This window comes from Burkholderia dolosa, from assembly GCF_902499135.1.
Taxonomy (GTDB): domain Bacteria; phylum Pseudomonadota; class Gammaproteobacteria; order Burkholderiales; family Burkholderiaceae; genus Burkholderia; species Burkholderia dolosa.
Genome location: NZ_CABVPR010000030.1, coordinates 1 through 57,671, shown reverse-complemented (window position 1 = coordinate 57,671; position 57,671 = coordinate 1). Strand labels below are relative to the sequence as shown.

45 protein-coding genes and 1 pseudogene (1 of these 46 running past the window's edge) are annotated in these 57,671 nt (G+C 66.2%); 22 read left to right on the top strand and 24 right to left on the bottom strand.

The genetic code is table 11. The annotated features are described in order from the left end of the window. Positions 1-156 carry the 5' portion of an NAD(P)-dependent alcohol dehydrogenase gene (locus BUB20358_RS15440; protein ID WP_035971533.1) on the bottom strand. The gene continues 897 nt to the left of window position 1, outside the view, so the window shows 156 of its 1,053 coding nt (coding positions 1-156); it begins with the start codon at positions 154-156; the stop codon falls past the left edge of the window. Between the two features lie 228 nt (positions 157-384). On the opposite strand from BUB20358_RS15440, the gene BUB20358_RS15435 reads away from it, so the two are divergent. Beyond that, entirely contained in the window at positions 385-1,341 is a 957-nt protein-coding gene (locus BUB20358_RS15435; protein ID WP_006763087.1) for an AraC family transcriptional regulator, read from the top strand. A 59-nt stretch (positions 1,342-1,400) separates the two neighbouring features. Here BUB20358_RS15435 and BUB20358_RS15430 read toward each other — a convergent pair whose 3' ends face one another. From BUB20358_RS15430 to BUB20358_RS15410, 5 genes are all read right to left on the bottom strand, one after another. After that, complete coding sequence (locus BUB20358_RS15430) at positions 1,401-2,435, bottom strand: M48 family metallopeptidase (RefSeq protein WP_035973233.1); 1,035 nt, start codon at positions 2,433-2,435, stop codon at positions 1,401-1,403. After that, positions 2,425-3,846 carry an AmpG family muropeptide MFS transporter gene (locus BUB20358_RS15425; protein ID WP_035971535.1) on the bottom strand — a complete coding sequence of 474 codons (1,422 nt, stop codon included), beginning with the start codon at positions 3,844-3,846 and terminating at the stop codon, positions 2,425-2,427. Before BUB20358_RS15425 ends, BUB20358_RS15430 begins: the two co-directional genes overlap by 11 nt. 111 nt (positions 3,847-3,957) lie before the next feature. Further along, positions 3,958-4,566 (bottom strand): methionine biosynthesis protein MetW, encoded by a 609-nt coding sequence (metW, locus tag BUB20358_RS15420; RefSeq protein ID WP_006763089.1) that lies wholly within the window; start codon positions 4,564-4,566, stop codon positions 3,958-3,960. Beyond that, on the bottom strand, positions 4,563-5,708 hold the full coding sequence (gene metX / locus BUB20358_RS15415; protein ID WP_006763090.1) for a homoserine O-succinyltransferase MetX: 1,146 nt from the start codon (positions 5,706-5,708) through the stop codon (positions 4,563-4,565). The genes metW and metX overlap by 4 nt, the downstream gene beginning before the upstream one ends. Before the next feature lie 1,876 nt (positions 5,709-7,584). Continuing rightward, on the bottom strand, positions 7,585-8,604 hold the full coding sequence (locus BUB20358_RS15410) for a hypothetical protein (RefSeq protein ID WP_128567331.1): 1,020 nt from the start codon (positions 8,602-8,604) through the stop codon (positions 7,585-7,587). A gap of 171 nt (positions 8,605-8,775) precedes the next feature. Here BUB20358_RS15410 and BUB20358_RS15405 point away from each other — a divergent pair, with 171 nt between their 5' ends. The 17 genes from BUB20358_RS15405 to BUB20358_RS15325 all read left to right on the top strand — a co-directional run bounded on the left by BUB20358_RS15405 (position 8,776) and on the right by BUB20358_RS15325 (position 33,831). Next, a complete protein-coding gene (locus BUB20358_RS15405; protein WP_035971538.1) occupies positions 8,776-9,363 on the top strand; it encodes a fimbrial protein in 588 nt (195 codons plus the stop codon). Positions 9,364-9,453: 90 nt separating this feature from the next. Continuing rightward, on the top strand, positions 9,454-10,185 hold the full coding sequence (locus tag BUB20358_RS15400) for a fimbria/pilus periplasmic chaperone (protein ID WP_006763093.1): 732 nt from the start codon (positions 9,454-9,456) through the stop codon (positions 10,183-10,185). Positions 10,186-10,325: 140 nt separating this feature from the next. Continuing rightward, entirely contained in the window at positions 10,326-12,971 is a 2,646-nt protein-coding gene (locus tag BUB20358_RS15395; protein WP_105773955.1) for a fimbria/pilus outer membrane usher protein, read from the top strand. Positions 12,972-13,010: 39 nt separating this feature from the next. Then, positions 13,011-13,574, top strand: coding sequence for a fimbrial protein (locus tag BUB20358_RS15390; protein WP_052688723.1), 564 nt, complete (start codon positions 13,011-13,013; stop codon positions 13,572-13,574). A 34-nt stretch (positions 13,575-13,608) separates the two neighbouring features. After that, complete coding sequence (locus BUB20358_RS15385) at positions 13,609-14,304, top strand: DotU family type IV/VI secretion system protein (RefSeq protein WP_081293564.1); 696 nt, start codon at positions 13,609-13,611, stop codon at positions 14,302-14,304. Between the two features lie 251 nt (positions 14,305-14,555). Then, a complete protein-coding gene (locus BUB20358_RS15380; RefSeq protein ID WP_223473311.1) occupies positions 14,556-15,974 on the top strand; it encodes an OmpA family protein in 1,419 nt (472 codons plus the stop codon). 361 nt (positions 15,975-16,335) lie between these two features. Next, positions 16,336-16,875, top strand: a complete 540-nt coding sequence (tssB, locus tag BUB20358_RS15375) for a type VI secretion system contractile sheath small subunit (protein ID WP_006763096.1) — start codon at positions 16,336-16,338, stop codon at positions 16,873-16,875. 42 nt (positions 16,876-16,917) lie between these two features. Next, complete coding sequence (tssC, locus tag BUB20358_RS15370) at positions 16,918-18,417, top strand: type VI secretion system contractile sheath large subunit (protein ID WP_035971540.1); 1,500 nt, start codon at positions 16,918-16,920, stop codon at positions 18,415-18,417. A 201-nt stretch (positions 18,418-18,618) separates the two neighbouring features. Next, entirely contained in the window at positions 18,619-19,101 is a 483-nt protein-coding gene (locus BUB20358_RS15365; RefSeq protein WP_035971542.1) for an Hcp family type VI secretion system effector, read from the top strand. A gap of 136 nt (positions 19,102-19,237) precedes the next feature. Further along, positions 19,238-19,777 (top strand): type VI secretion system lipoprotein TssJ, encoded by a 540-nt coding sequence (gene tssJ, locus BUB20358_RS15360; RefSeq protein WP_006763099.1) that lies wholly within the window; start codon positions 19,238-19,240, stop codon positions 19,775-19,777. A 1-nt stretch (position 19,778) separates the two neighbouring features. Next, a complete protein-coding gene (gene tssK, locus BUB20358_RS15355; RefSeq protein ID WP_006763100.1) occupies positions 19,779-21,128 on the top strand; it encodes a type VI secretion system baseplate subunit TssK in 1,350 nt (449 codons plus the stop codon). Continuing rightward, on the top strand, positions 21,125-22,420 hold the full coding sequence (gene tssL, locus BUB20358_RS15350) for a type VI secretion system protein TssL, long form (protein WP_006763101.1): 1,296 nt from the start codon (positions 21,125-21,127) through the stop codon (positions 22,418-22,420). Before tssK ends, tssL begins: the two co-directional genes overlap by 4 nt. 14 nt (positions 22,421-22,434) lie before the next feature. Next, entirely contained in the window at positions 22,435-26,346 is a 3,912-nt protein-coding gene (tssM, locus tag BUB20358_RS15345; protein WP_006763102.1) for a type VI secretion system membrane subunit TssM, read from the top strand. Positions 26,347-26,751: 405 nt separating this feature from the next. Then, positions 26,752-27,315, top strand: coding sequence for a hypothetical protein (locus BUB20358_RS15340; protein ID WP_006763103.1), 564 nt, complete (start codon positions 26,752-26,754; stop codon positions 27,313-27,315). A gap of 93 nt (positions 27,316-27,408) precedes the next feature. Further along, positions 27,409-29,988 (top strand): type VI secretion system Vgr family protein, encoded by a 2,580-nt coding sequence (locus BUB20358_RS15335; RefSeq protein WP_035971545.1) that lies wholly within the window; start codon positions 27,409-27,411, stop codon positions 29,986-29,988. 85 nt (positions 29,989-30,073) lie between these two features. Then, positions 30,074-30,340: a PAAR domain-containing protein gene (locus BUB20358_RS15330; protein ID WP_035971546.1), complete on the top strand. Its 267-nt coding sequence runs from the start codon at positions 30,074-30,076 to the stop codon at positions 30,338-30,340. A gap of 38 nt (positions 30,341-30,378) precedes the next feature. Beyond that, a complete protein-coding gene (locus tag BUB20358_RS15325) occupies positions 30,379-33,831 on the top strand; it encodes an RHS repeat-associated core domain-containing protein (protein WP_035971547.1) in 3,453 nt (1,150 codons plus the stop codon). Positions 33,832-33,909: 78 nt separating this feature from the next. On the opposite strand, the gene BUB20358_RS15320 is transcribed toward BUB20358_RS15325, so the two are convergent. The 8 genes and pseudogenes from BUB20358_RS15320 to BUB20358_RS15285 form a co-directional block, all read right to left on the bottom strand. Next, a complete protein-coding gene (locus BUB20358_RS15320; protein WP_006763106.1) occupies positions 33,910-35,262 on the bottom strand; it encodes a GlcNAc-transferase family protein in 1,353 nt (450 codons plus the stop codon). Between the two features lie 29 nt (positions 35,263-35,291). After that, positions 35,292-36,326, bottom strand: a complete 1,035-nt coding sequence (locus tag BUB20358_RS15315; RefSeq protein WP_006763107.1) for a fimbrial protein — start codon at positions 36,324-36,326, stop codon at positions 35,292-35,294. Between the two features lie 49 nt (positions 36,327-36,375). Continuing rightward, positions 36,376-37,434, bottom strand: coding sequence for a type VI secretion system protein TssA (locus tag BUB20358_RS15310; RefSeq protein ID WP_006763108.1), 1,059 nt, complete (start codon positions 37,432-37,434; stop codon positions 36,376-36,378). After that, a complete protein-coding gene (tssG, locus tag BUB20358_RS15305; protein ID WP_006763109.1) occupies positions 37,431-38,492 on the bottom strand; it encodes a type VI secretion system baseplate subunit TssG in 1,062 nt (353 codons plus the stop codon). The genes BUB20358_RS15310 and tssG overlap by 4 nt, the downstream gene beginning before the upstream one ends. Before the next feature lie 3 nt (positions 38,493-38,495). Beyond that, the gene (tssF, locus tag BUB20358_RS15300; RefSeq protein ID WP_006763110.1) at positions 38,496-40,376 is read right to left on the bottom strand and encodes a type VI secretion system baseplate subunit TssF; all 1,881 of its coding nucleotides are present in this window, start codon (positions 40,374-40,376) and stop codon (positions 38,496-38,498) included. Between the two features lies 1 nt (position 40,377). Continuing rightward, a complete protein-coding gene (gene tssE, locus BUB20358_RS15295; RefSeq protein WP_006763111.1) occupies positions 40,378-40,899 on the bottom strand; it encodes a type VI secretion system baseplate subunit TssE in 522 nt (173 codons plus the stop codon). Beyond that, complete coding sequence (locus BUB20358_RS15290) at positions 40,883-41,743, bottom strand: type VI secretion system accessory protein TagJ (RefSeq protein WP_006763112.1); 861 nt, start codon at positions 41,741-41,743, stop codon at positions 40,883-40,885. The genes tssE and BUB20358_RS15290 overlap by 17 nt, the downstream gene beginning before the upstream one ends. Beyond that, positions 41,740-42,448: pseudogene (locus BUB20358_RS15285) on the bottom strand (TagK domain-containing protein); the annotation flags it as partial. The gene BUB20358_RS15290 and the pseudogene BUB20358_RS15285, both read right to left, overlap by 4 nt. 460 nt (positions 42,449-42,908) lie before the next feature. On the opposite strand from BUB20358_RS15285, the gene tssH reads away from it, so the two are divergent. Then, entirely contained in the window at positions 42,909-45,566 is a 2,658-nt protein-coding gene (tssH, locus tag BUB20358_RS15280) for a type VI secretion system ATPase TssH (protein WP_006763114.1), read from the top strand. A 101-nt stretch (positions 45,567-45,667) separates the two neighbouring features. Here the strand turns inward: tssH and slmA are convergent, their stop codons facing one another. From slmA to argB, 3 genes are read right to left on the bottom strand one after another with little or no spacing between them, the layout of a single operon-like run. Then, entirely contained in the window at positions 45,668-46,339 is a 672-nt protein-coding gene (slmA, locus tag BUB20358_RS15275) for a nucleoid occlusion factor SlmA (protein ID WP_006763115.1), read from the bottom strand. Further along, complete coding sequence (locus tag BUB20358_RS15270; RefSeq protein ID WP_006763116.1) at positions 46,306-47,097, bottom strand: pyrimidine 5'-nucleotidase; 792 nt, start codon at positions 47,095-47,097, stop codon at positions 46,306-46,308. Before BUB20358_RS15270 ends, slmA begins: the two co-directional genes overlap by 34 nt. Then, the gene (gene argB / locus BUB20358_RS15265; RefSeq protein ID WP_006490510.1) at positions 47,094-47,993 is read right to left on the bottom strand and encodes an acetylglutamate kinase; all 900 of its coding nucleotides are present in this window, start codon (positions 47,991-47,993) and stop codon (positions 47,094-47,096) included. Before argB ends, BUB20358_RS15270 begins: the two co-directional genes overlap by 4 nt. Before the next feature lie 291 nt (positions 47,994-48,284). Between argB and BUB20358_RS15260 the strand changes: the two genes are divergently transcribed. The 3 genes from BUB20358_RS15260 to BUB20358_RS15250 all read left to right on the top strand — a co-directional run bounded on the left by BUB20358_RS15260 (position 48,285) and on the right by BUB20358_RS15250 (position 50,604). Further along, positions 48,285-48,509 carry a cysteine-rich CWC family protein gene (locus BUB20358_RS15260; RefSeq protein ID WP_035973239.1) on the top strand — a complete coding sequence of 75 codons (225 nt, stop codon included), beginning with the start codon at positions 48,285-48,287 and terminating at the stop codon, positions 48,507-48,509. A gap of 105 nt (positions 48,510-48,614) precedes the next feature. Then, the gene (locus BUB20358_RS15255; RefSeq protein WP_174905083.1) at positions 48,615-50,048 is read left to right on the top strand and encodes an ATP-binding protein; all 1,434 of its coding nucleotides are present in this window, start codon (positions 48,615-48,617) and stop codon (positions 50,046-50,048) included. Between the two features lie 13 nt (positions 50,049-50,061). Next, the gene (locus BUB20358_RS15250; protein WP_006763117.1) at positions 50,062-50,604 is read left to right on the top strand and encodes a response regulator transcription factor; all 543 of its coding nucleotides are present in this window, start codon (positions 50,062-50,064) and stop codon (positions 50,602-50,604) included. Between the two features lie 334 nt (positions 50,605-50,938). On the opposite strand, the gene hslU is transcribed toward BUB20358_RS15250, so the two are convergent. The 7 genes from hslU to BUB20358_RS15215 form a co-directional block, all read right to left on the bottom strand. Next, complete coding sequence (gene hslU / locus BUB20358_RS15245; protein WP_035971551.1) at positions 50,939-52,282, bottom strand: ATP-dependent protease ATPase subunit HslU; 1,344 nt, start codon at positions 52,280-52,282, stop codon at positions 50,939-50,941. 10 nt (positions 52,283-52,292) lie between these two features. After that, positions 52,293-52,829: an ATP-dependent protease subunit HslV gene (gene hslV, locus BUB20358_RS15240; protein WP_045552400.1), complete on the bottom strand. Its 537-nt coding sequence runs from the start codon at positions 52,827-52,829 to the stop codon at positions 52,293-52,295. Positions 52,830-53,090: 261 nt separating this feature from the next. Further along, on the bottom strand, positions 53,091-53,507 hold the full coding sequence (dksA, locus tag BUB20358_RS15235) for an RNA polymerase-binding protein DksA (RefSeq protein ID WP_006402995.1): 417 nt from the start codon (positions 53,505-53,507) through the stop codon (positions 53,091-53,093). 488 nt (positions 53,508-53,995) lie between these two features. Next, on the bottom strand, positions 53,996-55,072 hold the full coding sequence (locus BUB20358_RS15230) for a CobW family GTP-binding protein (RefSeq protein WP_035971552.1): 1,077 nt from the start codon (positions 55,070-55,072) through the stop codon (positions 53,996-53,998). 199 nt (positions 55,073-55,271) lie between these two features. Then, complete coding sequence (locus BUB20358_RS15225) at positions 55,272-56,486, bottom strand: class I SAM-dependent rRNA methyltransferase (RefSeq protein ID WP_006763120.1); 1,215 nt, start codon at positions 56,484-56,486, stop codon at positions 55,272-55,274. Between the two features lie 72 nt (positions 56,487-56,558). Next, positions 56,559-57,479 carry a tyrosine recombinase XerC gene (gene xerC, locus BUB20358_RS15220; RefSeq protein WP_006763121.1) on the bottom strand — a complete coding sequence of 307 codons (921 nt, stop codon included), beginning with the start codon at positions 57,477-57,479 and terminating at the stop codon, positions 56,559-56,561. A gap of 13 nt (positions 57,480-57,492) precedes the next feature. Beyond that, positions 57,493-57,671, bottom strand: a 179-nt coding sequence (locus BUB20358_RS15215; protein ID WP_174905082.1) for a DUF484 family protein, incomplete at its 5' end; no start/stop codon positions are given.

Genomic DNA, 57,671 nt, shown 5'->3' with positions numbered 1-57,671 from the left:
CCATTCGTTGCGGGCCTGGTGCAGATCGGAGTGGCAGACGCCGCAGTAGAGCACCTCGATCTGAACGTCGAGGTCGCGCAGCGCGCGGCGCTGGAATTCGAACGGGGCGAGCGGCGAGCGTGCGTCGGCCGCCGCGTAGGCATAGGTTGTGCTCATGCAGTGGGCTCCTTGTCCGGGAAAAAACGTCCGGCAAAACAGACTGCCGCCGCGTCGTGGCGATGCGGCGAGACAGGCCCCCATCGTAAGGAGCGACGCGCGCCGGTGAAATACATGAAGGTCTGGAAGATTTGCCTATTCCTCTCGAATTGCGCGCGCGCGACCGTCAAAACGCTTTCACGGTGCTAAATTGCGAGCCAGATTCTCTTGCCGGACAGGATGACGCCGATGAGCTTCCAGCCCCTTTTCGACGACTCGGACGACCGCGTGCGCCGCCGCATGATCGAGCTGCACACGCGCCTCGCGCCGAACGAAGGCGACACGTGCGCCGTGCTCGACGGCGTGCGCTTCATTCGCGTGAGCCGGCCCGCGCCGCGCATGCCCGTGCTGTACGAGCCGAGCATCATCGTCGTGTGCCAGGGCCGCAAGCTCGGCTATCTCGGCGACCGCTCGTTCGTCTACGACGCGCAGCAGTACCTGGTGCTGTCGGTGCCGCTGCCGTTCGAGTGCGAGACGTTCGCGAGCGCCGACGAGCCGTTTCTCGCGATCTCGATCCGTGTCGATCTCGCGGTGATCGCCGAGCTCGCGATCCTGCTCGACGAGACGCTCGGCGCAGCCGCGAGCGAGCCGCACGGCGTGTATTCGACGCCGCTCGACGCGCCGCTCGCCGACGCGGTGCTGCGGCTGCTCGAAGCGCTCGCATCGCCGCACGACACGCGCGTGCTCGGCCCGGCGATCATGCGCGAGATCGCGTATCGCGTGCTGACCGGCGCGCAGGGCGACGCGATTCGCGCGGCGCTCGTCCAGCAGCATCACTTCGGCCGCGTCGCGAAGGCGCTGCGGCGCATCCATGCGGATCTCGCGGCGGACCTCGACGTCGAGACGCTCGCGCGCGAGGCGGGGATGAGTCTCGCGGTGTTCCACGCGCAGTTCAAGCATGTGACCGCAACGTCGCCGATGCAGTACGTGAAGGCCGCACGCCTGCATCAGGCGCGGCTGATGATGGTGCAGGACGGCGTCGGCGCCGGCGCGGCCGCCGCGCGCGTCGGCTATGCGAGCGCGTCGCAGTTCAGCCGCGAGTTCAAGCGGCTGTTCGGCCGCAGCCCGGGCGACGAAGTGCGCTCGATGCGCGACAGCGGAAACGGCAGCGGCAGCCGGCAGATCGAGTCGGACGTCCGCGCATAGTGCGCCGGTCCTGCGTGCCGCGCACCGCCCCGATGCGGCTGGCAGCCGTGCCGCGCCGCTCAGCGCCGCACGACCTTGCGCCGCTGCGCGCTGATCCCCGCGTAGTCGGGCAGCGTATCGATGCGCTTGCCGATCGCTTTCGCGTACAGTGGCATCAGGTCCGGCAGCCGGTTCAGCAGATCGCGGCGGCGCGCGGCGCTGTACGGATGCGTGTAGATGAAGCCCGTCGCCTTGTTCGCGCGCGTCGCGGCCGCGAGCTTGTCCCACAGCGTGATCGCCGCGCGCGGGTCGAAGCCCGCGCGTGCGGCGATGTCGCCGCCGATCACGTCGGCTTCGGTTTCGTCGGTCGGGTCGTAGTGGAGCGTCTGCAGCCGCTCGCCGATGTTCAGCGCCTGCGGCAGCGGATCGCCGACGCCGAACAGCGGCGGCAGCGTCGCGGCGCGCAGCGACGTCTGCGACGTCGTGCTGAAATTGCTGCGCGCGTGTTCGCGCAGCGCATGCGCGATGCCGTGCGCGAGCAGCACGCCGAGCTCGTCGTCGTTCAGACGCACGCGCTCGAGCATGCCGCCGTATACGAGGATCTTCCCGCCCGGCAGGCACGTGATGCGGATGTCGCGCGAGCGGATCGCATTGACGTCCCATGCCCAGCTCTTCACGCGGTCGTTCCACTTCACCGAATACGGCGCGAGCTTCGCGACGATCGCGCGCAGGCGCTTCACGCGCGGCTGGCTCGCCGGCAGCAGACGATTGCCGTCGGCGGCCGTCTGCACGATCTGCGCGTATTCGTTCGCGGTGAGCTGTTCGAGCAGCGGCGACGGGATCAGCGTGCGGAACGCGATGGCGTTGCCGTAGCGGACCTGCTGCGATCCCGGCGTATAGCCTTTCGTCGATGCGGCGCCGCCGGTCGGCTGCGCGGCTTCGGCGGCCGACGGCGCGACCGGTGCCGCCGCCGCGGACGGCGCCGCCGCCGGCGCGGCGCCTGCCGGCGGCGTGCCGGTATCGGCCGCGTACGCGAATCCCGCGCCGCACGCCGCGACGCCGATGCTCAGCGCGGCAGCCGCGTGCGCGATGCGATGCAGCCGATCACTGCGCACGGCTGGCCTCGCCATTGCGCGCGACGCCGTTCCACGGCGCGATCTTGAACAGCAGCAGCATGCCGGGAATCGCAAGCGCCGTGCACACCAGGAAGTAGTCGAACCAGCCGATCTTCGCGACGATGAAGCCGCTCGCGGCCGACGCGAGCGTGCGCGGCACCGATGCGAGGCTCGTGAACAGCGCGAACTGCGTCGCCGTGTAGCGCGGATCGGTCGTGCTCGCGATATACGCGACGAAGGCGGCCATCGTGAGGCCGGTCGTGAACGTCTCGACGCCGTACACGATCGCGAGCGCGACCGTCATCGGGCTGAACTGCGGCGCGACGGCCACGCCGAACACCGACAGCATCGACGCGATCGCATGGCTCGCCGCGACCGTGAAGTCGTACAGCATCGCGAGCACCGGCGAGCCGGGGCCCAGCTGCGCGAGCCATGCGAAGCCGAGCGTCGACACCATCTGCAGCGCCCCGAAGATCCACAGCCCGCGGCCGATCCCGATCTTCACAAGCCACACGCCGCCGATGATGCCGCCGGCCACGCTCGCGACGAGCGCGGTGGTCTTCGCGACGATGCCGATCTCGGTGCGCGTGAAGCCGATGTCGAGGAAGAACGACGTCGACAGCGTGGTCGCCATCGTGTCGCCGATCTTGAACAGGAAGATGAAAGCGATGACGAGCAGTGCGCCCGCCCAGCCGTCGCGCTGGATGAATTCGCGAAACGGCAGCACGATCGCGTCGCGCAGCGTGCGCGGCGGCGTGCCGGCCACGTCCGGTTCGCGCACGAGCAGCGTCATCGCGATGCCCGGCAGCATGAACGCGCCGGTGACCGCGAACACGACGTCCCACGGCAGGTGATCGGACAGGATCAGCGACAGCGAACCGGGGATCAGCGCGGCGATCTTGTACGCGTTCACGTGCACCGCGTTGCCGAGCCCCTGCTCGGTGTCGCGCAGCAGTTCGCGGCGGTATGCGTCGATCACGATGTCGGAGCTCGCGCCGAAGAACGCGACGAGCGTCGTCAGCGCGGCGACCGTCCAGATCGAATCGCGCGGCGACACGAAGCCGAGCGCGGCGATCGCGCCGGCGACCAGCAGCTGCGTGAGCAGCATCCAGCCGCGCCGGCGGCCCGGCCGCCAGCCGGGCAGGCGCGGCACGTAGCGGTCCATCAGCGGCGCCCACAGGAACTTCCACGTATACGGGAACTGGATCAGCGCGAACAGGCCGATTTCCTTCAGGTTCACGCCTTCGGAGCGCAGCCATGCCTGCACGAGATAGACGAGCGTGAACAGGGGCAGACCGGACGTGAAGCCCAGGAACACGCAGATCAGCATGTGCGTGTTCAGATAGGCGCGCCAGCCGGGATGATCGTCGTGGGCGGTGAGTGCAGGCGCCTCGCGCGGCGTTTTCGACATGGACTGGAACTGGGTAGCGTTGACGTGGTTGCGGCGGCAGCGCGGGGCGGGTGCGGCGCGGCGGCGCACCCCGTACCTGCCCGGCCGGGCACCGGTCGACGGCTTCCCGGCTCAGCTGCGCTTGACGCGGTAGACAGCAAGACTACCACGCCAGTTCGCTCCCCATCGAATCGGCTGGCCTTCGTGCAGCACGACGCGGTCGAGGATCGTCACGCCGACTTCCGGCGCGAGCGCCTCGAAGTCCTTGATCGTCAGCACGCGCACGTTCGGCGTGTTGTGCCACTGGTAAGGCAGCGACTTCGACACCGGCATCCGGCCGCGCAGCACCGACAGCCGGTGCGCCCAGTAGCCGAAGTTCGGGAACGACACGATGCACTCGCGGCCGACGCGCGCCGTTTCGCGCAGGATCGCGGCTGTCTGGTGGATCGTCTGCAGCGTCTGCGACAGGATCGCGAAGTCGAAGCTGTGATCCTCGAACAGGCGCAGTCCGTCCTCGAGGTTCTGCTGGATCACGTTGATCCCGTTCTTCGCGCTCGCGAGCACGCCCGCGTCGTTCAGCTCGATCCCGTAGCCGGTGACGTCCAGCTCCTCCATCAGCAGCGACAGCAGCGAGCCGTCGCCGCAGCCGAGGTCGAGCACCGTCGAGCGCGGCTCGACCCAGCGCGCGATCGCGCGGAAGTCCGCGCGCGCGGACAGGGAGTTCAGCGCTTGCTGGTTCATGCACCCACCTCGTTGGCGATTCGTTCGTAATACGCGCGGATCAGGTTGTGATAGCGCGCGTCGTCGAGCAGGAACGCGTCGTGGCCGTGCGGCGCGTCGATCTCCGCATAGCTGACCGTCCGCTTGTTGTCGAGCAGCGCCTTCACGATTTCGCGCGACCGCGCGGGCGCGAAGCGCCAGTCGGTCGTGAAGCTCGCGATCAGGTACTTCGCCTGCGTGTGCGCGAGCGCGGCCGTCAGGTTGCCGTCGAACGCCTTCGCCGGATCGAAGTAGTCGAGCGCGCGCGTGATCAGCAGGTACGTGTTCGCATCGAAGTAGTCGGCGAACTTGTCGCCCTGATAGCGCAGATACGACTCGACCTCGAACTCGACGTCGAAGCTGAAGTTGTACGCGTCGAGCGCGCCGTCCGCGCGGCGCAGCGCGCGGCCGAATTTCTCGGCCATGTCGTCGTCGGACAGGTACGTGATGTGGCCGATCATTCGCGCGACGCGCAGCCCGCGCCGCGGCTTCACGCCGTGCGCGTAGTAGTCGCCGCCGTGGAAATCCGGATCGGACAGGATCGCCGAGCGCGCGACCTCGTTGAACGCGATGTTCTGCGCGGACAGCTTCGGCGTCGACGCGATGTCGATGCAGTGCGCGACGCGCTCCGGATACATCAGGCTCCATGCGAGCGCCTGCATCCCGCCGAGGCTGCCGCCCATCACCGCCGCGAAGCGCTCGATGCCGAACGCATCGGCGACGCGCGCCTGCGCATGCACCCAGTCCTCGACGGTGACGACCGGAAAGCGCGCGCCATACGGCTTGCCGGTCGACGGATCGATGCTCATCGGGCCGGTCGAGCCGAAGCACGAGCCGAGGTTGTTCACGCCGATCACGAAGAAGCGGTTGGTGTCGAGCGGCTTGCCCGGCCCGACCATGTTGTCCCACCACCCGGTGCTGCGCGGATCGTCCGCGTAGACGCCGGCGACGTGATGCGACGCGTTGAGCGCGTGGCAGACGAGCACCGCGTTCGAGCGCGCGGCATTGAGCTCGCCGTACGTCTCGACGACGAGCTGATAGTTGCCGATCACGCTGCCGCTTTGCAAGCGCAGCGGTTCGGCGAAGTGCATGGTCTGTGGAGCGACGATGCCGATCGATTCCATTCGTTCCGCCTTATGACTGGGCGGCTAAATGGTGTCGGCGATGCGCGGAGTCGAAGATGCGCGGCTGACGACCTCTTTAGCCGCATTTGTAGTGAACCGCCGGGACGACGACAGATCGACGCCCTGGCCGGTTCGCGCGCCCGCAATCGAGTCAGCAAATCGGCGCGCTTCCGACATGCCGCCCACGGGCGGCAGTCGGCAGAGTATAGCGGAAAATCGGCGCGATGCAGGGAGCGCTCGCGCCCGTGGATACGTGCGAGCGGGTGCGCGGCGGCGCGCATGGGGAGATGCCGGGCGGTGCGCGTCGTGCGGCGCTGGGCGGGGCGCTAGCGTCGGGTGCACCGCCGCGTGGCGGGTTTCGCCGTCATGTCTGTTTCTGCTTTGCCGGGAGTCCTGCGTCGTGTCGCCGTACGCATCGACGGGCGTCCGCGGTTCCGTGCCGCGCGGGTCGGCGTGATCGCTTCGCTCGACGGTTCAACTGGGTTGGTACCGACCTGCGTGGATAAATCGGACATGTATTAGCGTTTTGGCATTGCGCCGAAATACCCGTCCGATTGCCGATGCCGACACGCGTCGCTAGATTCTCGGCTACTTGAATGGGCCGGCGGCGCGCGCAACATCCGGCGAGCGCGCGGCCGATACGACGATGACGAACGGAACGGGCGATACAGAACGACGGCGGGCAGCCGCAGCAAACGAACGGGCGAAGCTAAGCGCCGGCGGCTCGGGCCTCGTGACTGCCGCGTTGATGGCGACTGCGCCGTATCTCGGCTCGTGCACGCCCGGAGAAGCCGGAACGGCTCGCACGCCGACGTCGGCGCCGCTTGCCTCGCCGGCGCCCGCGTCATCGTTGCGGCCGGCGGCCGACGCACGCGATGCACATCATGCTGCAGAACGGGCCGAGCCGGTTGTAGGGCCGCCGTTCGATGCGACGAGCGGGCGCCCGCCACGCGCGGTGCGGCCTGCGCGTCGTGCGCCGTCGCTTTCACTGCCGCGGCCTTCCTCTGTCGCCCTTTTGCTCGACGACCGGTTGCTCGACGGTTCGTCGGCCGCAGGCGCGCTGGCCGATTGTCCGCCGCTGCCGAGCGGTCCGCTGCCGGACGAGCGCTTCGATCCGTTCCGCCCGTATCGCGGCGGTCCTTTACTGAGCTATACGGACGGTACTGGTACTGCTGCGTCTCCGCGCGCGCCGGGAATCGACGGCGCGCGTCTGGTCCGCGTCGCGGCGCCGGGCGTGCCGCCGTTGCCGGCCATGGCCGCTATGCGGTCGTCCGGGCCGGACGCGTCTCCGTTCTATGCCGATCAGGTGGCGGACGCGCTTGCCCGCCATGTCGCGCTCGCCGATGCGTCTACCCACGACGAGCCTGGCGCGGCGCATGCAGCGAGCCGCGAGCGCGGCGACGTGTCGAGCGGCGGCTTGATACGCGCGCCCTTCTACGCGGATCAGGTTGCATACGCACGCATGCACGTGCTGCCGGTCGAAATGTCGACCCGCGCGGCGGCTGGCGCTGCCGATGTCGTCGCGCCGTTCGCGTCGCCGTTCTCGTTTGCCATTTCCGAACTCGCGCTTCGCGCGTCGCCCGACAGCGTGTCGTCCATGCCGGACGGCGAGGTCGCTCGTCATGCGTCGTTCGCAGGACATATCGCGTTTGCCGAGCCGCATTCGACGACAACCGGACTCGATAGGCGGAACTCGCCCGTCCCGGCATGGACGACGGCGGGGCTCGTGTCGGATTCCGTCGCTGCGGTCGTTCGCGATCGCGTATGGTCGGCCGAAGCCGCGATCGGCGATACCGATTTCGCGCGGCAATGGTCGCCGTCGATCCGTGTCGCGGAGCCGACGCGGCAACTCGTCGGCGGACGGCCAATCGCGCAATTAGCGCCGGTAAGTATCGACGAGCTTGCGGCGCAGGTGGCCGGCATCGGCGGCGATCGTCCGCCATCGACGGCGGATCGCGCGCCGGCTTCGCGACGGCCACATGTCGCGATGCGGGTCCGCACGCACGCGGTATCTCACGCCGACTCTCATGACCGCAGCCCGCTCGTCCGCGCGGTACACGCGAAGCCGGACGGACGTATTTCCGAGCGGCTTTCGGCGGTAGCGATCGACGCGCACGTGACACAGCCGTACGACGCGCATCCGACGTCGCGCGCGAATACCTTGTCCGAAATGCCGAGCGCGACGGAAATTGCCGCGGCGCTCGTCGCGCCGAAGGCGGGCGGGCTTGCGTCGGCGGCGTCGCAGAAGCCGTACCGGACCGCGCACGACGCAATGCTCGCCACCGCGGATGCGCGGCGCGACGTCGATTGGCGCCTGACCGCCGAGACGAAGGTCGGGCCTGACCGCGACAACCGCACGTACCGAAGCGTGGTCCACGAAAACATCATGGCTCCGGTTGCGGCCGCCCAGCATCGCGCGATCACGCTCGATATGCCGCAGCCCCGCGCTTACCGCGACGTCGTGACGAGCGTGGCGGTCGTCGCGTCGAACGGGCCGTCTTTCGATATCGATCGAAAGCGCGCGCCGACGATCGGCTATGTGTTTTGACGCACGAGGCCGCATCGTATGGGCGGCCCGCATCATGAGCTGAAAGCCGGCGATCGACGAGCGGTGCGTCGAGAAGCACGGACACCGGCGTGTCGTTGTTCGCTGCTTGCGCATCACGACGCGCTGGCCGTTCGGTCGAGTTTTGCTTTCGACGATGCGCGACTTCCACGGTGCGAAGCAGCCGCCGTTATCGGCCCGCGCCGACTCGCATTCGACGCGACGCCGTGCTCTTCGAATTTCAACTGCGCAAGCGACATTCGACGTCCTGCATGCCGCGTCTTTTTTGTCTCCGAACGACGCGGCACTTCTTATACGAATTGCCTGTTTTTTGCGGTTTTGCAGGCTCAAATCTAGAACTGCCTGAAAGTTTGAACTCGTCCTATATCAGTGCCGAAATGGGGTTGTTAGTATTTTTACAGGTTCAATTAAACGAGATAAACATGGCCTGGATGGGCGGCATGGCGGCTCGTGAACCTGGTCGAAAAGTTCGATGTACTTTCATTTGAGCAGGAGCATTCAATGAAGAAGAAGGTATTGGCCGTTTCCGCAGCGATGCTGCTTGGCTCGTGGGTGGCGTTGCCGGCCTTTGCACAGACGAGCGGAGAAACTCCCGCACCGGAGCCGAAGCCGGAGCCGGCCGTGACGCAAGGCAAGGTGACGTTCGACGGCGAGCTGACGGCGAGCACGTGTTCGATCGCAGCCGGCGATGAAGACAAGAAAGTGACGCTGCCGAAGGTCTCGACGGTTGCGTTGGCGAAGAGCGGCGACACGGCAGGATCGACGTCGTTCGAAATCAACGTGACGAAATGCTCGGCCGACGTGAAAAAGGTCGCCGCCCACTTCGAGATGACGAACATGGATCCCGCCACCGGCTATCTGAAGAACCTGCTCACCGGTACGACTGCGGCGAAGAACGTCGTCGTTCAGTTGGTGAACTCCGACGGTACCGGGATCCGCGCCGGCTCGACAGGTCATTACTTCGATGTGGCGGGCACAGCCCCCAATCTTGGCGCGACGCTGATCTACGGCGGTCAGTACTACGCAACCGGCGCGACTACGGCGGGTAAGGTGAATACCTTCGCTCGCTTCACGCTCGCTTATCTCTAATCCCGGGTCTCAAGTAGCTCGTAGGCGGATTCCGGACGCTCCACGAAGGAGCGTCCGGAATCCGCGCGACGACCGATCAAGGAGGTTTGCGTGCGGTTATGGAAATGGACGAGCGTCGCGACCGCTTTCGCGTTGGGCGCGATGGCGGTCTCGGTCCAAGCGGCGATCGTCATCACGGGCACCCGAATCGTCTACCCGGAGCAAAGTCGCGAAGTCAATGTGCGGTTGACCAACATCGAAGCGGCGCCAGTGCTGGTGCAATCGTGGATCGACGACGGTGACGCGAACGCGAATCCCGATCAGATCAACGTGCCGTTCGTACTGACGCCGCCGGTGTTTCGCGTCGAGCCGAAAAAAGGACAGACGTTGCGCGTGATGTACACGGGCACGAATCTGCCGACCGATCGCGAATCGCTGTTCTGGTTCAACGTTCAGGAAATTCCCCCGCAACCGACGAACGCGGAAGACACGAATCTGCTGCAACTCGCGTTTCGCACGCGCATCAAGCTTTTCTTCCGACCGGCCGCGCTTCAGGACGGCCCATCCGGCGCGCCGCTGAAATGGACGATCGCCCATGACGACAAAGGCGCGAGCGTGCTGCGCGTCGACAACCCGTCTCCTTATTACGTGTCGTTCAGCCGCGTGACATTGAAGGCCGGCGACAGGGAAATCCAGTTCGACCCGTCGATGGTGCCGCCATTCGATCACGTGTCGTTCGTGCAGCAGAAGGGTGCGCATGCCGCGCTCGCGCGAGGCACGGTTTCTTATCGGCTACTCAACGATTACGGCGCGGAGGTGGCCGGGTCGGCGACCGTGGAATAACAGCCGACTGTGTCGGAAACGATGAGGATCGAAGAGTGGTTCAAGCAGCACGAAATATCGCGTTTGGCGGTAGCCATGATGTCGATCTGAGCGTCTTTCGCCGCCGGCGGGTGGCGCTGGCGGTCAGTCTCGCGTTCGGCATGGGCTTCACCGGTGACGACGCTGGCGCGACCGAACTGAGCGGTGTCGATGCCGGCCAGCAGGCAGACGGCGTGTCGGCGGCACACGTGGCGGCCGGCGTAACGACGCAGCCGGTGATGCACGTGGCGGCGTTGACCGCGACGGAACCCGCGGTGGTTGCGTTCAACCCTCGACTATTCGCCGGCAGCGGCGTCGATCTATCGCGTTTCGCGAGAGGCAATCCGGTCGAGCCCGGCAATTACGCTGTCGATGTGACCGTCAACGGCAAACGGCACGGGCGCCGCGACGTGCTGTTTCGCGCCGTGCCCGGCAGCGACGTCGCCGCGCCGTGCTTCCCGATCGCGATGCTGGAGCAGTTCGGTGTCGACGGCGACAAGGTCGGAAACCGAATTCATCAGCCGAAGCGGGTGCGAGACGACGACGTCCAGCCCGTGAACGAGCGCGAGTCGACCGCGTGCACGGCGCTGCGCGACGCGATACCCGGCGCAACCTATACGTTCGATAGTGCGGACTTGACGCTCGATCTGACGATTCCGCAGATCGAGATGAGAAAGACGGCGCAGGGTTACGTCGATCCGTCGCGCTGGGACGACGGAATCAGCGTCGGGCTGCTGCAGTACAGCGTCAACGGCTATACGAGCGAGAGCAATTTCTTCGGGCACAACTTCAGCAGTCTGTATACGGGCCTGCAGTCGGGCGTGAACGTCGGTCCGTGGCGCTTTCGTCACCGTTCGACGCTGAACTGGGCGAGCCGCGGGCCCGGTGTGTCATGGCGAAGTCTCGAAACGTTCGTTCAGCGCGACATCACGCCGCTGCGCAGCCAGATCGTGCTCGGCGACAGTTTCACGAGCGGCGAGCTTTTCGATTCGTTCGGCGTGCGTGGTGTGCAGTTGTCGAGCGACGATCGCATGCTGCCGAATTCAATGCAGGCTTATGCGCCGACGATCCGCGGCGTCGCCGATACCAATGCGCGCGTAGTCGTGCGGCAGGGCGGCAACACGATCTATGAGGAGACCGTGTCGCCGGGGCCGTTCGAGTTCAACGATCTACCTGCAACCGGCTACGGCGGCGACCTCGACGTGACGGTCACCGAATCGGACGGACGTGTGCGGCGCTTCTCCGTGCCGTTCGCCGCCGTTCCGCAATTGTTGCGGCCGGGTCAACATCGTTTCAGCGTCACGGTCGGGCAGTATCGCGATACGTTGTCCGATGCGAAGCCGTGGGTCGCCCAGCTGACCTATCAGCGCGGCATCACGAATCTCGTCACCGCTTATGCCGGTGCATTGGCGTCGGCCGGCTACGGTTCAGGTCTGTTCGGAGTCGCGTTGAATACGTCCGTCGGCGCGTTCGCGTTCGACGTGACGTCCGCGCATACGCAGGTGCCGGGTCGGCGCACGTATCGCGGGCTCAGTTCCCGCATCACATACAGCAAGGCACTGGCGTCGACGGGCACTCATTTTTCCGTGGCCGCGTACCGCTATTCGACGGCCAGCTTTTTCAGTTTTCAGGACGCGGTCAGTGCGCGCAACGATTGGAACGGCTCGGCCGGCCAGTATCGCTACCGCGCTCGCACGCGTTTGCAACTGAACGTCAATCAACGCGTGGGCGAACGCAGCACGATCTACGCGACCGGCAGCTCACAGGACTACTGGGGCGGCGAACGGGGCCGCGACCTTCAGTATCAGATCGGCGTCAGCAGCACGTTCCGTCGCGTGTCGTATTCCGTCTATGCGCAGCGGACCCGTAGCGGCGACGATCGAACCGTCACGCAGGTCGGCGTCAACGTGACGATTCCGCTCGGCAAGCAGACTTACACGCGGAGCAGCGTCTTCAGTTCGCTGACCACGTCGGCTTCGCGCGATTCGAGCGGGAACAGCGCAGTGCAGATCGATATGTCGGGCAGCCAGGACAGCATCGCGCCGTTCAGTTACGGGATTACCGCATCGCGTATCCACGGCGGCGATACGCTCGCTTCGTTCGGCGGCTACGGTACGTACCGCTCGCCCATCGGCACCTACAGCGCGAACGCGTCGCTCAGCAACCGGACGCGCCAGGCGGCGTTCGGTGCAAACGGCGCGATGATCGTGCATCGCGGCGGCGTCACGCTCAGCCCGCCGCTCGGCCAGGCAGCGGCGTTGATCGAAGCGAAGGGCGCGACCGGCGGGCAGATCGTCAACGGTCAAGGCGCAGCGATCGACCGGTTCGGGTACGCGGTGATCCCTTCGTTGATGCCGTATCGCGTCAACACGGTCGAGATCGATCCGTCCCGCCTGCCGGACGATGTCGAACTCGGTAACACGATCGAGGAGGTGGTGCCGCGCTACAACTCGGTCGTATTCGTGAAGATGAATACGGTGCGCGGCCGCCCGGTGTTCGCGACGATGGAGCGGCGGGACGGTTCGCCGTTGCCGATGGGGTCGCAGCTGTTCGACGCGACGGGCAAGTCGATCGGCGGCGTCGGCCAGGGCGGCATGGCATTCCTGCGCGGGCTGGAAGGCTCGGGCGAGCTGACCGCGAAGTGGGGTGTCGGGCCTGCCGACCAGTGCACGCTTCCCTATGCGATACCAGCCGCACCGGCGGATGCGACGAAGATCAAGATGGCGACGCGCGTGCGCTTGCGATGCGACGCGACGGCGATGCAATGACGCGCGCGCGTCAAAGTGAGGCACAGGTTGATGGGCAGAATGACACGAACGCACGCATCGCGGTGCATCCGATGCGTTGCATCGAGCGCGGCGGTAGCGATAGCCGCTTGGCCGGCGGGCGCTGCTTTGGGGGCAGGCAATCCCACCGTGACGGTCAAGTTCCAGGGCTCCTACAACTCGGTGACGTGCACGATCGTGGCCGGACAGGAGAATCAAACGATCAAGTTGCCGCGGATTTCGACGGCATCGCTGACGTCGCCCGGACTGACGGCGGGTTCTACGGCCTTCACCATTCCGCTGCGTTGCGACGGCAGCATCGACGCAGTACGTGTTTATTTTCAGCGCGGCGTGACGACGAACGCGAACGGCAATCTCGACATCGAGAGTCCGAGCGATCCGGCCAGCGCCAAGAATGTCCAGGTGCAGTTGACGAACGGCGACGGCTCGCCGATTCAGGTCGGCGATGCAGCGACGATGAAGACCGTGAGCATCGACGCGTCGGCCACGACGTCGGTTCCGTTCGGTGCGCAGTATTACGCGACCGGTCCGACGAGCGCGGGCCGGGTTCGCACGTACGCGACCTTCGTGATTCAAATGCCGTGACGGCACTTCACCGACCGCTTTCCTCGCCATTCGCATGACATTGGATCGTTCAGGCGCCGCGTTGCGCGCGTCGCTTCAAGAGACCGTGCTTCACGTCGCGTTGCTCGCACAGCGTGCGTCGATACCGGAAATCCACGTATGGCGCGCGCGCTGCATCGGGCTCGTCGAGCGGCTCGATCAGGCGATGCGCGACGGCGGTTACGCCGCCGACATCGTGCGCGATGTCGGCATCGCGCAGTGCGAACTGCTGGACGACGTGACGCTGCGTCATTTGCCGGCGGGCAAGCAAGACGAATGGTTGCGCGAGACGCTGCTGTTCCGTTTTCATCGTCTGCGCAGCGATGCCGGCGGGATAACCGCGCGATTCGACGCGTGGTCGAGCGCCGCGGATTCGGATGCGCAGTTACTCGACGTGTACAGGACGCTGCTCGACCTTCGGCCATCGCCTGACGGCGACGACGTTCGTGATGTTCCGAACGCACGCTGCGCGGCGACTTCGCACGGAGAACAGCGTGTCGCGCAATCGGCGTCCGAGCCCGCACGGTCGTTCGCGCGGCGCTTTGCCGCGGCGGCCGCGCGCGCATGGACGCCGCTTTGGCAAGCGATGGTCGCGATGGCGGTGCTCGCAGCCGTCTGGATCGCCTGCGACATCTCGTTGCGGCGCGCGGTGGAGCGCTTGCCCGAGTCGGCGGCGCGCGTCGCGCTGAACAGTGAGGAGGCGCGACGGTGAGGAATCGATCGATGTTCGACGTTGCGCTGATCTGGATCGCGATGCCGGTCGTCGTATTCGGCGCGGCTTGGGCATTCGCGCCGCTGCCGGCTTGGCTGAGCGCGACGTGCATTGCGCTGGCCGTCGCGTTGGCTGTGCGGGCGGCCGTATGGCGCGAGCACCGGCGCACGGCAGCCGGCGATCGATCGGGCGAATCCACGGCATCCGCCGGGGCCGACGAAGGGCTCGACAGCGCAGCACGTGAGCTTGCGGTGATCGTCGTCGTCGGCCCTTGCGCGGCCGCTTTGTTTCCACGCGACCAGCGGCGCTCGACGCTTCGGCGCGACGATCGCGCGGTGTGGCTGCTGGCCGACACGCCCGAGCGGCTGAACGACGTCATGGCGCAGGTGAAGGCGGCGCGCGGGCGCTTCCCGGATGCCGCGCTGCTGCCCGTGGTGACAGAGGGCGACGACGAAAGCGTGCTGCGCCGCGAGTTTGCGCAATGGCGCATCGCGCTGCAGGCCGCGTATTGCCATCCCGAATGCGTGTTGTCCTGCCATGTCGCGGTGTATGCGTGTCTGGGTACGGACGACGACGCCGTGGCCGAAACGCGATGGTTCGGCGACGTGCTCGAAGTCGGTGTGGCGCGTGTCGACAACGCGGTCCGGCTTTACGATCGATTGCCGACGATCCGCCGTCACCTTGCCGAGTCGCGACAACGAGCGGCGATCGTCCGGAGCGCACTCGGGCTTGCGGTGTTCGACTGGCTCGACGAGGCGGCCTTGCTATCGTCGATCTCCGCGCTGTCGAACACGGCGCCGCTCGCACTACGCGGCGCTTCGCTGGCCGACATCCCGGATATGCCGGTTCGGCCCGGTGCATGGACACGCTGGCTAATTGCCAGAACAGGGCTGCAGCGGCGGCCGACGGAGCCGATCACGAGGCCGCTGCCGCTACCTTTCGTCCATGTGCCGGCGCGTGCCGCGGCGCCGTCCGCACCTTCGGCGCGGATCGGCCGCGCGCGCCCGCTCGCGTCGCATGTGCTGCTGTCCAGCGCGGCGGCCGCGACCGCGGCGATTGCAATATCCGGTGTGGTGAACGGCCGGCTCGTCGAGCGGGTCGCTGGCGATCTGTCCGCGTACTGGAACACGCCGCGCGAGCGGATCACTGCGTCGATCGACGCATTCGACCGGTTGCGTGCGACGCGCGACGAGATCGCGCGCCATCTACGCGACGGCGCGCCGTTCGCGGCGGGCTGGGGACTGTATCCGGGACACGCGTTGATGTCCCGCCTCGATGCGGCGCTGGCCGCCTATCGTCCGCCGGTGACGACACTGCAGCTCGACAGCCTGCCGCTGTTCGCGCGCGGCAAGGCTACTTTTTCCGCGGCGCGCGCTCGACGCGAACTGGCGCACGTGCTTCGGCTGATCCTGCAGAACCCCGACCACCGCGTGCTGATCGAGGGGCATGCGGACAGCGAAGGATCGCCGGATGCGAACTTTCGGTTGTCGGAGGCGCGTGCGCGTGCGATCCGCGATTGGCTGGTCGTTGAGGGCGGGTTGCCGATCACGCGTATTGCGATCCAGGGCATGGGAGACCTGCGCCCGATCGGCGACAACGCGACCGAGGCAGGCCGGGCGCTGAACAGGCGCGTCGACGTTTCGCTGATTCCGGACGCCGCAGATCATTGACGGCGCCGGCATGTGCTCGAGCGCCGGCGCATCGCCGTTTGCTCATTTCGACGCGGTCGCTGCAATCGCACGGCGGCGGTTCTTCGACACGCCGGCAATTTTTAGAAAGAGCAACTTGTCCGAATCGTGTGCCGGGGTCCGCGTTTTAAATCCGCGCGTTTATTGAGATTAAAAATATCGAGATTGTCGATTCGTTAAATGAATTCACAAAGTCTCCAATTTAACCGAATAAGTTAGTACCGATCCTATATAAGTTGACGATCGCGTCCCGTAAGATGGCTCGGGTTTGCGCTGAAAAGAGCGAAACGGACGAGCATTCGCTCATTGATATTTACCTCATTCGGATAAGTCTGGAGACGTTATGACCATATCCAATAGTGCACAGAAATTCATTGCGCGAAATCGTGCTCCGCGCGTCCAGATCGAATACGACGTTGAAATCTACGGTTCCGAAAAGAAAGTGGAGTTGCCGTTCGTGATGGGCGTGCTCGCCGATCTCTCCGGCAAGCCGTTGGAGCCGTTGCCGGCGGTCGGCGATCGCAAGTTCTACAACATCGACATCGACAACTTCGACGAGCGGATGAAGGCGATGAAGCCGCGCGTCGCGTTTTCGGTGCCGAACACGCTGTCCGGCGACGGTCAGTTGATGGTCGACATCACGTTCGAAAGCATGGACGACTTTTCGCCGGCGGCGATTGCGCGAAACGTCGACGCGTTGTCGCAGCTGCTCGACGCACGGACGCAGCTCGCGAACCTGCAGACGTACATGGACGGCAAGTCGGGCGCGGAAAACCTGGTGAGCCAGGTGCTGAAGGATCCGGCGCTGCTGAACGCGCTTGCAAAGGCGCCGAAGCCCGAAACGCGGAAACCGGACTCCGCGGAGTCGCAAGACCAAGAGTGACGCGCCGGGCGGCAAACCACGATCTAACAGATGGGGAAGAAAATGGCTGTACGTGAATCGCAGGCGCGCGTTGCGGACGCGCAGCTCGGCATCGAATCGGATTTCAACGCGTTGCTGTCGCGCGAGTTCAAACCCAAGACGGAGCAGGCACGCGAAGCGGTGGAAGCCGCCGTGAAGACGCTCGCCGAGCAGGCGCTGGCCAATTCGGCGACGATGTCGGACGACGCCTACAAGAGCATCGCGGCGATCATCGGCGAGATCGATCGCAAGCTGTCGGAGCAGATCAATCTGATTCTGCATCACGAGGATTTCCAGAAGCTGGAAAGCGCATGGCGCGGGTTGCACCATCTGGTCACGAACACGGAAACCGACGAGAAGCTGAAGATCCGCTTCATGGACGTGTCGAAGGAGGATCTGCGCCGCACGATGAAGCGCTACAAGGGCGTCGCGTGGGATCAGAGTCCGTTCTTCAAGCAGATTTACGAAGAGGAATACGGTCAGCTGGGCGGCGAGCCGTACGGCTGCCTGGTCGCCGACTACTACTTCGATCACACGCCGCCGGACGTCGATCTGCTTGCATCGATCGGCAAGGTCGCGGCCGCCGCGCATGCGCCGTTCATCACCGGCGCGTCGCCGTCCGTGCTGCAGATGGATTCGTGGCAAGAGCTGGCGAACCCTCGGGATCTGACCAAGATCTTCACGCAGAACCTCGAGTATGCGCCGTGGAACTCGCTGCGCAACTCGGAGGATGCGCGCTACATCGGTCTAGCGATGCCGCGCTTTCTCGCACGGTTGCCGTACGGCGTCCGCACCAACCCGGTCGACGAGTTCGATTTCGAGGAGGCGACCGACGGATCCGATCACCGCAAGTACACGTGGGCGAACGCTGCGTATGCAATGGCCGTCAACATCAATCGCTCGTTCAAGCACTATGGCTGGTGCACGCTGATCCGCGGCGTCGAGAGCGGCGGCGTCGTCGAAAACCTCCCGTGCCATACGTTCCCGACCGACGACGGCGGCATCGACATGAAATGTCCGACCGAGATCGCGATTTCGGACCGACGCGAGGCCGAGCTGTCGAAGAACGGCTTCATTCCGCTGATCCATCGGAAGAACACCGACTACGCGGCGTTCATCGGCGCGCAGTCGCTGCAAAAGCCCGCCGAATACCACGATCCGGACGCGACGGCGAACGCGAATCTTTCCGCGCGTCTGCCGTATCTGTTTGCGTGCTCGCGCTTCGCGCACTACCTGAAATGCATCGTGCGCGACAAGATCGGCTCGTTCAAGGAGCGCGACGAAATGCAGCAATGGCTCAACGAATGGATCATGTACTACGTCGACGCCGATCCTGCGAACTCGTCCCAGGAAACCAAGGCGCGTCGTCCGCTTGCCGCTGCCGAGGTGGTCGTCGAAGAAGTCGAAGGCAATCCCGGCTACTACCAAGCGAAGTTCTTCCTGCGTCCGCATTTCCAGCTGGAAGGTCTGACCGTGTCGTTGCGGCTCGTTGCGAAGCTGCCGTCGGTCAAGGCCGCCGCGTGATCGCACCGCATCGATGCGGCGATCGGCGGCTGACGGCGATCGCACTCCGGCATGCCGATACCGCGTCGGTGCAATAGGCGCGATCGGTGTGCCGGGATTCCGGCGCGGCGTTGTGCGCCGAGAGTGGTGATCAGCACTCTGCAAATCGCCCTGATCACATTACCGCTACCCAAAACTCAACCAAGAACAAGGAGTGATGCCATGGCACACGACATTTTCCTCAAGATCAACGGAATCGACGGCGAATCCAGGGACGCGACTCACCAGAACGAAATCGAGGTCTTGAGCTGGTCGTGGAACGTATCGCAGCAGTCGAACATGCATCTCGGCTCGGGCGGCGGCGCGGGCAAGGCTACCGTGGACGATCTGCAATTCGAGCATTACATCGATCGGTCGAGCCCGAATCTCGTTCAGTACTGTCTGCTCGGCAAGCACATCGACGAAGCGAAGCTCACGGTGCGCAAGGCCGGCGGCAACCCGCTCGAATACATCCTGTTGACGATGAACGACGTGCTGGTCACGCAGGTGAGCCCGGCCGGTGTGGCGGATGACGAGTCGCGTCCGCGCGAGGCCGTTCGGCTGTCGTTCTCGCGCTTCAAGCAGGAATACGTCGTGCAGAACGCTCAGGGCGGCAGCGGCGGTGCGATTACGGCGACGTTCGACATCAAGCGCAACGCGGCCTGAGCATCGTCCGTCGTTTCGGGGTGAATCCGCCGGCGTCGCCGTCGACGTCGGCGGGTTCGCGGGATGTTGACCGTGGTAGCAGCGCGACGCGCCGCGTCCGGTCAACCGCGGCCCCTGGTGGCACAGGATCTTCCAAATGTTTTCTCGATTGCCGCATGACACGGTGACGCGTCGCGATGCGCTCGAACGGATCGCGCTCGGACTGTCGTTTCTGTCGCTGACCGCGTGCGCGGGCGCACCGAACGGACCGAAACCGGCCTCGCTGAATTTGAAGATCAACGTGAGCGCCGGCGTCAATCCCGATGAATTGGGCCGCCCCGCGCCGATCATGGTGAGGATCTACGAGCTGAAGTCCGCCTACACGTTCGACAACGCGGACTTCTTCACGCTGCAGAGCGACAGCAAGAAAGCGCTGGGCGACGACGCGATCGCGATCGACGAGTTCGTCCTGCGTCCGGGCGACGTCGCGAACATTCGCCGGCGCATCAATGCGGCGACGACCGCGTTCGGCGTACTCGCTGGATATCGCGAGCTCGGCAAGTCGGTGTGGCGCGGCGTCTACCGCTTGCCGCCGCGACCCGACGAAGCGTGGCTTCGGCTATTCGCCGCGCATACCAAGATCAAGTTGAACGTGGATATCGGCCAGCGCGCCGTTCTGGTTACCGAATTGGACTGACATGAGTTGGCATAACAAGGTCGTGTGGAGCGAAGGTCTTTTCCTGCTGCCACAGCTGTTCCAGCAGCAAGAGCGCTATTTCGAACATTTCGCGCATAAGCGCTCTGCGCCGCTCAGTCCGTTCTTCTGGGGATTCAGTCAGTTCGAGATCGACCACGAGTCGCTCGCGTTCGGCAAGCTGGTGTTCAAGCGCGGTGCCGGCGTGTTTCCGGACGGCACGCCGTTCGACGTGCCCGCGCATGCACCACCGCCGCCGCCGCTGACAATCGCACCCGAGCACCAGAACCAGATCGTCTATCTCGCTGTTCCGCTGCGATTGCCGAATACCGAAGAAACCGTGTTTCGCGACGATGCGGCGTCGCTCGCCCGCTATCTCGCGTTCGAAAACGAGCTGCGCGACAGCAACACGATCGGTCAGGGAGCCAAGCCCGTGCAACTCGCGAACCTGCGACTGCGGTTGCTGCCCGAGAAGGAACTGACGCAATCGTGGATCGGCATCGCGCTGACGCGCATCAAGACGCTGCACGCGGACGGGTCGGTATCGCTTCACGATACCGACCACATTCCGCCGGTCAGCCAGTATGGTGCCGACCCGCTGCTGCGCGAATGGGCGACGCAACTGCACGGTCTCACGAAGCTGCGCGCCGATGCGCTGGCCGCACGGCTGTCGGGGAGCGACGGGCGCGCGGGTGCGGCGGCGGAAGTATCGGACTACCTGCTGCTGCAAGTGCTGAATCGATACGAGCCGCTGCTCGAACACATCTGCCGGATTCACGAGACGCCGCCGCACGCGTTGTATCGGGAGCTGGCGATGATGGCCGGTGAACTGTCGACGTTCGTTCGACCACAGACGCGCCGGCCGCTGCCGACACCGGGCTACGATCATGCGCAGCTGTACGCGAGCATTCGGCCGCTTGTCGAAGAGGTGCACTACCTGCTCAACCAGGTGCTGATTCGCGGCGCTCAGCCGATACCGCTGACCGAGCAACCGCACGGCATCCGTGTGGCCGCAGTGATGCCGGCCGAACTGTCCGGTTATTCGAGCCTCGTGCTCGCGGTCGGTGCGCAGATGTCGCCCGACGTCCTGCAGCAGCAATTCGCGGCGCAGACCAAGATCAGCCAGCCGCAGCGCCTGCCGGAACTGATTCGTTCGCACCTGCCGGGGCTCACGATGGTGCCGTTGCCCGTGCCGCCGCGACAAATTCCGTTCAATTCGAGCTACATCTATTACGAGCTGTCGCGCAGCGGGCCGTTCTGGGAGCAGATCGCGCAACAAGGCGGGCTCGCGATGCACATCGCCGGCCACTTCCCGGAGTTGAAGCTCGAACTGTGGGGCGTGCGCCATAAATGAATTCCGCTACGTTCGACAAAGACGCATTCGACTTTCTCGCTGACGGCTCCGGCGCGTCGCTCGAGCCGCCGAAGGAGCCGGTCGGCGACGTCAGGCCCGTGTCGGCCGATGCCGACGGGTTCGACGCCGTCGCGGATATCCAGCAGCGTGTCGATGAGGTGCTGGCGTCGGCCAATCCGCTGCTGGAGGCGGCGCGGCCGCTGCTCAGAATGCTGGCCGACATGCCGGCAACGCTCGACACGTCGGACGCGGTGGCCGGGTTGCGGACGCTGCTCGTGCGCGAGATCGGACTGTTCCAGAAGGTGTGCGACAAGGCCGATCTGCGATGGAAGCACATGGCGGTCGCGCGCTATTGCCTATGCACTGCGCTCGACGAGGCCGCCAACCGCACGACGTGGGGCGGTGCAGGCGTATGGGCTGCGCAAAGCCTGCTGATCACGTTCGAAGGCGAAGTCGACGGCGGCGAGAAGTTCTTCCTGCTGATCGGCCGAATGGCGACCGATCCGCAGGAATACGTCGACGTCCTCGAAATCCTGTATCGCGTGCTTGGCCTCGGATTCGAAGGGCGTTACAGCGTCATGCCGGACGGACGCCGTCATCTCGAACAGATTCGCCAACGCCTGTGGACGCTGATCACCGGTGCGCGGGACGCGGTCCAGCCCGAGCTGTCGCCGCACTGGCGCGGCGCTCCGCCGGGCAGATTGCCGTTGCTGCGCAGCGTGCCGGTCTGGGTTTCCGCCGCCTGCGCTGCGCTGGCGGTGTCCGGGCTGTTCGTGTTCTACCAGTACCGGCTGCTGACCGAGCGTCATGCGCTCGAGGCGCGCATTCTCGAGATCGGCCGCGAGCGGCTGGCGTCCGCGCCGCAGCGTTTGCGTCTGTCTCAATTGTTGCGTGACGAGATCGCGCGCGGCGTGCTGACCGTCGACGAAGACGAGCGGCGCAGCATCGTCGTGTTCAAAGGCGATTCGATGTTCGCGTCGGGCCAGAGCACGGTGTTGCCCGGGATCGAGCCGATCCTCGACAAGGTCGCGCGCGAGGTCGCCCGTGTGGGCGGCACCGTGCTCGTGACCGGGCATACCGACAACCAGCCGATCCGCAGCGCCGCGTTCGCGAACAACCTTGCGCTGTCGGAAAAGCGCGCGGCCTATGTCGCGCAGATCCTGCAGCGGGATGGTACGCCGGCCGAGCGGATCCGCGCGGTCGGCAAGGGTGACACGCAGCCGGTCGGCGACAACGCGACGGCCGCCGGCCGAGCGCTGAACCGCCGCGTCGAAATCATGGTCACCCTGTAGCACCGGAACTCAGCATGGCTTATTTGAAGCGTCTTTTCAGATGGTTGTTCTCGTGGCGGATGCTCGCATGCGCGGCGGTTCTGCTGGCATGCGCGGCGGTATGGTTCCTCGGGCCGCTGTTTGTGTTCGGCGAACTGCATCCGTTCGCCGGCGTCGTGATCCGTTCGATTGCGATCGCACTGCTGCTCGGCCTGCTCGTGCTGTGGCTCATGCGGTTGCCGCTGAGTCCGGTCTGGGTGATCGCGCTTTGCGTCGCGCTCTGGCATGTGGGGCCGTTGTTCGGCTTCGGCGAGCATCGTCCGCTCGCGCCGATCGCGGTGCGCGTCCTGCTCGTCGTGGCGATTCTGCTCTGCTACGCCGTATACGGCCTGTACAAGCTGTGGCACGCGCTTCGATCGAACGATGCGCTGCTGAAGCGTTTTCTCGAGCCGAGCGGCGACCGGCCGGTCGAAGCCGGACACGACGAAGCGCGCGCGGTCGCGATGGTCGTCTCGAAGGCCGTTGCGCAGTTGAAGCGGCTGCGCGGCGGCACGTTCGGGTGGCGGCGCCTGCTCGAGGTCGACCGGCATCTGTACGGGTTGCCGTGGTACATGATGCTCGGCACGCCGGGTGCCGGGAAGACGACGGCGATTCTCGGTTCCGGCCTGCAGTTCCCGCTGACCGGACAGATGGGGGCACGTTCGGTGAACGGCATCGAGCGCACCGCGAACTGCGAATGGTGGTTTGCGAACGAGGCGGTGCTGATCGATACCGCGGGCCGCTACGTCGAGCAGGACGACGCGCAGGACGAAACCGGCAAGACCGTGAACGCCGCGGAATGGAAGGAACTGCTCGGCCAGTTGCGCAAGCATCGGCCGCGCGCGCCGCTCAATGGCGCGATCCTGACGGTCAGCGTCGCCGATCTGGTCAACCGGTCGGATGCCGAGCGCACCGCGCTCGCTGCGAGCTTGCGGGCGCGGCTCGGCGAACTGCGGCAGCAACTGGGAATCCGTTTCCCGGTGTACGTGTTCGTGACGAAGCTCGATCTGTTGCCCGGCTTCACCGAGTATTTCCAGTCGCTGACCGCCGACGCGCGCACACAGATCTGGGGCTTCACGCTGCCTTGCGACGAGTCGGGCGCGCCGGTCGTCGACGGGCTGCGACGTCACTGCCTGCGCGAATTGACGCTGCTCGAAGCGCGGATCGATGCGGGCCTGAACAACCGCCTGCTGGAAGAGTACGAGGGAGAGCGGCGCAAACGACTGTACCCGCTGGCTCAGGAGTTTCGCAGTCTGTCGGCGCCGCTCGCGGATCTGCTCGAGCTGGTATTCCTCGATTCGCGTTACGACGACGCACAGTTGCAGAACATGCTGCGCGGCGTGTATTTCACGAGCGCCGAGCAGACGGACGCGATCGTGGCCGCCGATCGCGACACGGTGCTGCAGCGGCTGACGCGCAAGCTGGCGCGCCCGCGCGCGGGCAGCGGCGCATCGGCGCAGTTGCGTTGCGACGGCGCGATGTCCGGACATCGCAGCTTCTTCCTGCGCAACGTGTTCCAGCATGTGATCGTGCCGGAAGCGCATCTGGTCAGAGCCGATCTGAAGTGGGAGATTCGCTTCAGGGCGATGCGTGTCGCGTGTCATCTGCTCAGTGTGGCGCTGTTCATGTGGCTCGCGTTTTCGCTGACGGTGAGCTATGAGAACAACCGGCACTATCTGGCCGCGATTTCCGGCAAGACGTCGGCGCTTGCCGCGCGTGCCGCGGCATACGGCAAGGCGCCGAAGGCAGCTGCGATCGGGGGGCTGCTCGACGGTTCGGCGGATCTGCCGCGCCACGGCGATCTCGATCTCGACGCGCCGGGCGGCGCGTACCGCTACGGGCTCTATGTCGTTCCGGCGATCGTCACGGCATCGGACACGACCTATCTGAGTCTGCTGAAGCAAACGTTGCTGCCGCAGATCGTGACGCGCGTCGAACGCGAGCTGAGTGCGCAGATCGCCGCGCAAGACTCGGACGACGTGTACCGGACGCTAACCGTCTACCTGATGCTGTACGACGCCGAGCACTACGACGCGAACGCGGTGAGGGCGTGGGTGCTGCGCGATTGGGAGCGTTCCGACAGCGCGGCGCCGATGGGCGGCCGCAACGCGATGGCGCGGCACCTGGACGCGCTGTTCGGCAACGCCCGTCCGATTACGCCGACCGTCGGGCTGAATGCCGCGCTCGTGCAGCAGGCGCGACTCTTCCTGAGCCGGAATCCCGCGCCGAAACGGCTTTACGAGCGGGCGATCGGCGCGATGGCGAAAGAGGCGCCCGACAATTTCACGCTCGCGCAGGCGCTCGGGCTGCAGGGCGCGTCGCTTTTCAGGCTGGTGGAGGGCTCGCGCTTCGAACGGGGCGTGCCGGGGCTCTACACGTACGACGGCTACCACACGCTGTTCAGCCGGCGCCTGCCCGAATTCCTCGCGCGCGCACAGAACGACGACGACTGGGTCATGGGGCGTGTCGGCAAGCGCGGCGACCTGGTCGCGTCGATACAGCAGATGCGCGTCGTGACGGCGAGGTCGTCGCTTGCCGACGAGATTCGTCGTCAGTATCTGATCGATTACGGCAACTACTGGCAGCAGTTTCTCGCCGACATTCGGCCGGCGATCGGCGGCGAGAATGGCCGCGACGGCACACTGACGCTCGATCTGGCGACGTTGCGCGCGCTCGCGGCGCCGGACTCGCCGCTGGTGAGGCTCGCACGCGCGGCGGTTCGCGAAACCTCGCTGTCGATCGTCGATGCGCCGGACTCGTCGTCGCTGAGCGATCTCGCGTTGACGGCGGTCGGCCGCCAGTCCGCGGTCGCGAAAAGCGCGGCCATCGACGCAGCGAAGCTTGCCGCGCAGCGGCCCGAACAGCGGATGGAAAAGGAATTCGTCGACAACCGCTTCGCTGCGCTGCGTGAGGTCACGACCGGGCAGGCGGACACCGGCAGCGGCCCGGCGATGACCGATACGCCGGGCGCGGCCGGCGGCGCCAAGGCATTGCAACTCGACGCGATCCTCGCGCTGATCAACGAGCAATACACGCGAGTCGTCGTCGCGAGCAATGCGCTGTCCGCCAACAGCATGCCGCCCGCGCTCGACATCGGCACGACGTTGCAGACGGAGGCGGAAAAGCTGCCGGCACCGTTGCGGCTCGTACTGGGCGGCATCGCGACGCAGGTCGCGGACAAGGTCGGACAGGAAGTCGGCGGGTTGCTCGCGATGCAGGTCGATACGAGCGTCGGGCAAAGCTGCCGACGCACGATCGGCGGAAAGTATCCGTTCGCGCGCAGCAGCCAGGAAGTCGACGTAGAAGACTTCAATCGCATGTTCGCGGCGGGCGGCGTATTCGACGAATTTTTCCAGAAATCGCTCGCGAACTATGTCGACACGAACGCGAAGCCGTGGCGCTACAAGTCGCTGAGCCCCGGCATGCCGCCGATCAAGGGGCCGAGCCTCGAACCGTTCGAAAGGGCGTCCGCGATCCGCGAAGTGTTTTTTCGCGATCAGGGCGCGAAGCGGATGGCGTGGAAGATGGACGCCAAGGTCGCGGCGATCGACCCCGAGATCACCGAATTGCTGATCGACGTCGACGGTCAGACCCAGCGTTACGTACATGGTCCCGTCATGCCGTTCGCGCTGAGCTGGCCCGGTCCGCGCGGCGGAGCGATGGCCGAAGTCGCCGCGCGCCCCGCGATCCGGCCCGATACGTCGACGATCGTCACCACCGGGCCGTGGGCGCTGTTCCGGTTGATCGAGCGAGGCCGGCTCACCGGCACCGCGTCGGCGAGCCGGCTGACGCTGGATTTCGATTTCGACGGCCGGCATGCGGCGCTCGAACTGATGACGAGCGGGCAGTCGAATCCGCTGACGAGCAATCTGCTGACCGACTTTCAATGTCCGGGAGGCCTCGCATGAGCGTCGGGATGCGGGCGACGACGAGGCGGCTGCCGGCATCGAGCTCACAGATCCGTCACCGCGCGACGGACGCGCAGGTTCTTTGCCGGCGGCGCGAGCCCGTATGCCGTGGCGATCCGCTCGCCGGGCGGCGACTGTGCTGCGTGCCGTTCGACACAGCCCGCCGAATGACTGCGCACGCATGCCGGCCGGCGTGCCGGGCGCGTCCGCGGACGACGCTGCTGCGATGTGCGGCCGGGCGCGACGGCGGACGGCGCCGGCGGCAGGACGACTGCGGCGGCTTCGTCCGTCGTCAATGGGTCCACGGTGCACGCGCATACGAAGCGGCCGCAGCAGCCTGTCGCGACGAACGAGAATCGGATCGAAATACGGGGCGCTTCGTCGATGTCGAGTCGAGGCAGATTCATGAACATACGGAACGCTGACACATACACGTTCGATCAACTGCCGAGCGAGCACGACGCGAGCACGCGCGCACTCGAACGAGCGCTTGCATCGAATTGCACGACGCTGCGCAGCCGTCAGCGCGAATACCGCGAACTGATTGCTTTTCGTCGCACGCCGCACATCAAAAAGCTCGAACGCGCGTTATGGCTGGCAGCTTCGCAGCTGCAGCGTGTCGACGACGCGAATGCGGCAGCGCTGTGTGCCGGCGGCAACCTCGCGACGATTGCCGGGATGCTCGGCGAGTGGCTCGGCGTGCATGCGGTGCCGATCGGCTGGATCGTGGGCATCGATCCGGTGGGCGATGCGCCGCCGGTTCCAGCCGCGCGCGCGATCTATTGCATGCGGCGAGTCGTAGCGTTCGGCCGAAAGATCGTCGATGCGCGCGAGCCGGCCGATCTCGAACTGGCTGCGAGCTATCTGCGCGATGCCGCAACGAGCATCGGCGCCGATCTGCTGATCGACGTGCTGCTCCGGCGCGCGGCCGTGCGAGTCCGGTATCCCGCGCGTGCGGCCGGCCCGTGACGTCGTGTCGAGCCGCCGCGCGACTGCCGGCGCATATGACGCGATGCGCACGCGCGCATGTTTGTTTTGGGTGAGTGGGAGCGAAAAGACCGCATGTCAATCAACTCTTCGGAAGGACCGATCGTTCAGGAGCGCACGGTAACGGTTCGCAGCGACGCGATGCCGCGGCTGCTCGGCCGGCCCGCGCTGCGGTTCCTGTCGCTGCGCGGCGAAGAACACCTCGGGAGGCTGTACGCATACGAGCTGCTGCTGCGCACGCCGGACGATTTTCACGTGCCGTTGTCGACGAGTGCGAACCTCGATCTGAAGGCAATGATCGGGACGGAGATGACCGTCAGCGTGCAGCTCGAGGGCGTCGGCACGGGCGCCGAAGGCGGTGTCGGCGCCGGCGGACGCGAAATCAGCGGCCTCGTCGTGAAAGCGGGTTTCCTGCGTACCGAAGGGCGCTACAACGTCTATCGGATCGTACTGCGGCCGTGGCTCTGGCTCGCCACGCTGACGAGCGACTACAAGATTTTTCAGGACAAGACGGTGGTCGAGATCATCGACACCGTGCTGAGCGATTATCCGTATCCGGTCGACAAGCGGCTCGACGTCGACAAATACACGGTGCAGGGCGAGAGCGCGCGCAACGAACCGCGGGCGTTCCAGGTCCAGTACGGCGAGACGGATTTCGATTTCATCCAGCGCCTGATGGAGGAATGGGGGATTTACTGGTTCTTCGAGCATTCCGCTGGGAAGCACCGTCTCGTGCTGTGCGATCACATCGGCGCGCATCGCCGCTCGCCGAGTGCCGCCTATCACGAAATTCGCCATCATCCGGAAGGCGGCAAGATCGACATCGAGTATCTCGACTACTTCTCGACAAACGAGTCGCTGAGGCCGGGCCGCGTGGTCGTCGACGATTTCGATTTCACGCGCCCGCGGGCGCTGCTCGTGACGTCGAATCATCAACCGCGCGATACGAACTGGGGCGAGGGCGAACTGTTCGAATGGCCGGGCGACTATACCGACAGCAAGCATGGCGACCTGATCAGCCGCATCCGGATGGAGGAGCGTCGTGCGGCCGGCACGCGCGCATTCGGCAAGGGCAACGTGCGCGGTCTCGCGTGCGGCCAGACGTTCACGCTGACGAACCATCAGCACGAGGAAGCGAATCGCGAGTACCTGATCGTCGAATCGGCGCTGATGCTGACCGAAATCGCGGACGAATCCGGCAGCGGCTATCGCTACGAGTGCGGCAACGAGCTGATCGTGCAGCCGACGAGCGAAGTGTTCCGGATGCCGCGCGAGACGCCGAAGCCGACCACGAGCGGCCCGCAATCGGCGATCGTCGTCGGCCCGCCGGGACACGAGGTGTGGACCGACGAGTTCGGCCGCGTCAAGGTGCGCTTCCTGTGGGACCGGTATGCGCGCAACGATGCGACGGATTCGTGCTGGGTGCGTGTGAGCCAGGCGTGGGCGGGCGTGAACTTCGGCGGCATCTACATTCCGCGGATCGGGCAGGAAGTGATCGTCGGTTTCATGAACGGCGACCCGGATCGACCATTGATCCTCGGCAGCCTGTACAACACCGTGACGCCGCCGCCGTGGGACCTGCCTGCGGAAGCGACGAAAAGCGGCTTCAAGAGCAAGACGATCACCGGCGGCCGCGACAACTACAACGGCATCCGCTTCGAAGACAAGTTGGGTGCGGAGGAATTCCACGTGCAGGCGGAGCGTGACATGAACCGCCTGACGAAGAACAACGAGTCGCATACGGTCGGCGTGAATCTGTCGCTGGGCGTCGGACTGACGCATACGCGCGCAGTCGGCGGGATGTTCAGCAGCGTCGTGGGCGGCGCCGCGAGCTACGCGGTGGGCGGCGCCGAGTCCACCATGATCGGCGGCGCGTGCGGGCTGAACGTCGGCGGCGCGTACGGGATCGCGGTGGGCGGCGCGATGTCGACGTCGGTCGGTGGCGCTTATGCGGTGAACGTCGGCGGCGCGCTGTCGATCGTATGCGGCGCATCGGCCATCAACATGACGGCCGACGGCACGATCAAGCTGGTCGGCACGAAGATCCGGATCGTCGGCAGCGACGAGGTGGTCGTCCAGGGCTCGCCGCTGCAGTTGAACCCCGGATGCTGCGACGGCAGCGGCGCAGGCGGCGGTGGTGGCGGCGGTGCGATTCCGCCGATCCCGTTGCCGCGATCGTTCTTGAGAATCACCAAGCCGGTTTTGCCGCCCGTACCGCCGCCGCCGACCGTCAATCCTCCACCGCCGAGCGAGGTGCCGCCGCCGAGCGAGGAGCCGCCGCCGAGCGAGACGCCACCGCCGAGCGAGACGCCACCACCGAGCGAAGCGCCGCCGCCAAGCGAGGAGCCGCCGCCGAGCGAGGAACCGCCGCCAAGCGAGGAACCGCCGCCAAGCGAGGAACCGCCACCGAGCGAGGAACCGCCGCCAAGCGAGGAGCCGCCACCGAGCGAAACACCACCGCCGAGCGAGACGCCACCACCGAGCGAAGCGCCGCCGCCGAGCGAGGAGCCGCCGCCGAGCGAGGAGCCGCCACCGAGCGAAACGCCACCGCCGAGCGAGGAACCGCCGCCGAGCGAAACGCCGCCGCCGAGCGAAACGCCGCCGCCAAGCGAGACGCCACCGCCGAGCGAGGAGCCATCGGTTTCGGAGATTTGAATTTCATTGCCAAGCCGTATGCCGCTGCGCGCCCGACGGTCGTTGCGGCAACGAACGGCGTGGTTTCGACTGGAGAGCGTTCTTCATGAGCAGTCCTGCAGCTAGAGTCGGTGACGCGATAGGCCATGGTGGTGCGATCGTGACCGGCTCGGGAAATGTGTTCACCAACGGGATACCGGCCGCGCATGTCGGCAGCGTCGCGGTATGCGGTGTCCATTGTTCAGCCCAGGCAGTCGTCGTCGGCTCCGGGTCCGTGTTCATCAACGGCATCCCGGCAGCGTTCGTGGCGTGCTGTACGTGCTGCGGCGCACCGGTCGTCACCGGGTCCGGCGACGTGTTCATCGGCGGCTGACGGCACTAACGGCAATTCAAGAAGTTCAGGGAGTTCGCATGAGTGGAATCGGAGGATTGGGCGGCGTGCTTGCCGGGCTGCCCGGGACGGTGCTGGAGTCGGTCGACATCGCGCCGCGCGTCGACCGTCATCGGCAGCAGCCGGGCGATCTCGCCCGTCGCTATGGCGTCGACCGCGCGCTGTCGGGCCTCCTGTGCGAGTCGGTCGACATGGTGTCGGGCAGCAAGATATGCCTGTCGCGCAACGAAGTCGACTTCACGCTGCCGGGCCGTTTGCCGATGAGTTGGGCGCGGTTCTATTCGAGTGCGCTGTCCGTCGACGGCATGCTCGGAACCGGCTGGCGGACCGGCTGGGACGCCGTGTTGCGACGCCGGGACGGCGACCGGATCGACTACGTCGACGATCAGGGCCGGACCGTGTCGCTGCCGATGCCCGAGCGAGGTAGTCAGATCGTCGTGTCGTCCGAGCAGCTTCACGTCGCGCGACTGGCCGACGACAGGTTCGTCGTCGCCGATCTGACACCTCATTACACCGTGTTCGGAGAATTCGACCAACACGGCGTCGCGCGCATCAAGTACGTCGAGGATCTCGCGCGTCGCCGGATCGGCTGCATCTGGGACGGCGCTGGGCGTTTGCTGCGCATGCGCGGCACGTGCGGGCACGAGCTGCGCATGCACTATGAGCGCGACGCGGTGCATTTGACCGGCATTGAATGCGTCGACGGCGGCCCGACCGGCTTCCTCGTTCGCTACGCATATGACGAGCACGGCCGGCTCGCCGAAGTGCGCAACCGGCACGGCGACATCGTTCGCGGCTTTGCCTACGATGCCGATGGCCGGATGATCGAAGAAGTCGGCCCGCTTCGTCAGACGACGCGTTATACGTGGCAAACGATCGGCGGCGCGCCGCGCGTCGTCGAGCGCTCGACGTGTCGCGGCGCGCGTGAACGCTGCACGTACGAACTGGGCGAGCGCGGCACGCGCGCGACCGACGTGTTCGGTCATACCGCGCACTGGCAGTACGACCAGCACGGCCGCGTGCTTGCTTACGCCGATTTCGACGGCCGGCGATATGCGTTTCAATACGACGGCGCGGGATGGCCGACCGAGCTGACGCTGCCGGGCGACCGCCAGATACGCGTGGTCAACGACAATCTGGGCCGGCCGACCCGCGAGGAGACGCCGCTGGACGGCGTGCGTTCGACGGTGTACGCGTTCGCGACACGCGAGCCGTTGAGCATTCGCCTGCAAGACGATCGGACGTGGCTGTGGCAGCGCGACGAGCAGTTGCGTCCGACGCAGTTCCAGTCGCCGTCCGATGGCATCACGCAGATTGCGTATGAGGAGCGTGACGGCGTGCAGATTCGAACCGACACGCACGAGCAGCGCGGCGCAGTCGTGCTGGAGTGCGACGCGCGCGGCCTCGTGCTGAAGCGCACCGACGCCGCGGGACGCACGACGGTCTATCGGCGCGACGCCAACGGACATGTCGCGGCCATCACGGATCCATTCGGCGCCGTCACGCAGTTCGAACCGGATCTGCTCGGACGACCGCAGGTCATCACGCTGCCGGACGGCAGGCAGGAGCGTCGGGTCTGGAACGCCGCCGGGCAATTGATCACGTCGATCGGCGTGGACGGGCAGGCGCGGCACTGGCATCGCGATCAATACGGATGCGTGGTGCGTGCGGTCGATGAGGAGGGGAACGTTACCGCGCACGAGTTCGACGCACACGGCCGCAGGATCCGGACCGTTGCCGGCAATGGCGGCATTCAGCGCCTGACCTGGGGCCCGGTCGACCGGCTGACGTCGGTCGTCGATGCGGACGGCGTCACGCGTTCGTTCTCCTACGCGGCGTCCGGAGATTTGCAGCAGATCACGTGGACGTCGGACGGGCACACTCGGATCGAAACGTTCGCCACCGATGCGCTCGGCCGGGTGGTAGGCCGCGACACCGAGCATGCGCGCTATCGCTACACGTACGTACGCGACAGTTTGCTCGGGATGATCCAATGCCTGCCGACCGACGCGGGGGCGGCGATCGGCGTGGAGCCTGACACGCTTCGCTTCGAATACGACGCAGCCGGCCGCGTGACGGCGGAGCATGACATGCACGGCACGCTGCGCTACGCGTATGACGCTGCAGGACGGCTCGTCGCAGTCACGCTTCCCGACGGACACATCGTGAAGACGGAGCGTGACGACGTCGGTACGGTCGCGCTCGCGGGGCTGGCGCACGGCGACGACGTGCGCGCTATCGCCGCGTTCCATTACGAGCTCGGAACGCGTCAATTGCTGCGCTCCGTCGGCGAGCTGTACCTGCGTTCCGTTTATGCGGGCTCATCGCTCGAGCGCTGGTTTGCGATGACGGTGACGCGCACGTCCGACAACGAGATGCTGCCGGGCAGCGCCGAGTTCTGGCGCGAGTTCCGCTACAGCCCGGCCGGTCACCTCGTGCAGGTCGACGATCGCTTCAACGGTCGCACCTATTACGACTACGATCGTCGCGGCTGCCTGCTGCGGGTCGTGTCGGACGACATCGGCCTCGAACACTTCACGTGGGATGCCGCCGGCAATCTGCTCGATACGCCGAGCGCTGGATGGCAACGTACCGTCTATCCCGATCACCGGCTACGCGAGCACCGCGGATATCGCTACGAATACGATTCGTGGGGACAGGTGGTCGCGAAGCGAGGCGCGGCCTGCGAACAGACGTTCACGTGGGACGCGGACGGTCGGCTGATGAGCGCGCGCAGCAGACGATGCGTCGTGCGCTACCGTTACGACGCGCTGGGGCGTCGCGTGGCCAAATCGGTTTCGCAACCGACAGCGAGCGGGATGCTCGGGCCGGCGGATCGCGCGGAGGCGGTCACGCGCTTCGTCTGGCAGGGCGAGCGCCTCGTTCAGGAAACGACGGGCGACAACGTGCGGATCTATCTGTATCAGCCGGCACGGGAAGGCGCTGTCGGGTTTGCGCCGCTCGCCTGCGTGCATCGGCAACGCAGGGACGACGGCACGTTTTACGCGACGCACGTGTATCACTACCAAACCGATCTCGCCGGCACCGCGGTCGCGCTGACCGACGAGGGCGGCAAGCTCGTGTGGAGCGGCCGCTACAACGCATGGGGACGCGTGATACCGTGGACGCGGCTCGCCACGCCGGTGTGGCAGCCGTTACGGTTTGCAGGTCAGTATCTGGACGACGAGACGGGGCTGCACCTGAATGGCCGGCGTTACTACGATCCCGACGCCGGGCGCTATCTGAGTCCAGACCGTTCGGCGCCGGCCGGCGTGAGTCCGTATCGCTACGTGTCCAATCCGTTAAGCGCTGCGAATCCGACCGGCCGCGCCGTATCGCTGATGCGTCCGACGGCCGACGTCGACGGCGCAATCTGTGCAGACGGGCCGATCGATCTAACCACGCGGTTGACGGGCGATGTCGACGACGATGTCGTGCCGGGCGGTGAGTGGCTGGCGTACCTGGACCGCTAGACCGCGCATGCATGTCGACAGCGCGGGTTCCGCTCGCGCGACTTCCGCGACGCACGCCGCCGCCGGCGGCGCGCCGGTCTAGACCGAGCGCTCGAGCGTGCGCAGCGGCGTCCGGTCGCCGCCGAACAATTCGATCGTGTAGCGGGCAAGCACGCGGTCGAACTCGGCGGCGAAGTACAGATGCATGTCGAACCACTCACGGTTGACGTGCTTGTGAAACTGACCGGCATCGAGCGTTTTGCCGTACATCACTGTCCCATCTTGCGCATGAGCAGACAGGCGGCATTGCTCGAGTCGCGGCAGGATATCCGCGAACCGGCTCCGATGCGCCCAGACGCGGATGTCGTGCGCGCGCAGCAGCATCGTTTTGCATTCCTCCGCCGAAGTCCATGCACGCGCATCGGGCATCGGCGGCTGGCCGTCCAGCGTTTCCCGGCGCACGCCGCGATGGGCGAAGCTGATGCCGGCGTACGCTTCGTACTGCGCGAGCGTGCGTTGCGTGCCTAGACCGTACGGCCCGAAATCGATGCCGTCGCTCGATGTACCGTCGACGCCGAGCAGTGCACGATTGCGCTGATAAGAGCGGGCGTTGCGCGCTTCCCAGTTCTCGGCCACGAGGCCGCTCGCTTGCGCTTCGGGCGTGTGGTCGGTCCATATCTTCACGCGGTTCGCGCGCGTGTATTCGTGCCATGCGAGCACGCGATGCGGCACATACAGGTCGTAGCCGTGCGTAAACGCGCGCACGGCGATCGAGATTTCCTCGCCGAGAAAGAAGTAGTTCGGGTCGTGCTGCACGTCGGCGGCGAAATGCCCGTCCGCAAAAGCGAAGTGGGCGCTGTAGAACGCGCTCGGGATCGGCGCGTCGAGCGTTTTCCAATTGTCGAGCCATCCGGAGCGAATCACGACTACGCCGTCCGGCGTAAAGCGCTGGAAGTACAGGCCGGTCGGTACATGATCAAGCGCTTCACGTGCAGCACCCGGCTGGAAGCCGGGCAGATAGGTGGTGAGGACCGGCTTCGCGCTGCGCGCGCGAAGCGACTCGAGCATCGACACGGCTTGTTCGTCCCACGCGTCGACAAAGTAGTGATGAGAGTCGAGCTGCAGCGTGTACTGCTCGTCGCGGTACCGTTGCTGAATCAGGTTGCGCGCCCAGCACGCGCCTTGCGACTGCCGATGGGGCACGTCGATCAGCTCGATCGACGCGTCTCGGTAGCAGAGCGTATGAGCCGCGAACGTGTCGCCGTAGTGCACGTGCCAGCGCGAGAAACCGTGAGCGATGAAGGCGCCGACGGTTTCGTCGAGCGCATGCTGCCAGCATACGACGATGCGCAGCTGGTCAGGGCGGGCCGCGCGCTCGACCAGCTCGAGCAGCGTCGGGATCAACTGCGGATCGCGATAGCTGGCGATCTGGACAAAAATGCTGTGTTTCATCGTGCAACGGGTTTCGGCGCGCGGACGCGCTACAGAATGCTGAGGATAATGACCGACGTTGCGTCGATCTTGCCGGTCGTCGGCGTGTTGCTGCCGACCCGCAGCACGGTAGCCTCGAGGTCGAAGCCGGATTCCATCGCACCGCCAGGCTTCTGAACGAGCGTGCTGCTCGGGTCGCTCGGCTTGAGCACGGTTCCGGTCGTTTTGTCGCGCAGGCGGATCGCGAGATGCCCGGCGCCGGTGTTCTGGATCAGCGCGGAATCCTCAGGATCCCGAGGCGCGCTCAACGTGGCCGTGATCGACGCGGGCGGCGTCGGGCCCGAGCATAGTATGCGGAAGCTCACGGGGCGAGTCGGACCGACCGTGTGCGAAACGTCATAAGGCCCGAACTGGCCGAAGTCGACGTTCAGCGTGCTGCTGTCGACACGGCAACTCGGCAATACGCGGAGCGACACGTTGGCGGAGTGGATATCGGTTACCGAGATGCCCGGTCTGCCATCGCCGTAGGTCCTGGCGACGTGGCCGAACGTGACCGTTGATTTGCTCGGGATGTCGTTGCTGGTCTTGACCAGATCGATCTTGAATTTTGCGCCGTTGCCATACTGGATCAGTTCGTGCATCGGCTCGGACGGCCGGTGCGTCCAGTTGTTCGTATAAGGCACGACGCTCGTCGTGCCGCTTGCGCGAACGTAGCTTAGACGAAACCCGACGCCAGGCACGTTGGTCGAGTAAATCTTGTTGCCCAGTGCAGAAAGCGGGGGCGGCGTGACGAAGTCATAGTTGATCGTGCCGACCGGTGCCTGGCAGACGATAAAAAAGAACGCCTGCGTCGGCGCGGACTCGCCGGTCGCGATCACGCTGCCGATCGCCAGATCGGGGTCGACGTCGATGGTCGCGGCCGAGAAGCTGATGTTGAACGCAGACATCGTCTTGATCGGAAAGGGCTTTGTATTTCCCCACATAGCGGCCTCTTCCTCGGTGATGGGCCGACACGCCGCCAGTGCCGCCGGCGATGCGGCAAGCAGGCACACCGAAGCGACGAAGGCTGAAATTTTTTTCATCATGTAACCCGCACGGAAGGCGATGAGTCAGGGTGGCACGGCGCTGCCGTGTTCAGATGTCGATGGCGTCCCATTGCGCGAGAAGCTCGGCGGGGATCACGTTCGCGAGCTCGGAAAAGCGCTTTCCGACCATTCGCTCGGATTGGCGGAGCAGCACGATCACCGGGCTGCTCGGCTCGTTTTGCTCGAACCACAGCCGCGTTTCGCGAATCGCCGCAAGCGCGCTCCAGCGGTCCGCGGGCCGAGCGACGTGCGGTGCGCGGGCCGGCTCATGGTGTTCGTGCGGCGCCCTGTCGGCGCTCGCGCATTCGACGGCCTCCGCTGCCGAAGAAGGCTGCGGACGCGTATCCGAGGAACCCGCTGCGACGGGCGCACAGCCTGCGTCGAGGGCCGCTGGCGCGAACGGGCGCAGCAGTTTCACGATGCCGTCGAGATCCGGCGCATCGTTTTGCAGCGCGTCGCGCGTCCACGCGGCAATCTCGGCGACCGCGCGGTGCGCGTCGGCCAGCGCGACGATTACCGGGTCGCGCCGGTTCCACAGTTCGCTGAGCAGCCGGCTTGCGGATTCGGGCGCGAGTGCGTCCTTCGCGCGCGGCACTGCGAATGCTTTTTCGATGTCGCGCAATTGCAACTGGAGACCGGCAGTCTTCGGCAGCCGGATGTCGCGTGCGTCGGCCAGCGTCGCGTCGGCATCGGCGAGCGCGGCGATCGCGTTCGAGTAAACCAGCGGATCGCGCTCGCCGTCGGTCGTCGGCATCGGGTGCAATGCTTCGCCGTAGCGCGTGAGCATCTGCAGCAGCAGCGCGACGCCGTCGCGCAGCCCTTCGGCGCCGCTTTGACGGATGCGGCACCGAATCAGGATCGTCAGCAGCCGGATGTCCTTCGTGCGGAGCAGCAGCGCGCGACAGTCGCGTTCAGCCTCGGCCCAATTCGCCTGCGGCGGCGCGTCGACGAAATCGCCGTATTGCGCATCCGTGCGCGGCGCGACCGCTGCTTGCAGCATGACGAAGGCCGGATCGTACTCGAGATCGGGCCCGCACGGCGCGTCCGCTGAAACGGGCTCGAGCAGGTCGGCATAGCGCAGCAGCGCGCCGGGCGTGTGGGCATTCATCGTCGATTCTCCAGTTGGCCGCGGTATTTCTCCGGCTCGAACACCATGCCGACGATAGGCTCGTCGTTCATCGCTTCGCCGAGCCACGTCGAGTAGCCGAGCCGGTGCGAACTGTCGGCGCGTGCCGGCGGCGCGGCGCGCGGCTTGACCAGCAGCTTGATTTCCCAGTCGTATTCGAGACCGACGAACGCGCGGACCCAATCGACCAGCGTGGGCAGATCGTCGCCGTGAGGGGTGAGGCGCAGATACTGATCCAGATCGAGCGGGCCGATCACGACGCGGAATTTATGCTGGCAATCGGGAATCATGTCGCCGAGCAGCGCACCCTCGCCGACGATCGTCGAAGCGGCCGGCGCGCCGAGCCTGCAGCGTTCCGGGCCGGTAATCCGAATCCAGTGCGGCACGTATTCGTCGATCGCGACCGGCACGCCGAAGTAATGGGACAGCGTCGCGGCGAGACCTTCCGGATTCCGCGCCTCCCGCACCAGGTGCGACGCCGCCGCATAGCGCGCATGCGGCGGCGGGTGCGTGCGCGCGGCTTCGGCCGGGTCGGTTCCGATCAGGCTCGCGACGTAGAACGAGAAGGTTTCATGCTCGGGCCGGTCGAGCGAGACGGTCGCCTGAGCCGATGCCCACGCGCGGTAGAACAGCGTGAGCGAGCGGTGATGGAACAGGTTCGCGAATGCAATGAGCGTGTTGTCCTGATGGCTCTCCGCACGGCTGTACGCGAGTTCCGTCATATGGAGCGGCAGCGGCCCCTGCGGTCCCCAGACTCCGAGTCCGAACAACCTGACGTCGAGCCGGCCGTGCTGCACGCCGAGTGCCGCGATCTCGCGCGGCGCGAACGCCATCGACGGCTGCTGCCCGATGCGGAACGGCTCCTGCTTCGGCAGGCGTGCGGTGCCGGGCAGCGGCTGCATCGTGTCGCGCGCGGCGATCGCGCGCAGCAGACTCAGGAAGCCCGCTTGCCACGGCGCGCGTTCGTCGAACCATGCGCGCAGCGCATCCGGGTGCAGCGGCGAGCCGTCCTTGACCGGTGCCGAATCGAGTCCGTCCATCGATTACACCGCTCCCCGCCCGCCCATGCGCGGCTGCCATCGCGCGACGACGCCCCGTTGCATCGAGTGCAGCTCCGTCTCCGTAAACACGTTGATCGACACATGCCGCGACAGGTACTGCTCAAGCACGAGCCCGAACAGATACGGGCTCACACCGGAGAAGCCGGTTTCGTCGACCGTCAGTTCGCAGCGCACGCCGCGCCCGTAGACGAGCAGCCCATGACCGGGCACGCGTCGCACGACCGGTTCGGTACGCGCGCCGACGAGGCTTTCGATCAGCGCACGCTGCTCGTGCTCGCTCGTCCCGACGAAAAGTCGCAGCATGTTGCGCAGCGCCTGACCGCCGTCGCGATGATCGAGTTCGGCGAGCGGCATGTAGTTGAAGCTCAACTGGCGGATCAATCGCCATGCGGTCTCGCCGGTCGCATAAGGCTCGCGCGGCATGCTCGGCGGATGCACGAGCGCCACGCCGTCGATCGGCACCGAGTCCTGCATCGTGAGGTCGTTGATTCCGTTACGGGGAATCAGGCGCGGCAGGTCGCGATTGGTCAGCCACGCGTCGACGGACAGATAGCGGATCGCGTCCGAATACGGCGCTTCCGCTTGATCCACGAGCGACACGAACACTTCGGTGCCGACGTACGGGCTGCGCGTGCCGTACTTGCGCGCATTGGCCGATACCGTGCGCGGCTCGCGCAGGATCGAGAAGTAGCGCCCGTAATTGCCGATATCGCTGTGCAGCGTCTGGTAGAGCGGATTGAACGTCACTTCGCTCGACGTTTCGGCTTTCTGGCCGAACACGCGCGACACCGAGAAAACCTCGTAGTCGAGCGGGCGGCTGCGATCCGGAATCAGATGGAACGCGGTCAGCGCCCGATTGATCTCGATCCGGTCGGTGCGGCGTGGAAACAGGTTGACGATCGGCGTACAGAACAACTGGAAACTGGATGCATCGACGTGAGCGGTCAGCTCGTCGGGCAGCCGGTGCAGCAGCAGCACGATTTCCGCTTCCTTGCCGTCGATCGCAGACAGCCCAGCCCGCAACTGCGTGAGCGCGAAGAAATAGAAGCGCTGCCTGCAGGTGAAGTACTCCTGCAGCAGATTGTGACCATGGAACGTGTTCCACACCTGCGGCAACAGGCTCTGATCGGGGCGCAAGCCTTCGAAGTCGACCGGATTCTTCGCGATGACCGTGCACGCGTCGCGGACGGCGCCATATGCGCGCACGACCGACGCGACGCTGCCCGCGTGGATCAGTTCGAACAGATGCGACGCGATCCGCTCGTCGCCGCCGATATAGAGCGACAGCCGATCGAGTCCGTCGATCTGCGAGAACTTGATCTCACCGACCGTACGCAGCCGCAAGCGCAGCGCGCCGCGCAGCCGCAGGTGCGGCAACAGGCTGCGCTCCAGGTCCGGAAGATCGGGCGGCACGGCGGTCAGCTTCGCGTCGACGATCTCGATCGGCCATAGCGTGATTTCATGACCGCTGCGGAACTCGCAGGCCGTCTGTTCGCCCGGTGCGATCGCGGAGCGCAGCACGCTGTGGCGCGGCACCGTGAAGCCCTTGCTGAAATTGCCCTCACGCAGGCTCGGACGCAGCCGCGCGACGGCCATCGACGGGGTCGGCGCAACGTAGTTCGGATACACGACTTCGAGCAGGCGCTGCGTGAAACGCGGAAATTCGGCGTCGAGCTTGAGCTGCGTACGGGCCGACATGAAGCAGAACGCTTCGATCATCCGCTCCACGTATGGGTCGGCCGTTTCGATGCCGTGCATGCCGAGCCGGCGCGCGATCTTCGGGTGCTGCGCGGCGAACTCCGCGGACAGCTCGCGCATGTACGTCAGTTCGCGGTTGTAGTGGTCGAGAAATCTGGGATCCATGTCAGTGTCGGGGGCGCGTGTCCGGATCGAGCGCTACCTTGTTCGATTCGATGTCGAACGTGCTCTGGATCCTGAATTCGAGCGGATACGGCGACCATTGCATCAACCCGCGAATCTCGAACGTCAGCCGGTTGTAGCTGACCGCCTCGCGGCCTTCGACGGGCCGGATCGCAATCGACTCGGGCAGCAGGCGCGGTTCGAACCGGACGATCGCGGTACGAACGAGTTTTTCCACCGTTTCCCAGTTCCGGTCGCTCAGATAGCTTCCCGACAACGGCGGCAGGCCGTAGTTGACGACGGACGCGGCGGCCTGCGGGTAGCGGCCGGCGTCCAGTTCGCCGTCGAGGTTCGTCGCGTTGAGCAGCGATGCGAGATCGCGCCGAATGATCCGGCGCATGCCTTCACCGTTCGGCGCGTACGCGGCAGGCGACTCGTGACGCGCATGCGGCGCGTCGTCCTGCAGCCGATCGAGCAAGGACGGCAGATAAGCGCGCTGATGCTGGCCGTCAGGGTCGCGTGCCATCTGCGTCTCCGTCCGTGAAGCGGCAGCCGTTGATGTCGAGCAGGCCGCGGTCGCCGCGGTCGGTCGTCCAGGTTTTTTGCCCGAGCGCGATGACGTTGGTTTCGCCGACGTCTTGCCACCGGGTTTCGCGCGCGAGCCGAATCGCGGCAGGACCGTGCTCCGAGCCCGGGTAGCGGGTCGGCACGTAGCCTCTGAGAACCGTCGCGTTGCGCAGGATCAGCGTGGCAGGCCGCCACACGAGATCGGTCAGCGTGCCGATCGGCGTGAGCGTCAGCGATTTGATCTGCGCAAACGGAATCCACCGGTAGCCGCCCGCGACGGCCATTTCGCAGACGGGGCCGAGCCGCGTGTCGCTGTCGGTCAGCCATTCGAAGCTGTCCGCTTCGGCGTATTCGCCGCGGCTCGCCGGCGCCGCGCCGAGCGCGGCATCGCGCAGCGCATCGGCACCGGCCACGTCGCCCGCGCCGAGGCGTGCGTTCGCCTGCAGCAGTTGATCGATCCACGCGGGCACGACGTCATCGACGAAGCCGGGCGTGCGCGTGCCGGCGAACACCTCGGTGCGGAACATCTCGCTCCGTATCAGCCCGCGATGAAGCTGCGCACGCGCGGTACCGTCGGGCTCGAGCGTCGCCCAGGTCTGCAATTGCTTGAGTGCACGCTCCCAGTCGCCGTCGATGCACAGCAACTGAAACAGCAGCCAGCGTTCCGATGCATCGGACGGATGCTGACGCACCGCTTCGACGGTTTGCTCCTTCAGCGCATCGAACGATGCGCTGTGCAGCAGATTTTGCGGCACCGGCCGGCGGGTAGCCGGCATGCCGCGATCACCCGCGTTCGTCGTCATGTCGGTTCCGTCGTCGAGGTGTCGGTGAAGGTGTCCAGCATCGGGAAGTAGCTGTCGACGCTGATCTGATGATGCTCACGGCGCGCGAGCAGCGCCGTCGAAGCGAAATGCGGGCGCTGCCGCCGGGCCGGCGCGAGCAGTTGCAGGACGTCGTGCCGAGTGCTGTCCGCGAAAAGCTGTTCGGCAAGGAACGGATTCATTTCGTCGAGCACCCGGTCGATCTGCTGACGTGTGTCGAGCAAGTCGCTCAACAGCGATCCGGTGCGATAGCGGTCGGTATCGGCGAACGGATCGGGCGGAAGCGGGACGGCGATCTGCGGCGGTTCCATTTCCTTCAGCGGGTGCGCGGGCGAGCGCTCGCGGTGGACCAGCGCACGCCGGTATTCGGCGAGCAGCATTTCGAGCGGATCGCCGTCGCCGGAATCGGGCGACGCCGGCGCAACGACGCCGAGCGGTTCGTCGTCCAGGATGGCGAGCGGCATGTCGGTGTCGCTCGTCACGCGCGCGAGTGCAGCGAGGTCGGCGAACGCGGCCGGCTCGCTGCGACGCAGCGCGTTGCCGAGCGCAATCAGATCGACCGCCGGCGCGGGATCGGCACGCGGGCCGTCGGGCGGCGTGCAGTCGTGCGGGCAGGCCGCGTTCACACTGATTTTCGACATGGCGTCCGGGTCCGTAACAAGCCAGGGGCAGCGATGCGGAGGAATTGCGCAGCCCCGGGACTAATTCGAGATAAATGGCGGTAACGAGTCAAATCGAATCGCGATAATGTGCGGATGATCGCGATGCTCGAAATTCGATCGTGATTTGAACGCGAATCTTATCGCCCATTAATTTCGACGGATATCGGAATTGTTCTAAATATCTGCGCAGATTGCAGTGGTCGTGGCCGCGTACATCACCGTATTGCGCGTATGCGCCCGCGGCGCGGAAGCTGCGGCGTCACAAGCCTGCCGCCAAGCAGGCGACGCGGCCGGCATGCGGATGCCGATGTGGCTCAGCGGGCGCGATCGAATTTGCGTCCCGATTGAGATGAGAATTAATACTCGTCCGATTGATTTGAGACAGGTGCGTATTTAATGTCGACCATTTCCGCTTGCGTGCGGGACGATCGGCGACATTCGCGTCGTTTTCGTGCGCGACGCCACACATTTTCAAAGTCGACCTTATGACGATTTCAAGGCAAGCGCTGTTCGGCAAGCTCGGACACTCGCTGTTCAGGAGCATCGAATCGGCCACGACGTTCTGCAAGCTGCGCGGCAACCCGTACGTCGAGCTGGTGCATTGGCTGCATCAACTGCTGCAGACCGCCGACGGCGATCTGCAGCGGATCGTCAGGCACTGCGACATCGACACGGACGCGCTCGATCGCGACGTGCTGCACGCGCTGTCTGCGCTGCCGGCCGGCGCGAGCTCGATCAGCGATTTCTCGCATCACGTCGAGGCGGCTGTCGAACGCGCATGGGTGTTGGCCTCGCTCGAGTTCGGCGATCGACGGATCCGAGGTGCATGGCTCGTTGCCGCGCTCGTGAAGACGCCCGAACTGCGCCGCGTGCTGCTGTCGATCTCGCCGGCGTTCGGCAAGATCCCGCTCGAGAACCTGCGCGAGATGCTGCCCGCGTGGATCGACGGGTCGCCGGAGGCGGCCGACGCACCGTACGACGGCACCGACTTCGGCGGCGCGGTGCCCGGCGAGTCGGCCGGCGCGCTAGCGCCGGCGGCCGCGGGCGGCTCGCCGCTCGAGCAGTTCTGCAGCGACCTGACCGCGCGTGCGCGCGCCGGCGACATCGATCCGGTCGTCGGCCGCGAGCTCGAGATCCGCACGATGGTCGACGTGCTGTTGCGCCGACGCCAGAACAACCCGCTGTTGACCGGCGAGGCCGGCGTCGGCAAGACCGCCGTGGTCGAGGGACTCGCGCGCGCGATCGCGGACGGCGACGTGCCGCCGAAGCTGGCCGACGTGCGGCTGCTGAGCCTCGACGTGGGCGCGCTGCTCGCCGGTGCGAGCATGAAGGGCGAATTCGAGGCGCGTGTGAAGGCCGTGCTCGACGCGGCAACGAAATCGGCCGTGCCCGTCATCCTGTTCGTCGACGAGATCCACACGCTGATCGGCGCGGGCGGTCAGGCCGGCACGGGCGACGCCGCCAACCTGCTGAAGCCGGCGCTCGCGCGCGGCACGCTGCGCACGATCGGCGCGACGACGTGGGCCGAATACAAGCGTCATATCGAAAAGGATCCGGCGCTCACGCGGCGCTTCCAGGTGCTTCAGGTGCCGGAGCCCGACGAGGCTGCGGCGATCGACATGGTGCGCGGGCTCGCGCGTACCTTTTCGCGGCATCACGGTGTCGTCGTGCTGGACGAGGCAATTCGCGCGGCCGTTACGCTGTCGCATCGATATATTCCGTCCCGTCAACTGCCGGACAAGGCGATCAGCCTGCTCGACACGGCTTGTGCACGCGTTGCGCTGTCGCAGCACGCGCCGCCGCGCGAACTGCAGGATGTACGCCAGCGCTTGCAGGCCGCGCAAGTCGAACACGAGCTGCTCGACCATGAACGCCGCATCGGCCTGGGCGACGCGGACGCGGTGGCCCGCGCGCACGCACGCATTGCCGAACTGGAGCGGGAGGCTGCGAGCGTGGACGCGTGCTGGCGTGCGCAGGCCGCAGCCGCGCATGCATTGTTGAGCGCCCGCGAGGCCGCGGGCGATGCAGGCGACCGCGCGCCGGGCGACGAATTGCACGCGCTCGAGCGTGCGCTCGCGGAGCAACAGGGCGAGACCGCGCTCGTATTTCCCGAGGTGAACGAAGCGATCGTCGCGGCGATCGTGTCCGACTGGACCGGCATTCCGGTGCGCCGGATGGTCACCGACGAGGTCGCCGCGGTACGCACGCTGCCCGACACGCTGGCCGCCCGCGTGATCGGGCAGCCGGATGCGCTGCGGCAGATCGGCGAGCGCGTGCAGACCGCACGCGCCGGCCTGACGGATCCGAAGAAGCCGCTGGGCGTGTTCCTGCTGGCCGGCCCGTCGGGCGTCGGCAAGACCGAGACGGCGCTTGCGCTGGCCGACGCGTTGTATGGCGGCGAGCAGAACCTGATCACGATCAACATGAGCGAGTATCAGGAGGCTCATACGGTGTCCGGGCTGAAAGGCGCGCCGCCCGGCTACGTCGGCTACGGCGAGGGCGGCGTGCTGACCGAGGCAGTGCGCCGCCGCCCGTATTCAGTGGTGCTGCTGGACGAAATCGAAAAGGCGCACGGCGACGTGCACGAGATGTTCTTCCAGGTGTTCGACAAGGGCTATATGGAGGACGGCGACGGCCGCTACATCGACTTCCGCAACACCACGATCCTGCTGACCAGCAATGCGGGCTCCGAGCTGATCGCGAGCTTGTGTTCGGACGAAATGCTCGCGCCGCCCGCGGATGCGCTGTGCGCGGCGCTCGGGCCCGCGTTGCTGAAGGTCTTCCCGGCGGCGTTTCTCGGCCGCGTGACGGTCGTGCCGTACCGGCCGCTCGCGCAGACGACGCTGTCGCAGATCGTGCGCCTGCATCTGGACCGCGTGGCGGCGCGCATGGCCGACGGACACGGTGTGGCGTTCAGCTATGCGCCGGCAGTGCTCGATTACATCGTCGAACGTTGTCTGGTGCAGGAAACGGGTGCGCGTCTGCTGATCGGGTTCATCGAGCAGCATGTGCTGCCGCGGCTTGCTGCACAGTGGCTCGACGCGCTGGCGTCGAAGCGTACGCTCGCGCGTGTCGAACTCGAGCTGGCCGACGCGGATGCACCGCCGGCGCACGCGTTCAAATTCCGCGCGTCTTACGCTTAGTGCGAACGCCGCGTGCGCGGCGCGATGGCGGAGGTCGGGGGTGTGCGCGGCACCGTCGGCCCGAGCCGCCGACCGTTTTCCTCTCGCCGCGGCCCTGCCGCCTACTGCAGGATCAAACGCAGTTGGGCGTCCGCGTGTTCGGTCGGCGGTTTCGCGAAGCCGCTTTTCGCGTAGCGGTGCCAGCGGCCGAGCACGTAGCTGACGACGAGGCTCGCACGTATCGAAGGATCGTAATCGGCCGGCAGCGCTGCCGTGCCGGTCGCGCTCGCTTCGTTGCCCGCACCGGCGTCGACGCGCGCGAGCCGCAGCGACTGCCTGATCGACGCTTCGACGCGCTCGAGCATTTGCTCGACGCGCTCCGCGAGCCGCTCGTCCTCGCCGACCAGCGCCTCGCCGGTCAGCACGCGTGTCATCCCGGGGTTCTTCGCGGCGAAATTGAGCAGCATCAACGCAATCGCACGCGCCTGCAGCACGCCGTCCGGCTCCTTCGCGGCAATTTGGTTGACGAGGCCGAAGAACGTCGTCTCGATGAACTCGATCAACCCTTCGTACATCTTCGCCTTGCTGCTGAAATGCCGGTAAAGCGCGGCTTCCGACACGTCGAGGCGAGCGGCGAGCGCGGCCGTCGTGATCTTTTCGGATTTCGGCGCCTCGAGCATCGCGGCGAGCGCCTGAAGGATCATCACGCGACGCTCGCCTGGCTTCGGGCGCGGGCGGGGCGGTGTGGCCTGGTCTTCCGTTACGGCGTGGTCCTGCGGGTAAGTCGGCTGCATTTTTGTCGCCCCGATCGTGTGCCCAGTCGCAGCGATTTTAGCGAACGAATGCGCTGATCGACATAATGCGGGCGCCCGGTACTCGGCAGGTGCCCCGGCAAGTGGCCGGTGATCCATACCGTGCCGATGCCCAGACGCTTGTAGCGCTTCAGGTGGCCGCGCGTGTCCTCGACGAGGATCGCGTCCGCGAGCCGCGCATGCGCGGCTCGCAGCGCGCGACGCAGCATCGTGGGATCGGGCTTCGCGCGCCACATGCGGCGGTCGCGCATGTGCTCGATCGCGATTACGCGCTCGAACAGCCGTTCGATGCGCAATTCGCGCAGTACCGCACGTGCGTAGTTCTCCGGCGCATTGGTCAGCACGAACTTGCGGCCCGGCAGCGCGGCGACGATGCGCGCGAGGCCGCGCTCCGAACGCAGCATCGCCGGCAGATCGGAAAACGTATGGACCGCGCGCAGGAAGTCGTGCGGATCGATCGGATGATGGCGCGCGAGGCCGAGCAGCGTCGCGCCGTAGCGCTGCGTGTAGCCGGTGCGCAGGCGGTCGGCTTCAGCGCGCTCGATCTGCAGCGCGTCGACGATGTACTGCGTCATCGCGCGGTTGATTTCGGGGAAGATCGCGTGCGACGCGTGGTGCAGCGTATTGTCGAGATCGAACAGCCACACCGGCGCGCCGGCGCGGGGCCGGCTGCGCGAGATGCGCCGGCGCCGCAGCGCGGCCGGCAGATCGGTGGAACGGAGCGTGCGGTGCGCGCTCAATGCGAGCGGATCATCGTGCCGAACGGCTGCTCGGTCAGGATTTCCAGCAGCACCGAATGTTCGATCCGGCCGTCGACGATGTGCACGGACTTCACACCGCTTTTCGCGGCATCGAGCGCCGACGAGATCTTCGGCAGCATCCCGCCCGAGATCGTGCCGTCCTCGAACAGCGCGTCGATCTCGCGCGCGGACAGATCGGTCAGCAGGTTGCCGTCCTTGTCCATCACGCCGGGGATGTTGGTCATCATCAGCAGCTTCTCGGCGTTCAGCACGGTGGCAAGCTTGCCGGCGACGAGGTCCGCGTTGATGTTGTACGACAGGCCGTCTTCGCCGAAGCCGATCGGCGAGATCACCGGGATGAATGCGTCGTCCTGCAGCGCCTTCACGACCGCCGGATTGATCGCCTCGACTTCGCCGACCTGGCCGATGTCGATGTACTGGCCCGGATTGTCGCGATCCGGCATCAGCAGCTTGCGTGCGTGGATCAGGCCACCGTCCTTGCCGGTCAGGCCGACCGCATGGCCGCCGAAGTGGTTGATCAGCATCACGATGTCCTGCTGCACTTCGCCGCCCAGCACCCATTCGACGACTTCCATCGTCTCCTCGTCGGTCACGCGCATGCCCTGGATGAAGGTGCCCGCCTTGCCGATTTTCTTCAGCGCGTGGTCGATCTGCGGGCCGCCGCCGTGGACGATCACCGGGTTGATGCCGACGAGTTTCAGCAGGATCACGTCGCGTGCGAACCCTTGCTTGAGCCGCTCTTCCGTCATCGCGTTGCCGCCGTATTTGATCACCACGGTCTTGCCGTGGTAGCGGCGGATGTACGGCAGCGCCTCGGCGAGGATTTCTGCTTTCAGCGTCGGGGCGATCTGCGAGAGGTCGATGGGCTCGGACATGGCGGCGGCTCTGGCTGGGAACGGTTGAAACAGGGCGAATTGTACAGGAGTGGCGCAGCGCAGCATCGTGTTTTTGGACTGGCCGGAAGGCCGACTCCGCGTGCATGCCGCGGCGCTGCGTGGCCCGCCGGCTATGGCGCAGCGCGATGCGCGGGCCGTGCGCGCATCACGGCGCGACGCTCGTCGGACGGCGTCGGCGGCGCGCATCGGCCGGTCGGCCGACGTGCAAAATCCGCGCGCCGCGCTATGCTTGTCGCGAAGGGCATGCGTGCCCGTTTCAGCGATGACGTGATGATCGATTCCGCCGCCGATGCCCGTTCCGTCCCGCGCCGTGCGCGCTGCCCGCATTGCGGGCGCGGCTTCGACTGCGGTGCCGGCACGCAGCCGTTCGACTGCTGGTGCGCGTCGATGCCCGCGCTGCCCGGCGGCGCGCAGCCCGCGGCCGGCGCGCGATGCCGGTGTCCGGAGTGCCTCGCCGACGAAATCGCGCAGCGCATCGCCGGTGCGGCGGATTGACGACGTTGGCGGCCCGCCCGTGCCGCGGACGCAGCGAGTTGCAGTTGCGGCGTCGCGATCCGTCCCCGCGAGTGGCGCCGTGCGCTAAACGGGTAAACTGGCCGGATGCAACGAATCACCACCACCGGGCGAGTCAACCTCAGCCATTTGTTCTGGCTGCGCAATCTCGCGATCATCGGCCAGCTCGTCACGATCGGCATCGTGCAGACCTATTTCGGCGTGCACTTGCCGCTGCCGGCCATGCTGATGGTCATCGCGCTCGAAATCGTTTTCAACGCGCTGACCTGGGTGCGCGGGCTGCGCGCGCGTCCGGAGACCAACTTCGAGCTGCTCGGTCAGCTGTGGGTCGACCTCGGCGCGCTGTCGGCGCTGCTGTTCCTGTCGGGCGGCACGACGAACCCTTTCGTGTCGCTGTACCTGCCGTCGCTCGCGATCGCGGCGGCCGTGCTGCCGTGGCACCTGATGATCTGGCTCGCGGCATTCGCCGTCGCGTGCTATGCGGCGCTCGGCTTCGACTCGGTGCCGCTCAACATGGACAATCCGGCGAACCTGTTCGATTACTACCGGACGGGGATGTGGGTGAACTTCATGGTGAGCGTCGGGCTGATCGCGTGGTTCGTCGCGCGGATGTCGAACGCGCTGCGTCAGCGCGATTCGGCGCTCGGCGAAGCGCAGCAGCGCCTGCTGCGCGACGAGCGTGCGGTCGCGCTCGGCGTGCAGGCGGCGACCGTTGCGCACGAGATGGGCACGCCGCTGTCGACGATCGCGATGCTCACGGAGGAACTGCGCGACGCCGCGCGCACCGATCCGGGGCTGGCCCGCTACGAGGCCGACCTGAAGGTGCTCGACGAGCAGATGACGCTTTGCACGTCTGCGCTCGCGCGCCTGCGCAGCCGCGCGAGCGCACCGGCGAGCCGCCAGCCGGTGGACGACTGGCTCGACACGTTCGTCGAGCACTGGCGGCTGCGGCATCCGCACGTGCAATTCGAATTGCTCGGCGCGCGTCCGTCCGGCGTTGCGCTCGACGACACCGTCGCGGCCGGCCAGATCCTGACGATCCTGCTCGACAACGCTGCGCGCGCGAGTCCGCATCGTGTGACGCTGGCCGCGAAGGTCACGCACGACGGGCGGGCGGCCGACGCGATCGAATTCGAGGTATGCGACGACGGCCCCGGCATTCCGGCCGCGCTGCGCGAATCGCTCGGCGCGATGCCGGTCGACAGCACGCAGGGCGGGCACGGGGTCGGGCTGTATCTGGCCTTCAGCGCAGCCGCACGGCTCGGCGGCGAGATCGAACTGTCCGATGTGACGCCGCGTGCGGCGAGCGGCAACGCGCGGGCCGGCGGTTCAGCGAGCGGATACAGCGGATACAGCGGATACGCAGCGCCCGCCGAGCGCGCGGCCGGCGCACAGGACGCGCGAGCCGGCGCAGCGACGGCCGGCCGTATCGAACCGGCGGCGTCCGGCCGCGGCACGCGCGCCGTGCTGCGCCTGCCGGCGACGCGCATCGCGGCACCGGCCGCGTCAACCAACACGTAGACGGAGAAACCCCATGAGCGAGAACAATTTCCTGGTGATCGACGACAACGAGGTGTTCGCGGGGACGCTCGCGCGCGGCCTCGAGCGCCGCGGCTATGCGGTCCAGCAGGCGCACGACAAGGAGACGGCGCTCAGGCTCGCCGCGGCCGGCAAGTTCCAGTTCATCACCGTGGATCTGCATCTCGGCAACGACTCGGGCCTGAGCCTGATCGCGCCGTTGTGCGATCTGCAGCCCGACGCGCGGATCCTCGTGCTGACCGGCTATGCGAGCATCGCGACCGCGGTGCAGGCGGTGAAGGAGGGCGCGGACAACTATCTCGCGAAGCCCGCGAACGTCGAATCGATCCTGGCCGCGCTGCAGACCAACGCAAGCGAGGTGCAGGCCGACGAGGCGCTCGAGAATCCGGTCGTGCTGTCGGTCGATCGGCTCGAGTGGGAGCACATTCAGCGCGTGCTCGCGGAGAACAACAACAACATCTCGGCGACCGCGCGCGCACTGAACATGCACCGCCGCACGCTGCAGCGCAAGCTCGCGAAGAAGCCGGTGCGGCAGTAGGCCGCGGCAAGCGGCCGCGCGCGGCTGGCGCGGCTGCGCCTTCCTGTGTCGGTCGCGCGCGAGACGGGCGGCCGACGAATCCGGGCTTCTGCAAGGACCGTGTTGGCATCGCCGCCGTGCCGGTTCGCCGCAGCGACAGCGGTAGCGCCGCGCACGGCACGCTCGCGCAATGACGATTGCTGACGACGTCGACCGCTCGCTGCGCACCGTGACCGCGGTCCGCGGCAGTGCGCCGGCCACGCCGGTTCGAGTCTCCGAATCTTCTGCGACCACCAACGAAAACGGGCGGCCCCGCAAAGGGCCGCCCGTCGTTCGCGCAGCGTCGCGCGTCGCGTTACAGCACGTAGCGCGACAGGTCCTCGTCCTGCGACACTTCGCCGAGCGCGCGGTCGACATACTTCGCATCGATCGTCACGCGCTCGCCGGCGTGATTGCCGGCCGAGAACGACACTTCCTCGAGCAGCTTCTCGATCACCGTGTACAGCCGGCGTGCGCCGATGTTCTCGGTCTTCTCGTTGACCGAATACGCGATTTCCGCGAGGCGGCGGATGCCGTCGTCCGCGAACTCGAGCTGCACGTCCTCGGTCGCGAGCAGCGCCTGATACTGCTTGACGAGGCTCGCGTCGGTCGACACGAGGATCGCCTCGAAGTCGTTCACCGACAGCGAGTCGAGCTCGACGCGGATCGGAAAACGGCCCTGCAGCTCCGGAATCAGATCGCTCGGCTTCGCGAGATGGAACGCGCCGCTCGCGATGAACAGGATGTGATCGGTCTTCACCATCCCGTACTTCGTGTTGACCGTCGTGCCTTCGACGAGCGGCAGCAGGTCGCGCTGCACGCCCTGACGCGACACTTCGCCGCCGCTGCCTTCGTTGTTGCGCGACGTGATCTTGTCGATCTCGTCGAGGAACACGATGCCGTTCTGCTCGACGTTCTGCACGGCCTTCGTCTTCACTTCCTCTTCGTTCAGCATCTTCGCCGCTTCCTCGTCGGTCAGCAGCTTCAGCGCCTCCTTGATCTTCACCTTGCGGCGCTGCTTCTTGCCGCCGCCGAGGTTCGAGAACATCGAGCGGATCTGCTCGGTCATCTCTTCCATCCCCGGCGGCGCCATGATGTCCATGCCGACGCTCGGCTGCTCGAGATCGAGCTCGATTTCCTTGTCGTCGAGCTGTCCTTCGCGCAGCCGCTTGCGGAACGTCTGGCGCGTCGCGTTGTTGTCGTCGTTCGCGTGCTCGGCGTTGCCGCCGAAGCCGACCGCACGCGGCTGCGGCAGCAGGATGTCGAGGATCCGGTCTTCGGCCTGATCGGTCGCCTTGCTGCGCACCTTGCGCATTTCGCTTTCGCGCGTCTGCTTGACCGAGATCTCGATCAGGTCGCGCACGATGCTGTCGACGTCGCGGCCGACATAGCCGACCTCGGTGAACTTGGTCGCTTCGATCTTGATGAACGGCGCGTCGGCGAGCTTCGCGAGGCGGCGTGCGATTTCCGTCTTGCCGACGCCGGTCGGCCCGATCATCAGGATGTTCTTCGGCGTGATTTCCTGACGCAGCGGCTCGGCGACCTGCTGGCGGCGCCAGCGGTTGCGCAGCGCGACCGCGACGGCCTTTTTCGCTTTCGCCTGGCCGATGATGTGCTTGTCGAGTTCCGAGACGATCTCGGCAGGGGTCATGGTGCTCATGGTGCGGTCCTTACTCGATCGTTTCGATGATCCGGTTGTGGTTCGTGTAGATGCACATGTCGCCGGCGATTTCGAGCGACTTCTCGACGATCTGGCGCGGCGACAGCTCGGTATTCTCGGCGAGCGCGCGCGCGGCGGCCTGCGCATACGCGCCGCCGGAGCCGATCGCGCAGATCCCGCCTTCCGGATCGAGCACGTCGCCGTTGCCGGTGATCACGAGCGTCGTGTTGGCATCGGCCGTGATCAGCATCGCTTCGAGGCGGCGCAGCATCCGGTCGGTGCGCCAGTCCTTCGCGAGCTCGACGGCCGCGCGGGTCAGATTGCCCTGGTGCTTCTCGAGCTTCGCTTCGAAGCGGTCGAGCAGCGAGAACGCATCGGCGGTGCCGCCCGCGAATCCGACCAGCACCTGGTTGTTGTAGATCCGCCGCACTTTCCGCGCGCCACCCTTCATGACGATGTTGCCGAGGGTTACCTGGCCGTCGCCGCCGAGCGCGACCTTGTCGCCGCGCCGGACCGAAACGATGGTCGTGCCGTGAAATTGCTCCATCTGCGTTCCTTGAGAAAAACGGGGAAGAGGCGGCGGCGCCGGGCGCTGCCGCGTGAATCGCAGTGCGCCGGGGAGGGGCCCGGCGCGCATCCGTTCCATTTTAGGGCGGGCGCCGGGATATCAAGAGGCGGGGCAGATCGGCCGGGAAGCGGCTACTGCCGCTGTCGGCAGCGCAGGCGCTGCCGGCGCCGGAAAACAAAAAGCGCGCGGCAGGCCGCGCGCTTTCGGGAAGCAGCGTGTTGGAGCGGAACGCCGCTCCGATCAGTCGCCGAACAGCTTCTGGCGCAGTTCGCGGCGCTCTTGCGCCTCGAGCGACAGCGTCGCCGTCGGGCGCGCGAGCAGGCGCGGGATGCCGATCGGTTCGCCGGTTTCCTCGCACCAGCCGTATTCGCCGGACTCGATGCGCGCGAGCGATTGCTGGACCTTCTTCAGCAGCTTGCGCTCTCGATCGCGCGTGCGCAGCTCGAGCGCGTGCTCTTCCTCGATCGTCGCGCGATCGGCCGGGTCGGGGACGATCACCGTCTCGCGAAGGTTCTCGGTCGTCTGGCCCGCATTGTGGAGGATTTCCGCCTGCAACTGTTCGAGCCGAGCTTTGAAGAAGGCGAGCTGATCCTCATTCATGTAATCCTTGTCGCTCATCTTCAGGATTTCGGCTTCGGTCAAGAGTTTCTTCGTCATCTGCTTGCTTCTTCAATGTGCGGCAAATCAGCAGATATTGCCTGCACTTTGGGATTACCCGCAACTGCGCTTGCAATCGCTTGCGATTCGCCGCTGCGGGGCCGAAAGCCTCTGGAAAACCGGTTCTCAAATACCAGGACGGGCCTGGCGCGGATTTGCGCGCGCGGCGAACCGGTGTGCTGCGCGGCAGATCGCATCGGCCGCGGCCGGTCGGCGGATGGCGATCCGGCGCCGTTGCGATGCCCGGACGACGATTCTGCAAGAACCGGGCCTGTTGTTGCCGTACTCCAGCGGGCACGTATTGTAACTGAATCGCAAGCGTGCGCCGTATCGGGTCGATCCCCGTCGGCAGCGCCAATATCTTGAAAATATAACGCGCAAATCGCGAAAAAGCGATGACGGCAAAACCCTTCCCGGCGCGGGTGCCGCAGCGCCGCCGAGCGGGCCCCGCAGCGCGCGTGCGCGGGGCGCCGCCCGACCTGGCGGCGTCAGGCGAGGCAGGCGTCCAGGCCGTCTGTGATCAGGTCCTGCGGCAGGTCGACGCCGATGAACACCATCTTGTTGGTCTTCTTCTCGGCCGGCAGCCATTTCGCGGCCAGATCGCTGCCCATCATCTGATGCACGCCCTGGAACACGACCTTGCGGTCGACGCCCTTCATGTACAGCACGCCCTTGTAGCGCAGCATCCGCTCGCCGTAGATCTGCAGGATGCCGCCGAGGAAGTCTTCCAGCTTGTTCGGATCGAACGGACGATCGTTGCGATACACGAACGACTTGATCTTGTCGTCGTGGTGCGCATGGTGATGGTGGTGACCGTGGCCGTGATCGTGCGCGCATTCACCGTGATCGTGATCGCAATTCGCGTGATCGTGATCATGGTCGTGATCGTGGTGGTGGTGCGCGTGATCGTCCTCGGCGAGGAAGTCGGGATCGATCTCGAGCTTCGCGTTCAGGTTGAAGCCGCGCAGGTCGAAGATTTCCTTGATGTCGGCTTCGCCGAAGTTCACGAGCTTGATCGTCGCCTTCGGGTTCATGTGCATCAGGCGGTGCTTGAGGCCGGCGACGGTCTGGTCGTCGACGAGATCCGACTTCGTGATGAACAGTCGGTCCGCGAAGCCGACCTGGCGCTGGACGACTTCGTGCTCGTCGAGCTGCGCGTTCGCGTGCTTCGCGTCGACGAGCGTGATCACTGCGTCGAGCAGGAAGTCGTCGGCGATTTCGCTGTCGATGAAGAACGTCTGCGCGACCGGGCCCGGATTCGCGAGGCCGGTCGTCTCGATCACGATGCGGTCGAAGTCGAGCTTGCCTTCGCGCTTTTGCGCGGCCAGATCGCCGAGCGCGCGCGCGAGGTCGCCGCGGATCGTGCAGCAGATGCAGCCGTTGCTCATCTGGATGATCTGCTCGTTCGTGTCCTGCACGAGGATTTCGTTGTCGATGTTCTCTTCGCCGAATTCGTTCTCGATCACGGCGATCTTCATGCCGTGCTGTTCGTTCAGGATGCGCTTGAGCAGCGTCGTCTTGCCGCTGCCGAGGAAGCCGGTGAGGATGGTGACGGGAGTGGCCATGTCGGTCGCCTGTAGTTCGTGAATCGGGGTCAAAAACCGGGATGTGCATCGCGCCCTGCTCCACGCGGGCCGGGGCGCACAGCCATCCATTGAAACATACCTGTCAAGCACGCGCCCGTCGTCCGGACGACAGGGGCGCGTATCGGTCCGCCAGCGTACCGAAAAGCGGCGGACGCGGTGTCCGCGCAGATCGGGGCGATCAGACGATTTGCAACAGCAGCCCCTTCAGATATTCGCCTTCGGGGAAGGCGGCGAGCAGCGGATGATCGACGCCCGCGCCGAGCCGCTTCAGGATCCGGGCGTCGACTTTCGCGTCGGCCGCCGCGCCCGCGACGATCTTCTGGAACAGATCCATGTCGATCGCGCCGGAGCACGAGTACGTGAACAGCAGCCCGCCCGGACGCAGCAGCCTGAAGCCGCTCAGGTTGATGTCCTTGTACGCGCGGGCCGCGCGGTCGACGCTGTCGCGCGTCGGTGCGAACTTCGGCGGATCGAGCACGATCAGGTCGAAACGCTCGCCTTCGTCGACGAGGCGGCGCAGCGTCTTGAACGCGTCCGCGTCGAGCCACGTCGCGCGTTCGGCGTCGAAGCCGTTCGCCACGACGTTCTGCTGCGCGAGCGCGAGCGCGTCGCCCGACGAGTCGATCGACACGACGCGCTTTGCGCCGCCCTTGAGCGCCGCGAGCGAGAAGCCGCCGGTGTAGCAGAAGCAGTTCAGCACGTCGCGGCCCGCCGCGTACTGCGCGACGAGCGCGCGGTTGTCGCGCTGGTCGACGTAGAAACCGGTCTTGTGGCCGTTCGGCACGTCGACGTGATAGCGCACGCCGTTCTCGTTCGCGATCAGCGTCGCGGGCGGCGCGTCGCCCGCGAGCACGCCGGTCGTCTGTTCGAGGCCTTCCTTTTCGCGGATCGACACGTCCGAGCGTTCGTACACGTTCGGGCAGCCGGTCGCGCCGATCAGCGCCGCGACGATCGCGTCCTTCCACGCTTCGACGCCGGCGGCCATGAACTGGCAGACGAGCTGGCCGCGCGGCGGCGCGTCGGACGCCGGCGTGTCGGCGACGTAGTAGTCGACGATCAGCCCCGGCAGCCCGTCGGCCTCGCCGAATACGAGCCGCACCGCACCGGTGCCCGACACCATCGCGTTGCGGTGTGCGACCGCCCGCTGCACGCGCCGCTTGAAGAACGCATGATCGATCGGCTCGTTCTCGTCGAAGCTCCATACGCGCACGCGGATCTGCGATTGCGGGCTGTACGCGCCGCGCGCGAGGAAGCGGCCGTCGTGCGCGCGCACGATCACGGTCGCGCCCGCTGCCGGCTTGCCGTCGACGCGGTCGATCGCATTCGCGTAGATCCACGGATGGCGGCGCAGCAGCGATTTTTCCTTGGACGGCTTCAGTGTGACGGTTTGCATGATGAGATCGAAATGGGCCGCGGGCGAAACCGGCGTGACCGGCGCCGCGCGGCGGGTAACACGGGGAGCGCGTCAGTCGCGCTTCTTCGCGCGCGGATGCGCGCTGTCGTAAATCTTCGCGAGATGCTGGAAGTCGAGCGACGTATAGATCTGCGTCGCCGCGACGCTCGCGTGGCCGAGCAGCTCCTGCACCGCGCGCAGGTCGCCGCTCGACTGCAGCACGTGCGTCGCGAACGAGTGGCGCAGCACGTGCGGATGAACGTTCGCCGGAATGCCGGCCGCGAGCGCCGCGCGCTTCACGCGCTCGCGCACGACGCCCGGCGCCATCCGGTTGCCGCGCACTGACAGGAACAGCGGATGCGGGTCGTGCCTGACGAATTCGCCGCGTACCGCGAGCCACGCGTTCAGCGCGTCGATCGCCTTGCGGCCGACCGGCACCTTGCGTTCCTTGTTGCCTTTGCCGCGCACGGTCACTTCGGCTTCCGCGAGATCCAGCCAGCCGGCCGAACGGTAGCCGTCGGCCTGCGCATAGGCGACGTCGAGCCCGATCAGTTCCGCGAGGCGCAGCCCCGACGAATAGAACAGCTCGAGGATCGCGCGATCGCGGATGCCTTCGGTGGTATCGGCGAGCGGCGCATCCATCAGTGCCGACGCGTCGTCGACCGACAGCGCTTTCGGCAGCGTCTTCGGCCGCTTCGGCGCGCGCACCGCGGCAACCGGATTCGCTGGCATCTCGACGTGCTGCGCGAGCCAGCGGTAGAACGCGCGCCACGCGGACAGCCGGTGTGCGATCGACCGCGCGGACAGCCCGCCCGCATGCGCACGCGCGACCGCGCCGCGCATGTCGACGGCGGTCAGCGTTTCGAGCGGCCGGCCGGCCGCGAGCTTCTTCAGCTCGTCGAGTTCGTGCGTGTACGCGCGCAGCGTGTGTTCCGACAGCTGCCTGACGTGCTTCAGGTTCGACAGGTATGCGGCGATCGGATCGTCGGTCATCGCGTGCGCGGCATCAGTGCGGCAGCAGGCGCGTGAGCGCGGCGCTCGCGAGCGTTGCGATCTGCGCGAGGAAGTCGGTCGCCATCCCGTCGTGGAAGCGGCGCGGATCGGGCGAGCCGAGCACGAGCAGGCCGAACGCGGGCGCGTCGGCGCCGCCCGCCGGCGCACGCAGCGCGAGCAGCGCGACCGACG

Coding starts and splice junctions, on each gene's coding strand:
- BUB20358_RS15435 (WP_006763087.1), top strand. CDS start 385: ATGAGCTTCCAGCCCCTTTTCGACGACTCGGACGACCGCGTGCGCCGC.
- BUB20358_RS15425 (WP_035971535.1), bottom strand. CDS start 3,846: ATGTCGAAAACGCCGCGCGAGGCGCCTGCACTCACCGCCCACGACGAT.
- metW (WP_006763089.1), bottom strand. CDS start 4,566: ATGAACCAGCAAGCGCTGAACTCCCTGTCCGCGCGCGCGGACTTCCGC.
- metX (WP_006763090.1), bottom strand. CDS start 5,708: ATGGAATCGATCGGCATCGTCGCTCCACAGACCATGCACTTCGCCGAA.
- BUB20358_RS15405 (WP_035971538.1), top strand. CDS start 8,776: ATGAAGAAGAAGGTATTGGCCGTTTCCGCAGCGATGCTGCTTGGCTCG.
- BUB20358_RS15395 (WP_105773955.1), top strand. CDS start 10,326: ATGGGCTTCACCGGTGACGACGCTGGCGCGACCGAACTGAGCGGTGTC.
- BUB20358_RS15390 (WP_052688723.1), top strand. CDS start 13,011: ATGACACGAACGCACGCATCGCGGTGCATCCGATGCGTTGCATCGAGC.
- BUB20358_RS15385 (WP_081293564.1), top strand. CDS start 13,609: ATGACATTGGATCGTTCAGGCGCCGCGTTGCGCGCGTCGCTTCAAGAG.
- tssB (WP_006763096.1), top strand. CDS start 16,336: ATGACCATATCCAATAGTGCACAGAAATTCATTGCGCGAAATCGTGCT.
- tssC (WP_035971540.1), top strand. CDS start 16,918: ATGGCTGTACGTGAATCGCAGGCGCGCGTTGCGGACGCGCAGCTCGGC.
- BUB20358_RS15365 (WP_035971542.1), top strand. CDS start 18,619: ATGGCACACGACATTTTCCTCAAGATCAACGGAATCGACGGCGAATCC.
- tssJ (WP_006763099.1), top strand. CDS start 19,238: ATGTTTTCTCGATTGCCGCATGACACGGTGACGCGTCGCGATGCGCTC.
- tssK (WP_006763100.1), top strand. CDS start 19,779: ATGAGTTGGCATAACAAGGTCGTGTGGAGCGAAGGTCTTTTCCTGCTG.
- tssL (WP_006763101.1), top strand. CDS start 21,125: ATGAATTCCGCTACGTTCGACAAAGACGCATTCGACTTTCTCGCTGAC.
- tssM (WP_006763102.1), top strand. CDS start 22,435: ATGGCTTATTTGAAGCGTCTTTTCAGATGGTTGTTCTCGTGGCGGATG.
- BUB20358_RS15340 (WP_006763103.1), top strand. CDS start 26,752: ATGAACATACGGAACGCTGACACATACACGTTCGATCAACTGCCGAGC.
- BUB20358_RS15335 (WP_035971545.1), top strand. CDS start 27,409: ATGTCAATCAACTCTTCGGAAGGACCGATCGTTCAGGAGCGCACGGTA.
- BUB20358_RS15330 (WP_035971546.1), top strand. CDS start 30,074: ATGAGCAGTCCTGCAGCTAGAGTCGGTGACGCGATAGGCCATGGTGGT.
- BUB20358_RS15325 (WP_035971547.1), top strand. CDS start 30,379: ATGAGTGGAATCGGAGGATTGGGCGGCGTGCTTGCCGGGCTGCCCGGG.
- BUB20358_RS15320 (WP_006763106.1), bottom strand. CDS start 35,262: ATGAAACACAGCATTTTTGTCCAGATCGCCAGCTATCGCGATCCGCAG.
- BUB20358_RS15315 (WP_006763107.1), bottom strand. CDS start 36,326: ATGATGAAAAAAATTTCAGCCTTCGTCGCTTCGGTGTGCCTGCTTGCC.
- BUB20358_RS15310 (WP_006763108.1), bottom strand. CDS start 37,434: ATGAATGCCCACACGCCCGGCGCGCTGCTGCGCTATGCCGACCTGCTC.
- tssG (WP_006763109.1), bottom strand. CDS start 38,492: ATGGACGGACTCGATTCGGCACCGGTCAAGGACGGCTCGCCGCTGCAC.
- tssF (WP_006763110.1), bottom strand. CDS start 40,376: ATGGATCCCAGATTTCTCGACCACTACAACCGCGAACTGACGTACATG.
- tssE (WP_006763111.1), bottom strand. CDS start 40,899: ATGGCACGCGACCCTGACGGCCAGCATCAGCGCGCTTATCTGCCGTCC.
- BUB20358_RS15290 (WP_006763112.1), bottom strand. CDS start 41,743: ATGACGACGAACGCGGGTGATCGCGGCATGCCGGCTACCCGCCGGCCG.
- tssH (WP_006763114.1), top strand. CDS start 42,909: ATGACGATTTCAAGGCAAGCGCTGTTCGGCAAGCTCGGACACTCGCTG.
- slmA (WP_006763115.1), bottom strand. CDS start 46,339: ATGCAGCCGACTTACCCGCAGGACCACGCCGTAACGGAAGACCAGGCC.
- argB (WP_006490510.1), bottom strand. CDS start 47,993: ATGTCCGAGCCCATCGACCTCTCGCAGATCGCCCCGACGCTGAAAGCA.
- BUB20358_RS15260 (WP_035973239.1), top strand. CDS start 48,285: ATGATCGATTCCGCCGCCGATGCCCGTTCCGTCCCGCGCCGTGCGCGC.
- BUB20358_RS15255 (WP_174905083.1), top strand. CDS start 48,615: ATGCAACGAATCACCACCACCGGGCGAGTCAACCTCAGCCATTTGTTC.
- BUB20358_RS15250 (WP_006763117.1), top strand. CDS start 50,062: ATGAGCGAGAACAATTTCCTGGTGATCGACGACAACGAGGTGTTCGCG.
- hslU (WP_035971551.1), bottom strand. CDS start 52,282: ATGAGCACCATGACCCCTGCCGAGATCGTCTCGGAACTCGACAAGCAC.
- hslV (WP_045552400.1), bottom strand. CDS start 52,829: ATGGAGCAATTTCACGGCACGACCATCGTTTCGGTCCGGCGCGGCGAC.
- dksA (WP_006402995.1), bottom strand. CDS start 53,507: ATGACGAAGAAACTCTTGACCGAAGCCGAAATCCTGAAGATGAGCGAC.
- BUB20358_RS15230 (WP_035971552.1), bottom strand. CDS start 55,072: ATGGCCACTCCCGTCACCATCCTCACCGGCTTCCTCGGCAGCGGCAAG.
- BUB20358_RS15225 (WP_006763120.1), bottom strand. CDS start 56,486: ATGCAAACCGTCACACTGAAGCCGTCCAAGGAAAAATCGCTGCTGCGC.
- xerC (WP_006763121.1), bottom strand. CDS start 57,479: ATGACCGACGATCCGATCGCCGCATACCTGTCGAACCTGAAGCACGTC.